Origin of the sequence: Bacterioplanoides pacificum, from assembly GCF_042648445.1 — a bacterium.
GTDB lineage: Bacteria > Pseudomonadota > Gammaproteobacteria > Pseudomonadales > Oceanobacteraceae > Bacterioplanoides > Bacterioplanoides pacificum.
In genome coordinates this window covers 230,687-286,306 of the sequence record NZ_JBHRYB010000005.1, presented here as the reverse complement: position 1 = coordinate 286,306, position 55,620 = coordinate 230,687, and the positions used below count along the sequence as shown (strand labels likewise).

Below are 55,620 nucleotides of genomic sequence, written 5' to 3'. Positions count from 1 at the left end.
AGCGCTTCTGCCGCCAGCTTATCCAGGCCAGCAAGGCCATATTTATCCCGGCAATGCCGGCAAAACCCGGACCGGCATACCACCACTGCGCGGCACTGGCGCTCACGCCAGCGATCAGCAACAGTAATAACAGCGCGGCTTTGCCGTCCAGTTGTTCGATCCGGCGCGCCAGTACCCACCACCAGAGTAAGTTCATCAGCAGATGTAAAAACGAAAAATGCAGCAAACTCAGACGCCAGAATGACCAGCCGCCAATCTCCAGATAGCTCTGCAGCAGCCAACGACCTTGTGGCCACTGGCTTTCACCGGCCAGCAACCAGCGATGCCAGTCGTTGCTGGTCTGCATCCAGAGAAAAGCGGCAACAATGAGCACACCAACGATTAACGTCAACGGCGCCTGCAGCAGGGACAACCATTGCTGGCTGAGCGCTATTTCCGGAGCCAGGTCATGTGGATCCAGGCTATCGTTCCGCCAGTCCTCCAGCCAGCCTTTTACCCGCGGCAAATCGCCGGCGTCGGCCAGATAGAGCAATTGTTGTTGCTGCTCACTGAACACCCTGTGCGGGATATGTTCCGCCCATAAACGTTTTGTCAGTGGCGATAAATCCACCTGTGCGTCTGCAACCAGCGCCAGGACGGGTTCGCCGGTGTTTGTTTCAGAAGAATCAGACATGCGGTCAGCGCTCGCTTTTTTCTACCCGCACCCAGGTAAATTTACCCGGTTGCAGATGTCGCTCAGTGTCCATCCGGTACGCCACTAAACGGCCATATTTCACTGCGCTGTAATCCAGACAGGCAATGTTCGGTACAATCGGAGACGGCAACCCCCACATCCAGTAATGACCGATAAACAAGGGTTTTTCCGCCGGGCCGTAATACACCAGCCGCTGTTTTTCTTCAGCACTCAGCGGCGCGTGTTCTATATCTGCCGGCAACGGGTCCGGCTGGAATAACACATCGCTGTATTTCTGCGGCGATTCGACCCAGAACTTGGCGCGGAAAAACTGCCGCACCATGCCGTCACGGGCAGTCATTGAGCGGCCATCCGGCAACTTCAGTGAGGTACCGCGTAACGTACGGTCGAGGAATTTATAAATAAACGAGCTGGTATCAACCGATTCCGCCAGCATATTGTGATGCATCTGATTACCGCCATAACGTGCCACAAACTCATCAATCATGGCCTGATCCCAGCAGGCATGCACCACACGAAAATGTTCAAATTCCTGAAACAGCGGCAAACCGACAAACCAGTCGAGGAAGTCGTTAAATTCGTGCGGGTAATTAGCGAACTGCTCGATCGTTTGTTCAACAATAAAGTCATTACGCTTGGTATGTGGCCGTAAGAAAGGCTGGCGCATACCCGCAGGCGCATCAGTGCAATAGGTCACGACATTGTATTCGTGGTTACCCATGACAATTTCAGCATGGCCATTATCGACCATATCACGCACCACATGACAGGCCAGGCGGATATTTGGCCCACGATCAACGATGTCACCTAAAAACACCACTTTGCGTTTCGGGTGCTGGTAAACCCCGTTTTTTTTGCTGTAACCCATCTGTTCCAGCAACTTAATCAGGGTGTGACCACAACCGTGGATATCACCAATTAAATCGTAACCCTGGTGCATGGCTACTCTCCCAGATTGCTGGCCCACCCCAGTTTGGTTCGGCAGATTTCATAGAAGTTATGCCCTTTCGGGTGGATCAGCTTCAGCTTGTGCGCTTTTTTACGAATCGTAATAGCATCACCCGGTGCACAGGGAATATGGTTCTGGCCATCACAACTGACGGTCGGATAAATATCCTGGTCAGCACTGGCAACAATTTTAATTTCGCTTTTACCGTCGACCACAATCGGCCGGCTCGATAAGGTATGGGGAAACATCGGCACCAGCACCAGCGCATCCAGCCGCGGATGCATGATCGGACCGCCGCCGGATAATGAATAAGCGGTAGAACCGGTTGGCGTCGACACAATCAGGCCATCAGAACGCAGGCTATAGACAAACTGGCCTTCGATATACAGATCAAACGCAATCATGCGCGCTGATTTCCCCGGATGCAGGACAACATCGTTTAATGCCGCCGCCGAGCCGATCGGATTACCGTCCCGTTTGACCTCCGCATCCAGCAGGAAACGCCGCTCTTCAACGTATTCACCATCCAGCACGTCCTGAACCGCCTGTAACATGTCGTCATCCGGGCTGATATCGGTCAGAAAGCCTAACCGGCCGCGGTTAATCCCCAACACCGGCGTATTAAATTTTGCCAGCGCACGGGCGGCGCCCAGCAGGCTGCCATCACCACCAACAACAATGACCAGATCACAGATTTCACCAAGAATGCTGACCTTACTGGTTTGCATACCATGACCCGGCATCACATCCGCAATGCGGTCCTCGAGAATGACGTGATACCCTTCTTCGATCAGATAGCGCTTGAGGCGCTTGATGGTCTCAATCACTTTTTTGCTGTTCAGGCGGCCGATAATGCCGATATTGCGGAACTCTTCCATCTGCTGAAAACTCGTCGTCTCTGATATATGACTTAGGTCAGGTTCATAAGGTATAACTGCGCTTTATACCACAGCATGGGCACCTCTGAATAATACCAGGGCCCGGAGTGACACAGGTTCAGTGAGGTGTTTTTGTTTTCTCCCCCGTTACCGCCACAACATCGCTACTTTTTATTAGCGCATGACTACCAGCGCGATCTGCTCTGGAGCGTGTTTGGCCCGGCCCTGCTGGATTGTCCATGGTCCCCGGCCGAACCCGCCTGGTTACAACAAAGCCCGATATCCCACTGGCCGGACTGGGCCGATCATATTCCGCCACCAGCTCCGTTTCGCAGCAGCCGCCTGGGACTGATGTTCGAACAGATCTGGCACCAGTATTTCGATCAGCAGGCAATCCACTGGCAGGCCAACCTGCAGGTTCAGCAAGGCAAACGCACACTCGGTGAACTGGATTTATTAATACAACACGGCCAACAACCCTGGCACCTGGAGCTGGCGCTGAAGTTCTACCTGGGGTTTGGTAATGACTGGATCGGACCGAACCGGCGTGATTACCTGGCCGATAAAATCCGCCACACCCGGGATAAACAACTGCCGCTGTCACAACATCCGGCCGCCCGGCGACTGTTAGCGCAATACGGCTGGCACCAGATACAGCCTCAGGCACTGATGCGCGGTTGCCTGTTTCATCCGGCGAATCCGGAAATTGAAGCATTACTGCCCGCCGAGGTTAACCCGCAACACTGGCGTGGCCTCTGGCTGCACCAGGCCGATGCCCGGCAGCTGCTGCCCGACAGCCGCTGGTATTTATTAGCCAAACCGCAATGGCTCAGCCCGGCCCGGGTGCCGTTCAGCGTTGACCGTTCGCGGTTACTGCAACACATCGACATACACTTCCGCCACCTGAATGGTGCCTTATGTGCCGTTGAAGTGGCTCAGAACCCGGCGGGACACTGGTGTGAGCAGCAACGCTGGCTGATTATGCCAGATCACTGGCCGCAGGTTGCCGGCTGAGGCTTACAGCTGATAGCCACGGCGTCCCTGTAAACCGCCGGAATGGATCAGCAACACCCGCTGCTGCGACAGTGCTGGATCGTTCAGGCTCTGCTGACGATAAGCCCAGACCAGCTTCGCGGTATACACCGGGTCCAGCGGTAACTGCTGCTGATCATAATGCCGGATAAGCTGGCGCAGCTCTGCCGGGCATTTAGCAAAACCGCCCAGGTGATAATTTTCCAGTAAACGCCAGTTATCAGCCGCCAGCTGCTGTTGCCAGCGACGCCGTAACTCGCCCTGATCGGCCACCACATTCACCGCCACCACCTCGGTATTGCTGCCACGCAAGGCTTTGATCATCCCCTGAGCCGTGGTGCCACTGCCAGCCGCCAGCCACACCTGCTGATAACCCAGGCAATGGCGTGCCAGCCGTTCACAGCCCAACTCTCCCGCATCTCCGCCGCCGCCCTCCGGGATCACAAGTGCCTGGTAACGGCGCGCCAGCTGTTGCTGATAATCCGGCTCATAACGTCTGGCGTAGCTTTGTTTGTCAGCAAACACCAGCTCCATCCCCCAGTCGCGGCAATCCGCCAGAGTCGGAGTCAGCGCTACTTCGGCATAACCGCGTACCACACCGATCGTACGCCGTTTCAGTAACTTGCCAGCGGCCGCCAGGGCATGTAAATGATTGGAAAAAGGGCCACCAAAGCTTAATAAAGCCAGCTCCGGCTGGTGTTCAGCGGCTGCGAGATGGCCGGACAGTTTGAATGCCTTGTTACCACTGATCAGAGGATGGAGCTGATCCAGCCGCAGAATATCGGTATGCCCCAGGTCGGCAACAGGCTGACGGGGTATCTCAGCCTGTAACAACTCGTCCAGCGTCAAGAGGTTTCGGCATCCAGCCGGGCAAGTTCCAGTTCGGCCTGCAATAACTCAATCTGTTGCTGATATCCACTCAGCTGGTGCGCATGTCGCTGTTTCAGCTCCTCTGCCTGCCGGGCAGTTAATGCACCCGATTCCGCCTGTTCCGTTTGACGCTGCAATGCCTCATTCAGGCTGCGCTGACGTTCGATCTCCTGTTGCAACTGCTGCAGTTGCTTACGGTAAGTATCCACTTCGTTGCGCAACATCTGCTTCAGTGCTTCCACCTCAGGGGCGTCGTGCTTTTGTGCCAACAGCGAACCGGGACTGACACCACTCACCCGCTGCACGGCCGACAGCGGCGAACTGTCGGCGGAGACGGGCGCCACGGCGGCTGGTAACGGCTGTTGCACCAGGCTGCTGTCACGCAGTGCTTTGCGGATCGCCATAAAATCGGATGTCGCCGGTTCCCATAACGATTGCCTGTGCCAGGAAACCGAGCACTGAGACTGGCAGGCCAGGCGTATTCGTCCGGCCCCCATATTGGGTCCGGGACCGGCGTTATCCGCCAATCGCTGCAGCGGCATATACCAGTCAGGGCGGGCAATAATATCCGCTCCTGAACACTGCACCGGCAACTGAAATAACACAATGGCTTCCGCACACTGGTGATTGCCAACCTGTACATAAGCGGCACACAGATAATCACCGGACGGTCCGATCAGTGATGCGCCCTGGCGCACCTGCTGCTCAAAGTCTTTCAGCCGATAACCGGCCACTACCTCATGCTCATGCAGGATAAATACAGCTTCCTGAAAACTCATAACCGTTCCTGAGGGGTCTATTTATTATTTTGCCCAGCACAGTAATAAAAAAGCATGATGATAAAAAGGGTTTTTTAGCTGAAGACCATAAAGTCAGCGGCAGTGTGAATCAGGCCATATCAGAATTTTTGTTTTTGCTCCGCAGCCGGGTCGCGCGGAATACCGAATTCATCCTTGCCATGGGCATCTTCTTCTTTCGATAAGGCCCGACTGAGAGCATCTTCTTTATGTGGCTCGCCGTTATACAAGGCTGCCGCCCGGGCGGTCAGATCACGGATGCGGTCATTTTTCTCGGGGTATTGAATATCGAATTCAATTAACAGTTTTTTAGCCGCTTTATAATAGTTGGTTGCCGTGACTACATCGGCGCGTTTAGCGGCGACCTCCCCCTGGGCGGTATAGGTATCCACCTCCCGCTCCAGCAAAGTAATGCGTAAATAACGGCGGTATTCCATCATCGCCGTTTCGGAAATCATTTTTTGCCTGGCCATCGGTCCCAGCGCTTTCAGAATGCGCGAAAACTGCTGTTTGGCATAACGGATTTCGCGATCACTTTTCAATACTTTACGCACACGGCCAGCGGCTTCTATTTTCTGGCGGTATTGTTCGACATCCAGTTCATCACGTGATTGCAGCGTATCGTTTTCCGGCAACGCCTGTTGATAACGCTGATAAAAATAGGCCACCCGGTCGAGTACCACCAGCTGCAACTCCTTAAAGCCATCGACCAGCATCAGAAATTCCAGCGCCTCCAGCAAGTCGTCCGCGGCGGTTTTTATGGCCCGCGCCTGCGACCGTTTCTGATGCTGTGCCTGCTGCCGTCGCCCGGCGACCACCAGTCCCAAAAGCACCAGCATTACCGGTAAAGCAATCGCTACCACCAATCCAATTGCAGACATAAACTGTCAAATCCCCCCAAAACTGTGCTATTCCTGTTAAGCCTTCGCTGTGAACAGTTTAGCAATGATTGGCTGTGACGTAGCGACAATAATATCGAACAGAGGCTTGACCACCCCCCGGGGGTTGCCATTAAAGTGTCGCCTCTTAGCGACTGGCAGTGTCAACAACAAGGGTAATTCAAAGGAAATGGGCAAATCGCTGGTAATTGTGGAATCGCCTGCTAAGGCCAAAACCATTAATAAATATCTGGGCAAAGACTACATCGTTAAGTCCAGTGTCGGTCATGTGCGCGATCTGCCTACCTCAGGTTCAGGCAAAACCACCGACCCCAAAGAACGGGCCCGACAAGCTGCGCTGACGCGTAAAATGTCGCCTGAAGAAAAGGCCGCCCATAAAAAGCGTAAAGCCAAAGAGCAGCTGATTGGTCGTATGGGGGTTGATCCTGAGTCCGGCTGGCAGGCCAACTATCAGGTGTTACCGGGCAAAGAAAAGGTGGTTGATGAGCTCAAACGCCTGGCCAAAGACGCCGACCATATCTATCTCGCAACGGATTTGGACCGCGAAGGGGAAGCCATTGCCTGGCACCTGCGGGAAATCATTGGTGAAAAAGATAAAGATTACCGGCGCGTGGTATTTAACGAAATTACCCGCAAAGCGATTCAGAGTGCCTTCGAGCAGCCGTCTGAGCTGAATATGAACCGGGTAAATGCCCAACAGGCGCGTCGCTTCCTCGACCGTGTGGTCGGCTTCATGGTATCGCCACTGCTGTGGGCGAAAGTGGCCCGGGGCCTGTCTGCTGGCCGGGTGCAATCCGTTGCCGTACGCCTGATCGTGGAGCGCGAGCGCGAGATCCGTGCCTTTATCCCGGAAGAATATTGGGAAGCATTTGCCGAACTGACCACCGCCGACGGCACTGAATTACGTACTCAGGTGGTCAAATACCAGGGGGCGGAGTTCCGTCCGACCAACGAAACCGATACCCTGTCGGCACTGGACACCCTGCGCGCCGCTGACTTTATTGTTAAAAGCCGCGAAGACAAACCGACCAGCTCTAAACCGGCCGCCCCTTTTATTACCTCAACACTGCAGCAGGCCGCCAGTACCCGGCTGGGTTTCAGCGTTAAAAAAACCATGACACTGGCCCAGCGTCTGTACGAAGCCGGTTACATCACGTATATGCGTACCGACTCAACCAACCTGAGTCAGGATGCCATCGACAGTGTGCGTGGCTATATCGCTGACAAGCTGGGTGACGATTACCTGCCAGAGCAGCCGCGTCTGTACAGCAGCAAAGAAGGTGCACAGGAAGCGCACGAAGCGATCCGGCCATCGGACGTCAAACTGCGTCCGGGCGACCTGAACAAAATGGAACCGGATGCCGAACGTTTATACGACCTGATCTGGCGCCGTTTTGTCGCCTGTCAGACCACTGATGCCAAATTCACCAGCACCACCATTACAGTGGCAGCGGCTGACTACGACCTGAAAACCCGCGGCCGTGTTATTCGTTTTGATGGCCACCTGAAAGTGCTGCCTCCGGTCAGTAAAAGTGACGACGACCGGGTATTGCCGGATGTGGCTCAGGGCGAAAAACTCGACCTGCAGGAACTGCAACCAAAGCAACACTTCACTAAACCGGCCCCCCGCTTTTCAGAAGCGGCACTGGTTAAAGAGCTGGAAAAACGTGGCATTGGCCGACCGTCGACCTACGCATCGATCATCTCCACCATCCAGGAACGTGGTTACGTCAGCCTTAAAGGGCGGCGTTTTTACGCAGAAAAGATGGGCGATATCGTTACCAGTCGTCTGGTCGAAAGCTTCGACGAACTGATGGATTTCAGCTTTACCGCCAATATGGAAGAAAAGCTGGATGATATTGCCGATGGCGACATCAACTGGACCGAAGTACTGGATAACTTTTACCAGGATTTCCAGCAACAACTCGAAACCGCCGAAAGTGAACAGGGCATGCGCCCGAATTCACCGGTCGACACCGATATCGACTGCCCGAAGTGTGGCCGACACATGCAGATCCGTACCGGCTCCACCGGCGTATTTCTCGGTTGTTCAGGCTATAGCCTGCCGCCCAAAGAACGCTGCACACAAACACTGAACCTGATCCCCGGCGATGAAGCCATCACCGCCGACGAGGATGAAGAAGCCGAAAGCCGTCGTCTGATGGACAAACGTCGCTGCCAGATCTGTGACGCAGCGATGGACAGCTACCTGCTGGACGAAACCCGCAAACTGCATATCTGTGGTAATAACCCGGACTGCAGCGGTTTTGAAGTCGAACAAGGTCAGTTCAAAATTAAAGGTTACGATGGTCCGACACTGGAATGTGATCGCTGCGGCAGTGAAATGCAGCTCAAATCCGGTCGTTTTGGCAAATATTTTGGCTGTACCAATGACGAGTGTAAAAACACCCGGAAATTACTGAAAAGCGGCGAAGCGGCACCGCCTAAAATGGATCCGATTCCGATGCCGGAGCTTCAGTGCCAGAAAGTCGACGACACTTATGTGTTGCGCGATGGCGCCGCCGGCTTATTCCTGGCCGCCAGCCAGTTCCCTAAAAACCGTGAGACCCGGGCTCCACAAGTGGCTGAGCTGTTATCACACCAGGCTGAGTTACCACAAAAATATCACTACCTGCTGGATGCTCCTCGGGCCGATAATGATGGTAATCCCAGCGTTATTCGCTACAGCCGTAAGACCAAAGAGCAATATGTGATGACAGAGGATGAAAACGGCAAAGCCACTGGCTGGACCGCTCATTTTGTCGACAATACCTGGGTCGTAACAGAAAAGAAAAAAGCCGCTAAAAAAGCACCGGCGAAAAAGAAAAAGAGCTGATTTTTCTGTTATAAAACAGCGTTATTTGTCATACCTAAATCCGAGAAAGGCATCGTTTAAAATGATACTTTTCCCGGATTTTTTCGTTTCTGACGAGCTGTTAAGTTGAGGCTTCCCTTCAGGAAAAAAGGAGTAACAACAATGAAATGGATCGTAAAATCAGCCCTCACCGCGTTGTTTGTACTGGCATCAATCAACAGCCTGGCCGAACAACCCGCAACCCCGATTGATATTAACAGCGCCAGCGCCGAAGAGCTGACGATGCTGAATGGCATCGGAGAGACCAAAGCCAATGCCATCGTTGCTTACCGCGAGCAAAAAGGCCCGTTTACCTCAGCGGAAGAACTGGTACTGGTTAAAGGCATTGGTGAAGCACTGGTCGCAAAAAACCGTGACCGCATCAGCGTCAGCCAGGCAAACGACAAACCTTAATCAAACACGACAGATAACAAAAGGCCTCCAACCACAAATGGTCGGAGGCCTTTTTTATAACGACCAGACTGGCAGATTATTCCGCAATCAGGCAGTTACCCCACTCACAACGGGCAATCAGATAGCTGCCGTCCGGACAACGGGCATCGTATACCTCATGTGGCCAGGCATTTTTCAGCAGTTGCACCTCAGCCCCCGGACAGCCCTGACGACGCGCCATTTTTTCCACCACATAAAACGAACGCCCGTATACCCGTCCGGTTCGTTGTTCGACCGATGCCTTTTTCAGCGCCAGTTCTTTCCCCTGACTCTGAGAACGACGCTGCAGCGCCACCAGGTTATTGTACAGCGACTCATTACCACGCAGGTCGCGTTCACCCTCACTGTATTGCGTCATAATGCCACGGCATAACTGCTCACGATCGCTGGTATTCTGCATCAGTTCCTGCACTTCCTGCTCAGCGGTTTCCACCACCTGCCAGGTCAGCGCCATGGCCAGGCGAGCGCCGGTTTCAGCGCGCTCGTCGGTCACTGTCACCAGGTCATACGCCAGGCCAAAATCAGCACTCTCAACAAAAGCACCGTTTCGTTTCCACCAGTTTTTCTGAGTCATCAGCGCCTGCTGCTTTGCTTCACTGCTGACACCGGTACAGGCATCCACCCAGCTGCGCAGACTGGTATCAGTTTGCAGCGCGTAATAAATTGCCTCTCCGGTCGGTGATAATGGATTGGAAGAGCAGCCAGCCAGGCCGATACATGTCAGCAATACAGCCAATGCAGAACGCATGGGAATTCCCCTTATGATGTTGAGTCCCTGAGATTAAGCCAGGCGAACAATTCAGAATGATTAAACGGCCAGTTCAGTTCCCGGCCACTGTGTTCTTCTTTTAATACGGGGATACGGGTACCGTATTGTTCAACCAGCGTGTCTGATTCACTGATATCTTCCAGATACACGTCCATGGACACTTTCGTCGCTACCTCAACAATTACCTGCTGGGCCAGCTCACATAAATGACAGGCACTGGTGCCATACAAAACGTAGGCCATGTTATTCCTCCGCTAAAACGCCTTTTATTATAGCGACGAATAGCGGCAACGTCCGCCTCAGCAGCGAAACTAAATCAGACCTGAGTTGGGGATTCCGCCGTCAGACCACTCAGCTGTGCCAATCCTTCATGGAAACGATCCCAGATGGGCATCCGCTCCTCCTGGGGTAACAGGTTGTTCACCAGATCCTGCAGTGTGGTTTCCGGTTGTTGCAACGCCGAGGCCTGTTCAATGGCATGCTGGTAAGCGTCGATATAAGACGCCAGCGGGAATTTTAAGCCTTCCAGTTGTTCCGTCGGTAACTGTGGCTGAATGTCCGAGTAGGCCCGGGTGGAGGCAACCACAGTTTTCTGAGTCAGGTTAAGGCTCATCGACGCCAGCTCCGTACCATCAAACCCCAGGTCCATTGCCTGTTGCAACGCGCCCCCCAGATCACCACCGAAAAACCGCTCACTCAGATCTTGAGCGGATTCGAATAATCCCGCCAGTGCCTGCTGCTCGGCGTCATCCAGCTCCCCCTCCACCGACATCTGCCAACCAGACTGACTGACACTGCTGAAACCCAGCTCTCCGCCAGCTTGATACCCGGAGCGCGCTTCCGACTGGGCAAATGACACACTGACTTTGTCACCATCCCGGGTCATTACCTGCAGCGAAAAGGAGTTCGCAACCTGCAACTGCGTAGCACTGGCCAGCAACGCCGGGCTGGCTTCAGGTTGCAGACTTTCGCCCTGCTCCAGACGGTTAATCCCGTCTTCAATCTGAGCCCGGCCAGCGGCAATTTCTTCCTTCAGTTCATCGGTTAACAAGCCGCGGCTTTCGAGAATCGATTCAGCCTCAGCATAACCACGCGCTACGCCATCACGGGCGGCAGCAATTCGCTCAGCAATCCGCTCACTGCTGGCACCGGAAGCGCGCAGGCGCTCAATATCATTACCGATAAAGCCCAGCATGTTGCTGGCAGTTTGTTGCGCGGACTGACGCTCGCCATTAACCAGTTCGTTTGCTAATGGCTGGCTGACACCCGCCGCAGATGCACGATTCGGCTGCTGCGCCGACTGCGATTGCAGAAAACCAAATTGCTGGGGATTGAGAGAAATAGCCATAACCGCCTCCGATCGTCAGTGCCTGAATCAGGTTATCGGCCAGCGATGTTGCGTCTTTAGCCCGAAAACGCCCTTTTTGCCAACAAAAAAGCCTCTGCACCCGAAAAGGTCCAGAGGCTGCTCAGAACAGGAACTCACGGCTTCAGTAACAAATGGCGCCTTGCTGAAAATCATCCTGCAAATTCACCGACCAGGTCACATGTTGTTTCTCCAGCTCATCCAGCAACTCGCGGGTGGTTGCATACATCAGCTGGGTGGTTTTCATCACTTTAAATGCCGCACGACACGCCATCTCATCCAGCGCCATGGTTTCTTCCAGCGACAACACACCGTGATCTGCCAGCGATGTACGCCATTCATGGATATCACCACGTGCCAGCAAGTGGTCAATCAGTGGTTGAATCAGGGACAGTTTTTCAGCAGACATAAAACACCTCGGTACTCAGAACGAGATACCAAGATGCCGCTTCACACGGTGAAAATAAAGATCAAAAATTAAACAGTTCTGTGAGTAAAAAGAAACAGTTACACCATCTGAATCGCTGCTTCTCCCGGCGAACAACCGCTTTAACACTCAGAAAGTGGTTTGTTTCCGTTGATTCCGATATTCAACCGGCGTCTGCTGAGTCCAGCGCTTGAAGGCCCGGTAAAAGGTGCTTGGTTCAGAAAAGCCGGTCAGATAAACAATTTCATCAATGCTTTCATCGGTACCCGACAACAGCCGTTTCGCCAGGTTGCAACGATAGTCAGCCAGCAGCTGATTAAAATTGGTACCGGCTTCGGTCAGACGGGTGCGTAAAGTGCGTGGTTTAATATCCAGCCGGGCAGCAACGTCATCCAGATTCACCTGCCCGGTTTCCAGCACCTCGCCAAATACCTTGTAAACCCGGGACACCACATCCTGCCGTTCCAGTTTGGCAACATGTTCACTGGCCAGCTTTTCGTGCAACTGCAACAACTCTGGCTCCGCATGGGAAGACGGCAGCGCGAGTAAAGCGGTATCAAAATAAATCCGCACATCGGTCTGAGCAAAAGTTACCGGGCACTGATATATACGCTGGTGCTCAGCATCATCCGCCGGCGCCGCATGAGGAAAGTGAATACGGGACGGCTTAAAAGCGTCGTCGGTGACATATTGGAAAAAACGGATCAGCCCCAGGCACATACACTCCGACAGATGTTTTACCGTAGCCACCTTGTCGCTGGCGCTGTCGACCAGAATATAAGCCTCATTTCCTTCAATACCAATGCTCGCCTGAGATGCATCACTCAGCAGTCGCTGGTAATTCAACACCCGTTTAAGCCCTTCTCCGAAGGTTGGGCTGGACAGGAACAGGTATTGTAAAACCTGGCCCTTGTATACCGGCATATGTTCGCCCAGGTGCAGACCGATATCAGAGTCACCACTGACCTCTTCCATCACGTTCCAGAAAATGACCTGAGCATCATGTGGGGTACGCACATGCCGGTCCTCCAGCAACTGCGGTGTAATCCCCAACCGCTGACACACCTCGCCGACGTCCAGCTCCATGCTTAACATTGCCTGATAAGCCAGCTGAATCATAATGCCTGAGTCGCGAAGTTCCGCCATTCCACCGGACATAAGTGCTTGAATTTCCTCGTGAGTGTTTGTGGATTTTGCCAGATAAAGCGCCAGCTGCAAGTCCTTATTGGCCAATCTGACAGTCATCCCACCGGCCAATGCCAATGGGCCTGTGCCGGGGCGAACCTAAACTTACGGGTTGTTTCTTCATTCTCACAGCTCAAGGGTTAGACACATGACTCAGGCGACACGTCTAAATTTCAACCAAACACCAGGCACACTGAGCCAGTATGCCCGCGCTCTGTTCGCCAAAGGTTCGGGCCAGAAAGAACCACAACTGCCGTCACTGGAAGCTATGCAAACCGGTGTGCGCGCCGATCGCAATAAAGTTATCGCTTACGCCGATGTCTGTGGTTTTGATAGTGCCGCTGCTCAGCTGCCGCTGACTTACCCGCACATCCTGGCCTTCCCGCTACACATGGAACTGATGTTACATAAATCCTTTCCACTGGCACTGATGGGGCTGGTGCACATCCGCAACAGTATCAGCCAGTACCGTGCGATTGATTGTCAGGAAAAACTGGATATCCGCTGTTTTATCAGCAACAGCGAGCGCACTGACAAAGGTCTGGAATTTGATATCAAAACGGAAATCGACATTGCCGGCGAGCGGGTGTGGGAATCGGTCAGCACCAACCTGGCACGCATCGGCGGCGGTGCTAAAAAGGTGGCCAGTAATCAGCTACGTCCGGCGTTACCACAATTTGAAATGGCAGAACGCTGGTTATTGGCGAGTAATCTCGGACGGCGTTATGCCCGGGTGTCTGGTGATTCCAACCCGATTCACCTGTTTGCCGCGTCCGCTAAACTGTTCGGCTTTAAAAGCCATATTGCTCATGGCATGTGGAGCAAAGCCCGCACCGCCGCGGCGTTACAAAAAAAGCTGGGCAGCGATGCCTGCCGCATCACCACGGAATTCAAACTACCGGTATTCTTACCCACGACGGTGGAACTGAACTACAACCGGGGTGAGCAGACCATGGCTTTTGATCTGCGCGACACCAAGGGCCAGAAAGTGCACATGAAAGGCGAAATCCAGCGCCTGTAAGGGTTATTATTCCGTCGCCTGCTCAGCAGCCGTTCAACGCCTCATGGCTTGAGCTGCGTCACACAAAAAATGACCCGCAATCAGGAATCCGGGCTTTGCGGTTAATTTGCAACCGCTGCGGGATGTTATTGGTGTCATAAATCGTTATATTCAGCACCTGATCAAAACAACAATAAACGGACTCACCCGATATGACTGTTACACGTTCTCCTCTGCTGAAAGGTGCCGCTCTGCTGCTGCCGTCAGCAGCGTTACTCTGCCCGCTACCCGCTCTGGCCGAAGGCGGTTTTGTCAGCCTGCAAAGCGGCATCACCGATTCCCAGGACATGGATAACTTCAATACCGCCTACAAAATTCAGTTTGGTCCGAATATTCTCGATCAGTTTGCACTGGAATTTGGCCTGCTGGACATGGGCCGTGTGGGTTACGAAGACCCGGTTGCCACCTTCACCGATGTCAGTGACGACATCCCGCCGTCGTTCCGCAATGCTGACCATGGCTCAGTGGCGCGCCAGAATGCCACACAGAATTCCGGTTCCAAAGCCACCTTTACCGGGATATCTGAGGCTCATCCGCGCGGTTTTCTGATCACCTTCCGCTATAAATTCGAGCTGACTCAGGATCTGGATTTCTTCGTCAAAACCGGCGCCAATATCTGGGAAGCGGAATACGACACCATTGAGATCATCGCCAACGACGATAAAACGGTAACAAGACGTAAAGTTAACAGTCGCAAAACCTCCGCCGTTGACCAGATTTCTGGTGGCGGATTCCTCTGGCAGCCGCTTCAGGATCTGGCCCTGAGAGCCGAACTGGAAACCACCGCACTGGATAGCCAGCACTTCAGCCGGGTGCGTTTCCAGCTGCTGACACTGGGGGCACAGCTCGAGTTTTAAGACAAAAATTGTCACCCACAACATTGGGTTCCTGTCGTGAAAGTCCAGCATAAAAAGCAAAAATTGCTTTTTATGCTCACAAATGACAAAAATAAAAGAGCAGTAATATCAACCCTCATCTTCAATAAACGACCGTTTATCTCTGATACTTGACAACCCACAAGCAAACAAAGGATATTCTGAACCCACGTTTTATGGCGGCTGCCGCAGCCTGGTTGATGCCGGGGCATTTGGGTAGCACCAACACGTTACACAGCGTAACAACCGACAAAAATGGTCACATAGGGTTACGATTAAATCCGTTATATTTACTCTTTAATCACTGGCATACAGATTGCTGGAGTTTAAAGTCTAAAAATAAGAATGAATCGAGCAGGCGCACACACAATGGAACAAGGTTACCTATCAACTGCGTTAATTCGCCCACTACTGGAAGCAGCCGGATCAACCTTTTTCAACGAATTAGGCGACCAGGATGAAGCCATCCAGCGCATCCTGAAACAGTTAAAAGACCCCGACAGCCGGGTCAGCAGCGGTGATGCTGACCAGCTGATCAGCCAGTTAATTCGCGCCACCAATGACGAAGCATTGTGCGTGCAGCCATCCCACAAATTTAATGCTCACAGCAGCTGTCAGTTACAGCACCTGTTTTTGTGCTGCAACACCTTGCGTGAAGCGCTGTATTACCTGGAAAAGTTTTCACCGCTACTCAGCGATCAGCTGGAAATTCAGGTCACCCGCACACGTGATAATGTCATCAAGGTTAAACTGCCGGTGGCCGATAACTTTATCGTCGCTGCAGAACGCCGCCGTAATGAAGTAATTATCAGCACCCTGCTGAACTGGTTGCGCCAGCTGTGTGGCAGTGAACTGCAGATCAGCCAGATCAGCCTGCCCTTCCCGGCGACCCAATACAGCCATCAGTATGAACGCGCCTGGAAAACGGATATTGAGTTTAACAGCGAAGAGTGTTGTATCCAGTTCCACAGCCGCTGGCTAGACGAAGGGCTGCACAGCACCAATCCTCACATCCTGAAAATGATGAAACGTGAGGTCGAAGAACAATACCGTAAGCTGGCACGCTCTGGCTCACTGGCTGAACGCATCCGTAAAGCACTGACTCAGAATAAAGTTCGCCTGAATGCTAATCAGCAGGAAGTGGCAGATTATTTCCATATCAGCGCACGCACTCTGAACCGCCACCTGCATAAAGAAAATACCTCCCTGAAGCAAATCGTCACTGACGTGCGCATTGAGATTTCCAAACGCTTACTGGTAACGACCGATGACAGCATTGAGCAAATAGCCCTGCAGATCGGTTTATCCGGCCGCCGCACACTGGACCGCATTTTTATCAAAGAAATCAACCAGAGCCCGGCACAATACCGTCAGAGTCAGAAAACCACACCACTGGTTGCCGTCGCTAACGGCTGATTAAGCAGCTAACGACTGAGCAGCAAGAAGCGGTCAAGATTCTGACCGCGGTGTGTGCTGCGCAACGGCGCGCAAATAGTGCGGTGCCAGCCAACGCAGCATTGCCAGAAAGCTGATCCCCGATAACGTCCCCATCAGATGAGACTGGGTAGCCACCCGGCCACCAATGTATCCGACCAGCGCCATATCATCGTACCAGGCAGTTTGCTCCCATGCCGTTTTACAACAAATGACCAGCAGAAACAGCCAGGCCATGCGTCGGCTGTAATAGCGTGATACAAACGGGGCAACCAGCAGAAATCCGTGCAACGCGCCGGACATTCCGACGTAATGCTGCAACCGGTCAGCGAACAGGTACAAACCGCAACCCACCCACAACATCCCCCACAACAGCAGCATGACCCCCAGACGATTATTCAGATCGCGCCCGGCAACATAGGCAAACAGCGTCATACCCAACAAATTACCCAGCAGGTGATTATCCGACAGATGTACCCAGTTGGCGCTGAACAATCGCCACCACTGATGTCCACTACCGATCAGTGCCCGGTCAAACGCCAGCCAGTCTGACGACCAGGGTTGTAATAGCCCTAACGCTGCCATCAGTGCCATAACAACACAATACAAAGCGTAACGCCGCCAGAATACGGATAACACAGACACAAAGGCCACCAGTGGAATAACGGAAAGCGGTTATTATAACCAGCGATAGCGCACAGCCAACCACAACAAAGGCAATAACAGCCAGCTCAGTCCACCGGCGCCGGAGGATGACGGTGCCACATCCGCTGCCGGAGCCGCATCCACCCCGGGCACCGCGGCGACATCGCGGTTCATGACCAGCAGCCGGGCAGCCACATCAAAAGCTGCTGGCTGATAGTCCGTTGCATCCTGGCGCCACCAGGTATTGCCGCTGGCCTGCCCCTGCAAATCAACAGCCAGCGGCCCACGACTATCAAGACTCAGAACATCCAGCTGCAGATAAACAAACGAACGTTGCTCCGCCGCCTGGCGCTGCGGCAACATCAGGCGGTTCCAGCCGGGCTGAAGCGAAAACTGCCCGGCTGGTTGCAACGGCTGACCGCCACGCCGGGGGTCATCGCTGTACAAAGTCAGTGACAGCTGTGCCTGACCCGGAGAGAACCAGTCAAGACCGTCAAGCCAGACCACCTTGTCATACAAAGGCATCCGTATCAGCACGCTGCTGGAATCACCAGGATTACCGCGCACTGCATTCGGTCCGACTTCGGCCAGGCCAATATTGTCACCATATACCGGGTTACGGATACGCACGTCGATATCAGCCACCACTCCGGCCTGCAGCTGCAACAAGGTGACGGCACTGGTCTGCGCCAGCGGACTGGGAGTGATCTCAGAGAACTGCAGTGCATTCTGGCTCAGGCTGAACACATCGCCGGCATCGCCACGGTTACGATTCACATCCAGATCGTTATTGCCGTTCGCCTCTGCCACATCCACTAACGGGTTAGTAACGTCGTCATTCTGCCCTCCCAAAGGCCCGTACCCAACCCGGTCATTGATACGGGTCAGCAGAATTCCTGCTCCCGGCAGGCCGGCGTCGTAGGAACTCAGACGACGATGCTCCAGTAACAAACGGGCGCCATGACGATAACCATCCAGCGGTATTTCCAGCAGATCCGCGCCATCCGACAATGCCCGCAAGTGCACCGATGTTTGCCCGTCACCGGCATGACCCGGAGCCAGGAAACCCACCTCCTGCTTACTCCAGCCCATCATATGTGCCGGCCGACTACCGGCTGGTCCAGCAGCTGCATTCCAGCCGCCCAGCCCCATTAATCCCCAGCGCCCTACTCCCATACTTTTACCGTAGCGGTCGTACAGATCGGGAAGATCAAACAACAAATGGCCTAATTCATGGCAGATAAGGCCCATGGTAGCCAGGTGATCCTGATGACGTTCGCCAAACATGGCATATTCGCCAATTCGCATACTGCCCGCAACGCCCTGGTACAAACTCGATTTATGCGCCCATAAGCGCGGCACCGGCGTGCCTGCACCGGTATAGGCCTGCTCATAACCGGCGACCAGAAACACAATCGCCAGCTCATTCGGATCCAGCCAGCGATCCTGATTCCGATCGTAATTTTCCAGCGTCAGCGAGGCGGGCAATTGCTGCAAAGCGGCGCGGGCCAGATTCTGGCTTTGCACCCCGTAGCCGGTGCCAAAATCCGGGTGATTGCTATCGAGGCGTACTGACACCACGCCATCATGAGCACGGCCACTGAATTCATTCACCGGCACAATGTCAAAGTTGTGGTAGGAGTTTTCTGCAAAGAAGTGGCTCACACTGTTATCGCTGCCAAAAAAGCGCCGGGCGACTTCCGCATCACTGTATACAAAACCCTGATTGGCAAAGGCAACCCGGACCACCAGCAGCGGCTGGCGCTGGTACTGGCCGGCCGTGAAACGATAAGGCTGCCGCTCGGGCTCCGGGATGCTGTTAGCGGTCAGCGATGCTGGTGATGTAACCAGCGCTGAAGCGGCAGAAGTCGGTGCAGGTAATTGCACTCCCTCCACCAGAGGCACGCCGGTCGATTCGACCCTGCCGCTGGCCTGCCTGCGGGCCAGCATCCAGTACCCCTGTTGTTGCACCAGATAACGGCCGTCCAGTGTACGAACCCAGAGGTTATCCCGATCACCGCCGGTAGTTACCACTAACTGACGGTCATCTGCCAGGGTAATGGTTAACCTCTGCTCAGGCGGCGGCAGGCTGGCCTGAACACAGACCGGCAACAGCAGCAATATCGATAACAGCAGAGTTAACATAACGACCATTCAGATGGGGATCATCTGAATAATAGCGAATGCTCAGCACGGCGCGAGCCTGCATTAACAAAGACCTACACGAAGGCAGTTTTCTGACGCGATACACCCTTCACCACGCCAGAGGACTGCCTACCAGAGCGTATCTCACTGTCGTTGGTTGCTTGCGCGGCGTACCTCACGAATAAACTGCATGGCCCGCTTTTCCATCCAGTAGGTCTGATCACGGCTGCGCTCTATAAAACCGACATGCCCACCACTGGCGGGAATTTCCAGATGCAGATATTCATGCTGCTGCGCCAGCTGCTCAGGAAAACAATCGGCTGATAAAAACGGATCATTGCGGGCATTCACCAGTAACGCCGGAATACGGATATCCTGCAGGTAACGTAACGCACTGGACTGCTGCCAATAATCCAGCGCATCACGGAAGCCGTGTAACGGTGCGGTATAGCGATCATCAAACTGCTGAAAAGTCCGGATCTGGTCATACCCTTCTGCCGACACCAGGTGTGGGAAACGCTGAGCTTTTTCGTTAATTTTAACCCGCAGATCTTTGAGAAAACGCCACATAAAAATACGATTACGCCGCTTTGCCAGCTGCCTGGCACTGCCGTGTAAATCACAGGGCACAGAAAACGCCGTCACCGACGCCAGCTGTGGCGGCAACGGTCGCTGGCGGCCGGCATACACCAGGCTCAGATTGCCGCCCATGGAATACCCCACCAGATGAATTTCCTGATAGCCACAAGCCAGCGCGTGTTCGACCACGCGATGTAAATCTTCCGTCGCACCACTGTGATACATACGCGGTAAGCGGTTTGCTTCGGGACTGCAATTGCGGAAATTCCAGGCCAGTGCGTGGTATCCCTGACGGTTGGCCTGACGCAGTGTGCCTAACACATAAGGCCTGCGGGAATGGCCTTCCAGGCCATGCGAGACAATGACCAGCGTCTGTCGTGGCTGACCTTCAATTTCAGCCCAGTCGAGATCGAGGAAATCACCATCATCGGTTTCCAGTCGCTCTTCTCGCAGCGCCGGCGGCTCCAGCTTACGAAACAGCGTCGGATAAATACTTTGCAGATAACCATTGGCAAAGCCCCTCGGCGGGCGATAGCCGGATTGAATCAGAGGCATACAGATCACCATCAGAAAGATCGGGCTATTGTACCCGAGACAGCTTCCGATAGAGGTGGCGATTGGCCGGATTATAAGGGGATTTATGCCAGCGTCAGAAGCGCTGCTTGAGGTAAGCGAGAATGGTGTCACGGGAATACAACCAGCGCCCCTGCTCGCCGTCTTCTACCCGCAGACAGGGAACACGTGGCACACCACCGCCATGAACCAGTTCATTACGGTAGGCGTTAACACGATCAACGTCTTTTTCCACCACCCGCAAACCGAGTTTTTCACAATACCGTTTGATTTCAATCGACGATGAACAACTGCGGCAAAAGTACAGGTGCATTTTACGCGACGCACGCTCCAGGCGGTTCAGCTCTTCCGGCGAACGATTGACCGGCTTTACCGGTACCATCCGGTCAAGAACATCAGCGGCCAGGCCTTTCACTTGTCGGGTTAAATTCATCAGCTACCACTCGTTTAACGGTTGGCGGCATTTTAGGCACTTATTTACAAATATCCAGTACCATTTGATCAACAATGTCCGGAAAACAATGAGAAAAATTCATCACTGTGGCGTATTCAGAAAAACCACCGCCGCCATACAGGCCAACAGGGTAAATGACATCAGCCAGCGGCTGCGTTGACAGAAGCGGCAGGGCTTTTTTTTCAACGCGGATGGCGAACGTGAAGCAGCAGACATAAGGCCCCCAAAACGAACAATGACTGCTGCTCAGTATAGATCAGTTAATCCATTTATTACGGCCGAAGGACGGAATATCGGTCCAGCTTTCCCAGTGCATCCACACCGCTACGGCTTTGCCGACAATATTTTTCTCCGGTACAAACCCCCAGCCACGGCTGTCGTGACTGTTACCGCGATTATCGCCCATCATAAAGTAGTGGCCCTGTGGCACTTCCCAGCGCCCCTCAGGTCCGGCCCACACCACCTTCTGGTTCGAACGACGATCGATACCGACCACCCACTGTACCGTTGCATCGGCAGAATCCAGCTTCTCCTGAGCCACGTATTTTTGTGGGTTGTATGGCGGCTCCCCTCCCAGCTCCTGAGTGCTGACCTGCTCACCATTAATGGTCAGCTGTTTATTGCGGTATTCAATCACATCGCCCGGTAAACCAATCACCCGCTTGATAAAGTAACGCGGGTCATCGGGTGGGAAAAACACCATCACATCACCACGCCGGGGTTCATCAATGGCCACCAGCGTATTGCCGAACACCGGCATACGTAAACCATAATGAAATTTACTGACCAGGATAAAGTCGCCTTTAACCAGTCCGGGTTCCATCGAGCCGGATGGAATCTGAAACGGCTCCGCAATAAACGAACGCAACACGAAGACAATTGCCAGTACCGGGAAAAAAGACTTGCCCTGCTCAATCAGAAACGGCTCTTTTTCAGCCGCTGCCAGCTCAGCAACCGGCGCCAGGCGTTCCTCAAGGGCGGCCACCCGGGCAGCCCGCTGGCGGGCAAACCAGACTTTATCGGCCAGCGCGATCAGGCCGGTCGCAACCGTCGCCACCATCAGAATCAGGGGAAAATCGATATCCATAAGCAGTCTTATAACAAGCAACAATAAGAAAACGCATTCTAACCGCCTGATCTTCTTTACGCGAGCGACTAAACTCTTTATTACTCTATGCCTTTCAGCAATCGCGGATATGCAACGCCACCATGAAGCATTTTGTTACCTCCGATGGCATCGAGCTGGCCTATGAAACCTTCGGCCAGCGACAACACCCGTGTGTCATCCTCATTATGGGACTGGGTGCCCAGATGCGGGTCTGGCCCGATTCGTTATGCCAGCTACTGAGCAACAAGGGCTATTTTGTGGTGCGCTTCGACAACCGCGACGTCGGTCACTCCAGTCATCTGAAGCAGCATGGCAGCCCAAGCCTGCTGAAAGCCTGGGTGCAGCAGAAGATGCAACGTAAAGCGCAGATTCCTTATACCCTGAAAGATATGAGCCGTGACGTAGTGGCGCTGATGGATACGCTGGAAACAGACAGCGCTCATCTGGTGGGCGCGTCGATGGGTGGGATGATCGCCCAGATACTGGCGGCGAAAAAACGCAAACGGGTGCGCAGCCTGACGTCCATTATGTCGGCAGGCCGGGCCCCCGGCCTGCCGGACCCGAAACTGAAAGTCCTACTGCAACTGGCTAAACGGCCCACCCCGTTCAACCGTGAAGCATCCATTCGTTATACCATGCGCATGAATCGCTTAATTGGCTCCCCGGCTTACCCGATGGATGAGATGGAACTGCGCCAGCTGGCTGAAACCAGTTTTGATCGTGCCGGTTCACCCTGTGGCTTCAAGCGCCAGCTGGTGGCGATTACCGCCGCCGGTGACCGCCGCCACTTATTAAAAAAAATCAAAACCCCGACGCTGGTGATCCACGGTTCTGATGATCCACTGATTCCAGCGCGGCTGGGCCAGGATACCGCCCGCTCGATCCGCAAAGCGAAATTAAAAATCATTCCCGGCATGGGCCATGATCTGCCACCGGCACTGGTGCCCAAACTGGGAAAACTGCTGTTAAAACACCTGAATAAAGCCGAGAAAAAGTGGCAGAAACGGACACAAAAGCGCCTGACTGAACAGCCGCAACAACATGCTGCGGCGAACGACAAGCTGGCACCCGGGAATATCCATCAGCTCAGCTGAGGCGGCTGATAACCGGAAAACTGGCGCGCCAGATCAGCGGCGTAGTTATCCGTCATACCGGAGATATAATCGATGGCACGCATATACGCCTGATACAAACTCCAGTCCGCCTGAGGCGCCGACTTACCCATTAACTCCAGCACCCGCTGATTACGGAAGGTCGCCTGACCTTTTTCTACCCGCTCCCGAACCGCCGTTAAAAAAGCCTCCAGCAAAATACCCAGCGTCGAATATGAACCGATTTCCACCGATAATTTGCGCACATCTTTAAAAATACGTTTACGTGCCAGCTCTTTTGCCGCATTCACCACAGCCGCTACCGGGCCATCGCAATAATCCACCAGATCACCGTTTAATGTGCCGGATAATAACGCCGCTTGCTGTTGCACAAAGGCCTGACTAACGGCCGTCACCATCGCCTCCATCACCTGGCCGCGTAACATCTGCAAACGCCGGCGATCGTTATCGGCCTGATCAAGATCGATGCAGGACTGCTGCCAGTCATCGGCCAGCAATGGCCGTAATAAATCCTCGACCTCCTGATACCGCAATAAGCCCATTTCAATACCGTCTTCCAGATCGATCAGGCCGTAACAGATGTCATCAGCAGCTTCCAGCAGATACACCAGCGGGTGGCGACACCAGGCATTGTCACCGTCTGGCAATAATCCCAGTGTGTCAGCCACTTCCCGCAGGATAGGCAACTCGGTCTGATAACAACCAAATTTCTTGCGTGTTCCCCGGGCGACATAATCCGACGTCCAGGGATATTTCAGAAATGCTCCGAGTGTGCCATAGGTCAGCCGCATCCCCCCCTGAAAGCGGTGGTATTCCACCTGAGTAACAATCCGGAAGCCCTGAGCATTACCCTCAAAAGTTTGCAGATCGTTTTTTTCGGCTTCATTCAGGCCGCATAGAAAATGGGCATTTTCCGGATCCTGAAACCAGTGGCGAATGGCATCTTCCCCGGTATGACCATAAGGCGGGTTGCCGATATCGTGTGCCAGACACGCGGCCTGTACCAGCGCGCCGACATCGGCAGCACGGATATCCTCCGGCAGCTGCGACTGCAGCGCTTCGCCAACCCGGGTGCCCAATGAACGTCCGACGCAACCAACCTCCAGGCTGTGCGTTAAACGGCTGTGCACATGATCATTTTCCGATAACGGATGAACCTGGGTTTTACGATCCAGACGGCGAAATGCCGAAGAAAAAATAATCCGGTCGTAATCCTTATGGAAAGGCGAACGGCCGAGATCAAGCGCCAGTTTGCCCTGAGGCTCACCAAAACGCAGCGGCGATAACAACTGCTGCCAATTCATGGTTGCCATACTTACTCCGTTACCATTAGCTGATCCTTGTTACCCGTATTAAAACGGCGCCGGATAATCACGCCGGATGGCTTCAATACCGGCCATCACCTCATCTGACAAAGTAACATCAATGGCATCGATATTAGTTTTTAACTGCTGCATATTGGTGGCACCAATCAGGTTCGACGCCACAAAAGGTTTGCTGTTTACGAATGCCAGCGCCATTTGACAAACATCCAGCTGGTGCTGTCTGGCCAGCTCGATATAACGTTCAACTGCCGCATCCAGCTGCGCACCGGCACGATGTTCGGCCCGGGTTTCAATGGTTAAACGTGCCCCTTCCGGGCGGGCACCATGCAGATATTTGCCACTGATGATGCCACGGGTCAGCGGTGACCAGGCCAATAAACCACAGTCTTCGGCCAGCGATATTTCACTCAGATCCGGTTCAAAGTGGCGACACAATAACGAATATTCATTCTGAATACTGGCCATCCGCGGCAGCTGATGCTGCTCTGCCAGCTGCAGCCATTTTTGTGTGCCCCAGGCCGTTTCATTCGACAATCCGACATGGCGGATTTTGCCCTGCCGAATTAAGTCATCAAAGGTATGCAGGATCTGCAGAAAATCATCCTGCTCTCGGGCTGCATCAAAATCCGGTGCAAAACCCCAGGTTTTGCCAAAATGATACGAGCCACGATTCGGCCAGTGCATCTGATACAGGTCGATATAGTCGGTTTGTAACCGCGTCAGGCTGCCTTCAACCGCTTTGATAATATTGTCGCGGTTAATCACATCGCCACCCCGGACCCAGGCCAGACCAGGACCGGTGATTTTACTGGCCAGGATTACTTTATCGCGCTGACCACGCTGCTGAAACCAGTTACCGATAATCGTTTCTGTGGTGCCATAGGTGTCGGGGGACGGCGGAATGGCGTACATCTCGGCGGTGTCGAAAAAGTTAATGCCACGCTCCAGCGCATAATCCATCTGCTCGAAACCTTCGGCCTGGGTATTTTGTTTCCCCCAGGTCATGGTTCCTAAACCAATCAGACTGACTTCCAGGCCGGTACGACCTAATTTACGGTATAACATGACATCACTCCTTAGCGTGGAGCGACGATTTTAACAAGGCGATCAGTAGAGCAACAGCAATAAACACCCTCTCCGTACCGGGCGGTACGGAGAATGGCAAACGAACAATTCGGCGGGCGTTATTTCGTTAATAAAAAATGTGCCCGGGCCGTGGCAATCGGACTGGCCCGTTCATTTTGCCAGGCGTTAATAGCCACGTTGGCCACCCGGCTGCCCTGACGCCAGACCTGGCATTCAGCGTAGGTATCCTGATGGCGCCCGGCGCGTAAATAATCGAGTGAAAAGTCGATCATTTTCGGCAGAGTTCCACAATCCATATTCATCATCAGATGCAACGACGCGGCCAACTCCATAAAACCGCCAATCACACCGCCGTGAATGGCCGGCAAAATCGGATTACCAATATTGTCGTCGTTTTTGGGCAACTGAAATAACACGTCTTTGCCTAACTGCTGAAATTTCAGGCCAATTAAATTGGCGTAGGGGATCTGATCCACCAGCGGCTGAAACTCGCCGCTTTGCTGCGCCTCACGCAACACATCTTCAAAGCGGCTGTCAGCGGGGGTCATAATCCCGGACGAATCGTTATTCATACTTCATCCCCATGTTCGATGCGGGCACGGAATTCCGGCGGCGTCATATTGGCACCAATACGCATAAAAGTAGCGGCACATTTAGCAATTAAATCGCCGGGCTGACCATCCTGTTCCTGATACACACTGCATTCGGTAAAAACGACGCTGGACGCAATACGGGTGACTTCCGCGACCGCTAACAGGTCCAGTCCGGATGTTGCGGCTTTCATATAGTCCATCCGCAAATCCAGCGTCGGACATAACTCAAAACCGGGTAATACTGAAAATACCGCAGTACCACAGGCGGTATCCATTAACGTGGTCAGGCTGCCACCGTGTACCGTTCCCTGAATCGGGTTGCCCACAATCTGAGCGCTGTAGGGTAAACGCATGGTGACACTGTCTTCGCTGGCGTCTTCGACGACCAGCCCGAGCACCTGGCAATGGCGCAGCGTTGCCAGGAAACGTTCCGCCCGGGTCTTAATTAATCCTGTTGTCATAAGGCTTACCTCTTGAACAAGGAGCGCGGTTATACCGGATTCAGCAGAATCCGCAATGATGAATTTGCCGCATTCGACTGACCTATTCGTCAGCCAGCCGCAGCCAGCGGCGGCGCAATTGAATGATTCAGTGTTTACAGCGTAAACTTATGATTTTCGTCAATCCCTAGTTACCCGGGAGATCACCGATGAGCGCACAACTGAACAATCTGGACTTTTATTTGCAGCAGGTCAGGCAACAACCACAGTTTCGGTTAGATGCCAGCTGGGGCCAGGGCCGGACCACTTTTGGTGGCATGTCGGCGGCGCTGATTCTGACCCGCCTGCAACAACAAACTCCTCAGGCTGGCCAGCTGCGCTCACTGAACATCGCTTTTTGTGGCCCGCTGCTTACTGAACAGGACTGTCATATCCACAGCCAGGAAATCCGCTCCGGCAAGTCCACCAGCCATTGGCAGGGCCAGCTGTTACAGGATAGTAAGGTTACCACACTGGTAAATGCCTGCTTTGGTCAGGGTCGGGATTCTGACATCCGGGTCAACCCGGAGCCGATGGAGGTATTACAGCCACAGGACGGCAAACAGTTGCCTTATATTGCAGGACTGACACCCGAGTTCGTGCAACATATCGATTTTATTTATCATCAGGGGCAGTTTCCGTTCACTAACAGCCCACTGAATCACATTCGCGGCCTGATGCGTTTTGCCGATCACCCACAACAACTGGGTAACGAACATCTCGTTGCACTGATTGATGCCTGGCCCCCCACGGTGCTGCAAAAACTGAAAGCACCGGCCCCGTGTGCCAGCGTGACCTGGAGCCTTGAACTGGTGAATCCGATCGCTCAGTTAGCGCGTCCCATCGGCGGCGATGAATACCTGTATTACGAAGCTGAAATCCGCCAGGCACACGACGGTTATGCCCATACTGAAGCGCGTATCGCCACCCTGGACGGTACCCTGCTGGCATTAAGCCGTCAGCTGATCGCGGTTTACGATAAACGCTGAGGTTTTATCGCCCTGAGGATTTGCTCATTAGTCGTTCGGCAACTACAACTTAATTAGATTCTTTAATGTGTTCTGAACGACTATGACAACCAAGGTATTGATTTGCGATGATTCCAGCTTCGCACGCAAACAAATGAAGCGGGCATTGCCACCGGAGTGGGATGTTGAAGTCAGCTTTGCCGGCGATGGTATCGAAGGCCTGGAACAGATCCGCAATGGCAACGGCGAGGTGGTGTTTCTTGATCTGACCATGCCGAATCTGGACGGTTACGGTGTACTGGAAACCATTCGTAAAGAAGATCTGCCAGCCATGGTACTGGTCGTTTCCGGCGACATTCAGCCCGACGCCCAGCAGCGGGTTAAAAAACTCGGGGCGATGGCCTTTATCAAAAAACCCATTGATGCCGACAAAGCCCGCACCATCCTCACTGAATACGGCATTCTGACCGAGGCCTGATATGACTTCTGTTTCCCTGAACGAAGACCAGCGCGACTGCTATCAGGAACTGACCAACGTCGCTATGGGTCAGGCAGCAGACCGGCTGGCGCGTCTGCTGGACGCTTACGTCATCCTGCCGGTGCCCAAAGTCAACCTGATCGAAAACAGCGAGCTGCATATGGCCATCCAGGATGCCGAAAGTGACGCTGCGGTCTCAGCCGTATGCCAGGGCTTTATCGGCGCCGGCATTGCCGGTGAAGCGTTATTGCTGTTTAACGACACCAGCTTCCATGATCTCGCCACCCTGATGAATTATCAGGGCGATCTCGACCGTCAGGGAGAGCTGGAGCTGCTGATGGACGTCAGCTCATTGTTAATCGGTGCCTGCATTCACGGCATCGGCGAACAACTGGAAATTCACTTTAACCAGGGCCATCCGGTGGTACTCGGGCAACATTGCCAGGTCAGTGATATTTTAAAAAGTGGTAATCATCAATGGAGTAAAACCCTGGCCATCGAGATCCATTACACCCTGGAACACGTCAACATCGACTGCGATTTATTGTTGTTATTTACCGAAGACTCGGTAACCAAACTGAACACCGTGATCGACTTTTTGCTGGACTGACAACCACTGGATTCACTATGAGTAATGCCAACATCGATCTGGGCGACATTCACTGGCTGATGGATATTCTGCAGAATATCGACGTTGGCCTGGTCGTGCTGGACCACAATTACAATGTCCAGTTATGGAACGGTTTTATGGAGAGCCACAGCGGTATCAGCCCGCAAAAAGCCAAAGACCAGAATTTATTTGAATTATGCCCGGAAATTCCCGGCGACTGGTTTAAACAAAAATCCGAAGCGGTATTTCAGCTGAAAACCCGCACCTTCACCATCTGGGAACAACGACCGTATTTATTTAAATTTAAAAATTATCGCCCCATCACCGGACGCGCCGCCAACATGTATCAGAACACCAGCATTATTCCGCTGGAGTCAGTCGATAAACAGGTCGACCATATCTGCATTATTGTGTACGACGTTACGGATGTGGCGATGAACCGCCAGGACGCGGAAAATGCCGGGCGTTCGTTGTCGGAACTGAGTCAGACCGATCACCTCACCGAACTGAATAACCGGATGATCTGGGAACAGGACGTGAAACGTGAGTTCACCCGCTGCCGCCGCTCCGGCACGCCGTCGTCCATCGCCATTCTGGACGTCGATAACCTGCGTAACATCAATGCCGGTTTCGGCCATAATGTCGGCGATCAGGTTCTGAAAGTGGTGGCTGAATCATTACGCCAGACCACCCGCCAGACCGATTTCCTGTGTCGTTTTGGTGGGGATTTATTTGCGGTATTACTGATCGACAGTGATGAAAGCAGTGCCACCGAATTTGCCGAACGCATGCGTCATAACATCGCCCAGCTCGAAGTGGCCACCAACAACCAGCCAGTACAGGTAACCAGCAGCATTGGCCTGGCTCAGATCAACAATCGCTTTGACAGCCATCTGAGATGGATGCTGGCTGCCAATAAAGCGCTGTTACATGCCAAACAACAAGGCGGCAATCAAACCACCCTGTATCACCCTAAAATGTCAGAGTTCTGAGCCTGAGACATCAGTCTGGCTTGAACAGCATAACCTTTTCGCTCACACTGCTGCCTTCTGAATCAGCTCAAAGGTCAACATGGCAAGCAGTCGTTCTATGATTCCGCACGAATTTATCGATGCTCCGTTACGGGGCGTCGAATCACTGGGATTTAACCGCCGCGATATCTGGCTCCGTGCCGGTCTTGACCCGCAAGCCCTGCAACAACCCCAGCTGAACATCAGCAACGACGACTACGCCCGCCTGTTGTTTACCATCTGGCACGCCTGCGATGATGAATTTATGGGACTGGCGCCGGTGCGCTCCCACTTCGGCACCTTCAGTATGATGTGTAAAGCCATCATCAGTTGTTCCTCACTGGAACACGCGCTGCACCGCGCCCGGGACTTTTATGCCTTATTCGACGGCGCACCAAACATCCGGCTGGAAAAAGATAAACGGCTGAGCAAAATCATCATCGAACACCGGCCGGAATACGATCCGCACTTTTTCCTTGGCGAGTCGTTATTAGCCATCTGGCACCGCCTGAGCAGCTGGCTGGTTGGCCAGGGCATTCCACTGTTGTCAGTCAGCTGTGCCTATCCGCCACCCCGCCATGCGGCCTTGTATCAGGTGTTATTTGCCACGCCGGTTAAATTTTCACAACAACAAACGTATCTGCTGATTCCTACCCGGATGTTGTCTTTACCGGTCAGTCAGACACCCGCCTCGTTACGGGCCTTTCTGGAGACCTCACCGGCGGATTTTCTCGCCCGTCCGAATCCCCACGAAAGCATGACCGGCCGTTTGCGTCAGTTATTCCGGCAATATCCGATGGATGCCTTACCGTCACTGAACGAAGCCTCCGAATACCTGAAAGTATCCGGCGCCACCCTGCGCCGCCGGCTGAGCGAAGAACAAACCTCTTATCAGAAATTAAAAGACGAATGCCGGATGGAAGAAGCCAGCCTGATGCTGACCCAACCGGACGCCAATATTCGCGATATCGCCGAACACCTGGGCTTTACTGAAGCCAGCACCTTTCACCGCGCCTTTAAAAAATGGCAGGGCCTGACGCCGGGTGAATACCGGGCACAAAAGCTGGAACGCTGACACCCGGCTGTAATAACGCGCAGCTAAACTCTGCGCTTTTAACAGCGGGTGGCACAACATGACGTGGTGGAAACAAGGCGTTGTTTATCAGATCTATCCACGCAGTTTTCAGGATAACCCGCACCAGCCCGACGGTATCGGCGACCTGCCAGGGCTGATTTCGCGACTCGACTACCTCAACGACGGCAGCGAGCAGTCACTCGGCATTGATGCCATCTGGCTATCCCCCTTTTACCCGTCACCGATGGCTGACTTCGGCTATGACATTCAGGATTATTGCGCCATTGATCCGCTGTTCGGCAGCATGGCCGACTTTGATGAATTATTGCACCAGGCCCACCGGCGTCATATCCGCATCATTATTGATTTAGTGGTTAATCACAGTTCCGACCAACACCCCTGGTTTATCGAAAGCTGTAATCCCGACTCAGAAAAAGCCGACTGGTATCTGTGGCACCCCGGCCCCGCCGATAAAGCCCCAAATAACTGGCTGGGCTGTTTTGGTGGCAAAGGCTGGAGTTACCACCACGGCCGGCAAGCCTGGTATTACCACTCATTTTTACCCCAGCAGCCGGATTTAAACTGGCGTAATCCGGCAGTTAAAAAAGCCATTAAACAGGTCATGGAGTTCTGGCTGGATAAAGGTGTGGACGGTTTCCGGCTGGATGTCGTAAACCTGTATTTTAAAGATCAGCATTGGCGTAATAACCCGACCCGATGGTTTAAAATCGGCCGCCCCTACGATCGCCAGCAGCATATTTTTGATCGCGACCAGACAGAAATGCACGCATTATTAAAAGACATGCGCCAGTGGCTTGATGCTTACCCGGAGCGCATGATGGTTGGCGAAGTTATGCTCGCAGATAACGCTAACAGCCAGCTGCCAGCCAGTTATTACGGCGACAATGACGAGTTACACCAGGCATTTAACTTTGAATTTTTACGTTGTCCGTTTAATGCAAAAGCCTTTGCTGACGTGATCCGTAAATGGTCGGATTTATTGGGCGACCAGAACTGGCCCAACTACACCCTCAGCAATCACGACTTTGTCCGCCACGCCAGCCGCTATCAGGCAGACGGTGCCGGCGGCGAACAAACCCGGGCCAGACTGAAATTACTGGCGTTACTGCTGCTGACCCTGCGTGGTACGCCCTACTTATATTACGGCGAAGAACTCGGTATGCCGCAACAAACGGTAGCGCGCAAACACATCCAGGATCCGCTTGGCTTACGTTACTGGCCATTACACAATGGCCGCGATGGCTGTCGTAAACCCATGTTCTGGCAACCGCAGCACACGGGATTCAGCACCGCCAGCCACTGGTTACCCCATCAGCCGGTTAACGGTATCAGCGTCAGCGAACAACAGTCCGAGCCGGACAGTTTATTAAACTGGTACCGGCAATTAATCTGGTTAAGGAAACAAACCGCGGCGCTACACAGTGGCGATTTAATGTTGCTGGACAGTGAACCGGATATCCTGCTTTACCAACGCCAGCTGAATCATGACGTATTGCTGATCGTACTGAATTTTTCTGCAACCACACAACCTCTGCCCAACATCTGTCAGACAGCAACGGCGCTAAAAAACACCCATCATCAGAACATCCCAAACCAATTACAGCCTTATCAGGGAATATTGATGAAACAGGCACAGCAATAAACGTCAATAAAAGTAAGTGGTGGCGTTATCGTTATAAACCTTGCGATACATCAAGTGCAGGACAGCGGACTCGCGGCTAACGTATTCACAACTTAATCAATACGAGAAATACGCCATGAGTGTCAGCACTTTTTTTATCCCGGCCGTTAACCTGATGGGCAGCGGCTGTTTACAGGACGCTGCCAAAGCCGTTCAGTCTTACGGTTTTAAAAAAGCCCTGATCGTTACCGATGCGCCGCTGGTGCAGCTGGGCGTGGTGGCAAAAGTGACCGCTTTACTGCAGCAGCATGGTGTCGCTGCAGTGGTTTATGACGAAGTCAAACCCAACCCCAACACCACCAACGTTGAGCACGGCTTATCGGCTCTGCAGGAAAACCAGTGTGATTGTGTGATTTCCCTCGGCGGTGGCTCACCACACGATTGCGCCAAAGGCATCGCTCTGGTAGCGACCAACGGCGGTTCCATTAAAGATTATGAGGGGGTGGATCAGTCGGCCAAACCTCAGTTGCCACTGATTGCCATCAATACCACCGCCGGTACCGCCAGCGAAATGACCCGTTTCTGCATCATTACCGACGACAGCCGCCATGTGAAAATGGCCATCGTGGATAAACACACCACACCGGTATTATCGGTCAATGATCCGGATCTGATGCTGGGTATGCCCGCCTCACTGACAGCGGCTACCGGTATGGATGCATTAACCCACGCCATCGAAGCTTATGTCTCCACCGCTGCCACTCCCATTACTGATGCCAATGCATTACACGCGATCAGCCTGATCAGCCGTTATTTACGCACCGCCGTCAGCGACGGCAATAACGCCGAAGCCCGCGACAAAATGGCCTATGCCCAGTTTATGGCCGGCATGGCGTTTAACAACGCTTCGCTGGGATACGTCCATGCGATGGCCCACCAGCTGGGTGGCTTTTATGATTTACCACACGGGGTTTGCAACGCCATTCTGTTGCCTCACGTGCAGCAGTTTAATGCCCAGGTCGCCAGTGAACGGCTGACTGAGGTAGCCGCAGCCATGGGCTGTGAGGTCCAGGGAAAAACCGCCGCACAAGGGGCACAATTATGTATCGATGCGATTAAAGCGCTGGCCGCCGATGTCAATATTCCTACCGGTGTTGCAGAGTTGGGGATGCAGGAACAGGACATTCCAACACTGGCAGAAAACGCCATGAAAGACGCCTGTGGTCTCACTAACCCGATTCAGCCGAGCTTTGAGCAGGTATGTGAATTATTCAGACAGGCGATGTAATTCGCCACATCCGGCGGACAACAGCAACAGGCGTAGCTGTTGTCCGGCGGCGTTAACCAACACCGCCAGGTGTTACACAAACGCGCTGCGGTTGCGGTATTCGTGCGCCGGATAAGTACCCAGAATGCGCAAATCACGGGAAAAATGTTCCAGCTCCTCCAGCGCGTGCAGCATCGCCGGTTGTTGCGGGTGCGCCAATACATCCAGATGAAAATGGCTGGCCTCCATCGTGCCCCCGTCCATATAACTTTCCAGCTTAATCATGTTAATGCCATTAGTGGCAAACCCGCCCAGCGCTTTATACAACGCCGCCGGAATATTACGCACGGCAAACAACATACTGGTGATGAAATTCACCTCAGGCTGGTATTGCTGATGCTGCGGTTCACGGCTGAAAACCAGAAAACGTGTGGTATTGCCCATCACATCCTGAAAATTATCGTGCAGAATCTCCAGACCATACAGTTCCGCTGCCAGCTCTGAAGCAATGGCTGCCCGTTTCTGATCCCGGGTGTGGCTGAGTTTTTCCGCTTCCATAGCGGTATCCAGCATCGCCACCGGTTTCATCCCCAGATTAATAATCCGCTGATGACACTGCGCCAGTGCCTGCGGGTGGGAAGCCACTTCTTCAATATCGGTGAGTTTCACCCCGGGCAGTGCCAATAAACAATGATTAACCGGCTCAAAATGCTCACCAATCACATGCAGCTGCGTACGCGGAATCAAGCGGTAAATTTCTTCGACCCGGCCGGCAGTAGAGTTTTCCAGCGGAATCATGGCACGATCGGCAAACCCATTGGTCACCAGATCCAGTGCCGCAAGAAAGTCTTCACAGGCCACCGCTTCCCAGTCAGGAAACACTTTGCGGCAGGATAAATGGGAATACGCCCCGGCCGTGCCCTGATAAGCCACACGTTGTAGCGATGGGACGGCGGGTTGTTCAGACTGACTCATAACGTTTCCTTAATGTACGCACCATAACGGGTCATCACGACTCACTGTCAGCAACAGCAAGCAGGGAGCGCACCAGTTTAAAGCATTTACACCAGGAAAACCGATTCCCGGCCCTGCACCTTTGCGCAGTAATCCGTTATCCGGACGCAGTTGGCACAGTCGCTGCTTTAGCCAAAGGACAGCTGAAATCCCTGTCCCGCTCTGGTTAACGCTGAAGGAATCAAACTATATGGCACTCTGGCCTGCAAGGTTACAACACAATGATCCACGATTAACGGCCGCCAGTCGTGCCTGCTGGCAGTCGTTGCCAGCCGCCTGGCGTGCCCAGGCCAACGACATCTGGCTGCCCCTGGCCAGCGAGATTGCACAGCGCGCCCAAAGCCACCGCCACAGCCATCACCAGGCCGCCATTATTGGTATTCATGGCGGCCAGGGCTCAGGGAAATCGACACTCAGTAACGCGCTGGCCAGGTTATATCAGGCCGCACTCGGCTGGCAGGTTGCGGTAATTTCCATCGACGACCTGTACCTCAGCAAAGCTGAACGCCAGCGCCTCGCCAGAGACATTCACCCGTTATTGGCTACCCGTGGCGTTCCCGGCACCCATGACGTCCACGCCGGGATCACCCTGTTCGAACAGCTACGTCAGTTACAGCCCGGCCAACCACTGAGCTACCCGGCGTTTGACAAAATCCGTGATGACCGCTGTCCGGCAGCACAGTGGCACAGCGTCCGCGGCCCGCTGGATCTGATTCTGTTTGAGGGCTGGTGCGTGGGTTGCCGCCCACAACCGCAGTCGCAACTGCTGACCCCGATTAACGCTCTGGAGCGCACTGAGGACCCCGACGGCCGCTGGCGCCACTGGGTGAACCGCCAGCTGGCAGGGGATTACCAGAACTGGTTCAGCCAGATCAACTGGCTGCTGACGCTACAGGTGCCCGGCATGCAGGCCGTGCAGCAGTGGCGCAGCCAGCAGGAACAGGATAACCGGCGCGCCAGCCATACGCCTGACGCGGGTCTCAATGAGCAACAGCTGCAGCGTTTTATTCAGCACTATCAGCGTCTGACCGAACACGCCCTGCAAACCATGCCGGATAACGCAAACCTGGTATTACAGCTGAACTCAGACCATCAGGTAGCGGATATTCACTACACTGAAACCGTCAGCTGACGAATGAGGACACCACTTATGTCACCTACCCGGATCAGCCGCTGGATTGTGTTAACCGACCTCGATGGCACTCTGCTCGATCATCATAATTACCAGGCAGAGGCTGCCAAAGAATCCCTGTCATTACTGGCTCAACACAATATCCCCTGTATTTTTAACACCAGCAAAACCTTCGCTGAAGTGGTACAGCTGCGTCAGCAACTGGGCAATTCATCACCCTTTGTTTGTGAAAATGGCAGTGCACTGTTTATCGCCAAAAATAATGCCGAAACAGCCGGCTTCAGCACGGATCAGGCGGACTACAACAGTGAAATTATTGCCACGCCCTACGCAGACCTGTTGCGGTTCTTGTTTCAGGCGCGTCAGCAGGGTTTCAGCTTCCGCAGTTTTAACGACATGCCCGCCAGTGAAGTGGCCGCCATGACCGGACTCGATGAACAACAGGCGTGGCTGGCAAAACAGCGCTGTGCCTCAGAACCACTGCTGTGGCAGGGCGATGATCACAGCCTGCAACAATTCCGGCAGCTGATCCGTCAACATAAACTGCAACTGATTCAGGGCGGACGTTTTTACCACCTGATGGGGGATGCCGATAAAGCCAGCGCCATTGGCTTTTTCCGCAATTATTACGCACATCAGTATCAGCTGGCGCCCAGTCAGATTGGTGTGATCGCACTGGGCGACGGGGAAAATGACCGCAATATGTTAGAGCAGAGCGATCAGCCGGTGGTGATTCCCGCAGCCTGCGGACAACCGCTGACACTGACCCATTCACAGACCATCACAGCAACCTCCCCCGGCCCCGCCGGCTGGAATCAGGCGTTGCTGGCATGGTTAGAAAAACATTATTAAACACGGCACTAAGGAGCGTTCTGTGGCTGACTTTTATCAAAACGGTATTATTACCAACCTGCACAACCTGACCGACCGGCCGCTGGAAGAACTGGAAAAAGAACTGATAAGTTTTTCCCGTATCCGGCCAATGTCGCTGGTGTTACCGTCGCTGTATTCTGAATTAGAAGGTCCGGCACTGGATCCTATTATTGAAGAAATCACTCAGGTACCTTACCTGAATGAAATTGTCATTGGTCTGGATCGTGCCGACCAGCAACAATACCAGCATGCGCGTGAATTCTTTGGCCGCCTGCCCCAACACCACCGTATTTTGTGGAATGATGGCCCCAGGCTGAAAAAAATCGATGCCTTATTGCAACAGGAAGGACTGGCCCCTAAAGAAATGGGTAAGGGTCGCAACGTCTGGTATTGCTATGGCTATGTGCTGGCCTCCGGCCGCGCAGAATCGGTCGCATTACACGACTGTGATATCGTCACTTATGATCGCAGTATGCTGGCACGGCTGATTTATCCGGTCGCCAACCCGGGGTTTAATTATGAATTTGCCAAAGGTTATTACGCCCGTATTGCCGAACATAAAATGAATGGCCGGGTCAGCCGGTTGTTAGTCACACCGTTATTACGGGCACTGAAAAAAGTGTACGGCTCCCTCGATTTTCTCGAGTACCTCGACAGCTTTCGTTATCCGCTGTCGGGCGAATTTTCCATGCGCGCCGACGTATTAAACGATATCCGTATCCCCAGTGACTGGGGACTGGAAATCGGCGTATTATCAGAAATGAAACGCAATTATTCCACCAACCGTATCTGCCAGGTCGACATCGCCGACATCTACGACCACAAACACCAGCCACTTTCCGCCGACGATGCCGCAGCCGGCTTATCGAAAATGAGCATTGATATCTGCAAAGCGATTTTCCGTAAACTGGCGACCCAGGGCGAAGTTTTCAGCAATGAAACCTTCCGCTCGTTAAAAGCCACCTATTTCCGTATCGCACTGGATTTTATCGAAACCTACGACAACGATGCACGTATGAACGGCCTGCAGCTGGATCGCCACGCCGAAGAAAAAGCGGTGGAGCTGTTCGCTAAAAACATTATGAAAGCCGGCGAACATTTTCTCGCCAATCCGATGGAAACCCCCTTTATTCCCAGCTGGAACCGGGTGATTTCGGCCATGCCGGATATTCTCGATCGCCTGTATGAAGCGGTAGAAGAAGATAACAGCTGATTGCCCAGCTAACATGGCCTCTGCTAGAGTGCGGTTATGCACTCTAGCAACCCTCCAACAGACGATATCGCCGTTATCTGCGAACTGCTGGCCAGCCACCTGCAAACGGATCAGCCCACCAGCCTGTATCAGTTGATTAAATGGCTGCAACAACCGCAACAGGCTATTTTTAATGCCGATGCCTTACAGGATTCGTTGCTGTTATTCCGCTGTAATTTTCTGCTGATGCACTGCCTCTACCGACTGAAAATACAATGGCTGAGCGATGGCAGCGGCGAGCTGGATATCAGTGCCCTGGCCATCGTGCGACGGCCATTCTCAGCAACAACTCACTGCAACACCGGCAGTGAACCAGACGGCCAGCTGTGCGCGGCTGATCCGCTGCAGGCCTATTATCTCGATCTGGACAACCTGGCAACCAGCCGCGAACAGGTAGAACAGTTACTGAACCAGTTCTGGAAAAAAATGACCCGGCCGGATTATGCCATGCATCAGAATCAGGACCTGGCCACACTTGAGCTGCAACCACCGGTCAGTGCGCAACAAATCCGTCAGCAATATCGCCGTCTGGCCATGCAGCATCACCCGGATCGTGGTGGCGACAGCGTTAAATTCCGCCAGATCAGTGCGGCATTTCAGCGCTTAAAACACACAAACCTATATCAGTGATGCTAATATCAATACCTGACCATTCACTCATTCTGAAAGCGGCTATGAAAATCGTAAAAACCGTTCTGACAACGCTGGCACTGGCCGGCTTTTTTTCTGTCCCGGCCCAGGCGCTGGTGATTCTGCAGTATCATCACGTCGACAGTACAACCCCGGCCGTCACCAGCATCGACCCGGCCATGTTTGAGCAACACATGCAGTTGCTGGAGCAGCAAGGGAAAGAGATTATCGATCTGAAAAGTGCCATCCAGACACTCGACCAGGGTGACGAACTGCCATTAAACGCCGTTGCGATCACCTTTGATGACGCCTGGTTATCGATTTACGACAACGCATTTCCGGCATTAAAAAAACGCGCCTGGCCATTTACCGTGTTTGTTAACACCCAGGCGGTTGATCAGCAACACAGTAAAGTCATGAGCTGGGAACAACTGGCCGAGTTACAACAACACGGCGGCCTGATTGCTAATCATGGTGTCAGTCACCCTTACCTGCTGGAAAAACCCGCGGAGTTAAGCTGGGACGAATGGCTGACACGCGAAATTCTGACAGCCGAAAAGCGTATTGAAAATAAACTGGGCGTCAGTCATAAAATGCTGGCTTATCCCTACGGCGAATTTAATCTGGCCATCACCGACTGGGTCAGGGAACAGGGCTTTATTGCGTTTGGCCAGCAGTCTGGTCCGGTGGGTAAAGATTCCAATCATCAGGCACTGCCGCGATTTCCCGCCTCCGGCGTATACGCTAATCCGCAAACCCTGAAAACCAAACTGAATACCCTGGCCTTTCCCCACCAGCAGGATCTGTTAGTGGAACCGCTATTAAACGAAAACAATCCGCCAGCATTAACTCTGACGGTAACCTCTGATGATTTGTATCGCTCGCAGGTGCAGTGTTACGCCAGTGGTGAAGGGGCAATTCCTACCGAAGTAGTGGCCAGTCGTAACGATCAGCAGATTCAGGTATTAACCATTAACACCCGGGCGAACAAAGCCATCACCGCCGGGCGCGGGCGTTATAACTGCACCGCGCCAAGCAAACAACACAAAGGCTGGTTTTACTGGTACTCCCAGGTGTGGATTAACACCAGCGTCAGCAATCGCTGAAGGCCGTCACAACACCAGCGCAGAGCGGGCCTGTAATTCCCGCTCACGCGCCCGCCAGTCGGGTAAAACCTCCGACATCAAGGCCTTAAATCCCGGGCCATGATCAAAGTGTCGCAGATGACATAATTCATGCACCACCACCAGCTCAATCAACTCAAGGGGCAGCTGCATCAGTGCCAGATTCAGATTAATGTAACCCCGCTGGGACAAACTGCCCCAGCGAGTGCGCATTTTTTTTACCCGCAATACTGGCTTCTGGGTGGCAAAAGACTGAAACAACGGCCACCACAAATCAATCAACTGCTGAAACTGGCTTCTCGCCTGTGGCCGCAACCAGCGGTCCATCTGCTCGCGCAACTCGCTGTGCCCCCAGTGAGCCGGAATCCAGATACACTGTTCGCTAACCAGAAACTCATCCAGCGCGCTGACCCGCACCGCTAACTCATTCCCCAGCAGTGTATAACACTGCAACTGCTGTTGCTGACGCTGCAACAGAGCCTGGCGCTGCTGCCTGAGCCAGCCTTCATTGGCATTAACAAAAGCCAGCACCTCCGCCTTGGCACATCCCAGCGGAATACGCAGGTCAATCTCCCCCTGCTCGTTAACCCCCAGACGCAAACTCTTGCGCCGCATGGCGCGGATATGCAAAACCACCGCTTCACCGGCAATATCCACTGACATTTGTTGTTGATACGATTTTCGAGCGACCATAAGCCTGATAGGATTGCCTGCAAATTCAGGAGTATTGTATGTCTGACCTCAACAGTATCCCAGCCCTCAGTGAAGATGAGCTGGAAACCCTGGGCGTTTTGCTCGAAACCGAAGCCGAACGCCAGGAAAGTTTTGATTTTTTTGCCGTACACGGGCTGATCACCGGCCTGTTATCCGGGCCGCTTGAGTTTGATATCCGCCAGGTGTGGGACAGTGCCTTTGATGAGCAGCTGGGTTTCAGCAACGACGAAAAAAGCCGCGTTAACGATTTGATGCTGAAGCTCAGCAAAGAGATTCAGGCCTGGCTGGATTCCGGTCAGGACTTTCCGGTTCCGGCCGATCTGACCCTGGCAGATGACGAAGACGATGAACCGCCACTGGAAAGCTGGGCGATCGGTTATATGACCGCTGTGCTGCTGCAGGAAGAACACTGGTACGCCGAACACGAGGATAAAGTCGCCGAAGGTTTGTTCCCGATCATGTATGCCTCCGGCCTGTTTGCTGACGAACCGGAAATGGCCGACATCGATGAAGACATCGAATTGTCCGATCAGATGTGTGGCAACATCCCGGCTGCTGTGATTCAGGTCTACCTGCAGCTGCACAGTCAGTAACCACACAATAACCACAGTCGTGATAACAACAAAGCCGCGATAACAAAAAGCCTGTCGGCCATTGATGATCAATGGCGGACAGGCTTTTTTAGGATCGCTTAGTTGATGGCCGCCAGGGCCACTCAGTCCAGTGCAGCAATGGCGCCGTTATCCCGCAACCACACTTCCACCCGGCGGTTTTTCATCCGCCCTTCCAGACGGTTGGTCGACGCTACCGGCAGATATTCACCAAAGCCGACCGACTCTTTCGGATAAATACCGTTACGCACCAGCTCACGCCGAACCGCCATTGCCCGTAATTTCGATAACAGCTTGGCACGTTTTTCACTGCGTTTTTTGTCGCCAAAACCGATTAACAGCACCTCGGGGTTCTGACTTCCCTGCAGATAATCCACCAGACGCTCAATATCTTTTTGCGCTTTATTATCCAGTTTGGCACTGCCCTGCTTAAAGCGGAAATTAATCGTCAGTCGCTTGGCATTATCCGTCAGGCTGCGGAAATCCTGTGGTAATTCTTCGTAAAACTCCGGTTTAACCGCCTGTAATTCCTGCGAGATAAAGCCGGTCTGGGCAACAATTTTCTGACCATTATTGGCCAGTGAAAATTCCAGAAACTCATTCACATAAGGGTTATCCGACACTCCGGCGGTATACATAAACAGTCTTCGTGCCAGGGCATAATCTTCAGTCGCCACCGTCAGTTTATTTGGCAACAGCGCTTTGGCACTGCCATCAGACACCGCCACCAGTTTAGCGTTACGAACCGAGGCCAGCCCGACAAAACCAATACCGCCAGTATCCGCCGCCACCCGATCGGATAACTCGTCATTGGATTCAAACCGTTCAGCATTATCAATCAGCTTTTTCTGCTTACCCAGCACCATACCTTTAAAGGAGTCCCAGGTACCGGAATTATTGTCACGGGCATAAACATGGATCGGACCTGGCTTACCACCCAGTTCTGACCAGTCGCGGTAACCACCGGAAAAAATTTCTGCAATCTCGTTAACGCTCAGATCCTGCACCGGATTTTGTGGATTAATAATAACGGCCAGACCATCAATACCAACAATATGCTCACTGTCGCTGGCACGCATATCGGCTTTTGCTTTTAACAGCTGAACTTCTTTATTTTTAATCGGGCGGGAAGCGGCTGCAATCTGTGCGCTACCGCTGCTTAAGCCTTTAAAACCAGTGCCCGAACCGTGTGCTTCAATCACCACCGACAGGCTGGTACGGGTGGCCGGTACCACACCACGAATCACGGTTTCGTTTTCTACCGCGGTATTCACCAGTTCGATCTGTTCCACCCCTTTCTGACTCAGATATTCTTTTACCAGGTTCGGAGCCAGTGCGGCACCAACGGTGTTAGAGCCGTGAATACTGAATAACGTCAGCTCACCGTCAATCGGCAGATCAGAAAAAGACTCAAGCGCCAGGCTGGAAACGGCCTGGACAGAAAATAAAATAAAATAAAATGCGCGTAGGAATTTCATCGTTTTACACATGACCGGTAGAAATTTTCGCGCAGTATATGACGTATTTATGACAATGCAATGACATAAAAACCGCCACTCTGGTAATAATCAGTCGACGTTGTCGATGAATGCCAGCTCGGCCTGTTGATACTGTGATTCCTGCAGCAGTCGCTGCATATTTTTCAGGGTATGGTAAGGGGTTTCGACCACCACACTGTTAGCCAGCCACGATGGCAAACCGCCATTAGGTTCGGCATGTACCTCATAAATCACATCAATCATGCCCGCCCGAGCCGCCGGTGCAAACGACCAGAATCCCTGCATCTGAGTAATGCGCACATATTCATCATTTTCCGGAAAAACATCCGTGCGTGCATGAACATCTATGCGCACCACTTTACTGTTTTTATCCTGGCTCGCCAGTGAGTGGACGATGGTATCGCGATCCGATACCGGCCACGGTGCCTCGGTCACCATATAGGATAAGGCCTCACCCGGATTAAGAAACTCAATGATCTCAACCACCTTACAATTGTACATCCACTCCGGTGCCCGCCGGGTATCTTCAATCAGTGCCACCGGTGCGGTTAAAGTTGACTTCAGCGTCATAGTGCCGCGAAAGGCCTTCAGGTCGGAGCCATCCACTTCCCGGGTAAACACCTGAATACCCAGCTCGTCGTCCTGTTTTTCCAGCGTCCAGCGGCCATCGGCCAGCACCGTCAGCGATGCCGTCACAGCCAGTAACAGGAATAATATCCGGGTATGCAACAACTTCATTTTTATATCCGCCTGATCATTCTGGCCATCTACAAAGCCGCAGTCTGCCAGACTGGTTATAACGCGACACTGGCCGCAGAGGCCAAGGTTAACCGGCGTTACTGCCGCCACGGCAATCCGGCGAAGCCGGAACCTGGCCCTGTTGCTGCCACTCTTGTGGGGTAAATAGGTGCAGTGCCAATGCGTGCACCGGCCCGGCCAGCTGCTCTGCCAGCAGGCCATAAACCTGTTGATGACGAGCCACAGCACGTTTACCACTAAACACCTCACTGACCAGCGTCAGCTTAAAATGAGAATCACTGGCCGGACCTGAGTGCATCTGGCTTTCATTAACGATTTCCAGGTACTGAGGGTTTAACTGCGCCAGCTTAGCTTCAATCTGTTGTTCGGTAGCGGTTGTCATCGGTGATCTCCGGGGTCGGTCTGCAAGTCAGGTGGCACACTATAAAACAAGCCATAGCGGTTGCACAAAACCTCTGTAAGCATATACAGTATAAAGCAATTATAACCGACCCATTAACCCCCGATGCTTTGGCAGGAAAAGTCTCTATGCAGGATATCGACACCACCAGCACTCAGTCGCTGATCGACCGCTACTACGAAGAAGAAAAAGCTCAGCGCGAGCTGGAACAAACCCTGGCGACGGTCACCACCCGGCTGGATGCCAGTGATCTGGCGATGCTGAACGTGATCGCCCGACGTTTCCGTAAAACCCGTGAAGAAGTCGCCCAGGAAGTGTTATCCAGCGCCCTGGTTGACCTGTTTGCCCGGGTGGAAGCCGGAGAACGAAAGCTGATGGCTCGTGACGCCGATGAAGGCGCTAAGTCCCTGGCGAACGAAATTGCAGAAGAAAACGGTGTACACAGCATCGAATTCAAAGGTGGCGCCTGGGGCAACCACGATAAGGCCATCACCAAACTGGAACGTAAAAAGGCCAAACAGGATGACGAAGCCGAGGCCGCTCTGGAAGCCGAAGTCAAAAAACGGGTAGCCGCCGCGCTGCAATCACAGCAGCCGGAAAAAAACACAGAACCGGCCAGCCCGCTTGAGGCAGACAATACGAACGACCACGCCGACAACACCGACAACACCGACAGCGCGGCGGATGATGAAGCTGCGGCAATCACCCCTGAAGATATGAGCGCTGCGTCCGACAACGACGAAAACCAGCCGGCTTCTGTGTTCGCCAGCTAGCGACTGCTCATCGCCTCGCTGCGCATCCGGCTATTTACGCCAGATGCGCAACTCGCGAAACTCCCCCGGACCCGCCTGCATCCACAGCAGCTCTGCCTGATCAGAAAAGACAAATTTATTGCCGACAAGAAAACCCGAGCGTCGTCGCCCGGATACGGTAGCAGAGGCCTGACGCCCCTGATGTTTGACGTGTTCAGCGATATCTTCGGTTAGTAAGTCCATAATCGCACCTAAACCATTGATTTTTAAAGATAAAAAGCTAAAAACTAGCAATCCAAAACCTGCAAAATCAGGCTAAATAAATCAATAACTTACAACGCATTTTTGCAAAAAATGCACCTCTCCTATTATGAAGAGGTCTCACTGCCAACAACCGCATCTAGCGGCAGGCTGGCATCAATCTCTACCCATCTAATATCTTCATGCCTGGAGTCATAGTTCTTATGTTGACGCTCGGAACTATGCCCTGCCAGTGGCTGCGAGTTGAGTTTGTGATCTTGGTACAATTTAATACCATAAGCACGTAACTCATGAAAAGATGGCCTCTCCGCCGGTGTCAAGTACTGTACATGCGGACAGCGGTTAATAAGCCGGGTTACCTTTGTCGATAACGTTTTCCCGATCACCTGGGTACGTTCAGTCCGATTCTGTACTCGCTGCCCTCGCCAATTCAAGGGGGTAGGCTTCTTCCGGAGAAGATACGACCCTGGGTAGGGTAAAGCCAAGCACGCATCAATCACTTCCTGAAGTCCTGGTGTGATCTCGATGGCGATGTACGCTGCATCATATTTCTTGGTTTTCTTCTGGATAACGTAAAGGCGCCCATTCCGTATATCGTCCTTGCGAATACTGACTAAATCACTTAAACGTTGCAGGGTTACTACAACCAAAAGAAGAGCACAGCGTACCCAAGCGTCGGAGTTCTCCAGTAACCACTGGAACGTCTCCTTGTTCATACGCTGCCGTCGTACTTTGTAAACGGGGGCTAGTGCCATCTCTGCGAGGTTGTCTTTACACAAACCTAACGAGATGGCCTGATCCACTGGACTTGGACCCCTTACACTTTGTAGGGTTGCAGCCAATGATCATGCTGAACGAATCACCGGGGTCTTTTTATCAGCGCACCATACATACCGGCAACATCGGGACTTTGGCATTTGATTACCTGCATTCATACGTTGATGAATCGTTAAAGTTACCTGGCGTTAGTACGTTAGAAGGCATCGACTACAACTTCACTTAATTGTCTCTAAAAAGGCCCGGTGGTATTCTGCCGGGCTTTACCTACAAGGACGGCGTATGTCTCCCTTCTTTGCATTAGCATTTCTCATAGGTACCGGTGTAGCTTTTATCGCTGCAGTTGTAAGCCTGTTCTCTGGAGCTATCGGAGCTTCATTCGGCTTGTTTATCCTGTCCGCTATCCTGAATGGCGTAGCTAAAAGTTTCGAAGCTAAAAGCCGGACAGAACGCTTACGGAAATCTTCCCCTCTCTCAGCATCTGGCGCTATAGAAAATGGAACAGCCGCAGAGTTTAAACAAAAAGCGGAAGAAGTCCGTATGTCCCTCGCTTTGCTTGAACGTTACAAAAGAGCAGATAAAACTATACCTACGGGTGACGACCTACCTGCAACGTTCGAAGAAGTCGAAGAGATGCGTCGGAACTCTAAAACATCAGGTATCAACGTAGAACGTCTTGATGAATATGTACGAAAGAAAAACGGTTACTAAATTGAAAAAACTAACTCTGTTCCTCGCGCTTACTGGTTTAGTTGGGTGTGCTACAGCCCCGCAAACTGAGGATGTTCCTGATGCGACTTACCGTAGTTTGTCCGCCGAACGCGTATTATTTATTGGGTGCTACGCAGAAGGCGTAATTGACGCTAAAGAGGCTGCCGATTTCCTATGGGCAAACGATCAGGCCATTCAAGCCTGGCGTAGGATAGATGCAGATAGATTCAATGTGTACGTTAAGCAGATGTATGACGATTTCATACCGGAGCGTCACTGTACGCAAGTTAAACTTACCGGGTATAAGCGTGTCCGGGAAGTTGAAGCCTATCTCCAAACCCAGACCGAAATCTACCGGCAGCAGCAAGAAGAACGCAGACACAGAGAAAAATTAAATCAGGACTCGTGGAATGCGTACATGGGGACGTTAAGACCTTCTTCGTGCACCACGGTAGGTACCCAGACTCTGTGTAATTAAAATCGGAATTCGTCGTATCGCTGTCCCATAATTCGTGGTAATTATCTCTAAAGTAGGTACTTACCATGAATTACTCAATTATGGATTCACGCAATCCGCTCAACGTTAATGTCATGGATCAATCGCTAATTGATTCTGGTATGACACTTCCTAATTCGACTAACCAACTTCCTGTGCAGCAACCTTCGGGACAGAACTCTAACTGGTTTCAGTCCTGGGGCGGTCCTGCCCTTCAAGGTGCGGGCGCATTATGGTCCGGGTACAACGGCTGGCAGCAGACGAAGGTTGCCCGCGAAGGTTTAAAAGAGTCCAAACGGCAGTTCAATATGAACTGGGAGGCCCAAAAGGCACTGACCAACCGTGAGCTGTTTGAACAACAACGTCGTAAAATTGCAGCCCAGGGCGGGCAAATGGCCGGCGACCTTTCCCCTGAGGAGTACCAAATGAAATGGGGAATTAAATAATGACTGAACCTATCACTTGGCGCACACTCGAAATAAGTCCCGATATTCGCGGCGCCACGGCAGCGTTTGAAGCGGGCGGGCGTAATATCCAATCCATGTTTGATGGTTTAAAAGGTGTCGGCGATACGCTGGTACAAAACAAGGTCGATGCCAATCGGCGTGATCTTCAGCAGTTCCTGGGTTCGTTCGGCTCTCCGGAAGAGTACCAGGCCGCCCTGGCGTCAGGCGCCATCCAGGAACGCATCAACGGCTACGGTGGGTACGCCGGGGACGATTTTATGTCTCTGGCTCAGGACGGGCTAAATACCTCTCGTGAGCGCGTACAGGCCGATGCTGACTACCAGGATTGGACGCAGCAACGTGATAACCGGGATTTACGTAAGCAAATTGCCGAGGCTGATCCCCGTACTGCGATGGATCTTCTGGAAACCAATCGGGATACCCTCGGGGAAGACTTTTACCGGGAGCAGATTGCCAACCGTCAAGCACAGGTACAAGGGCTGAATGCTATTGCCACGGAGAATCATGCTCTCTCAAAAGACCGCATCCGCGAGCACCGGTACGGAACACGGTTCGGGGATGATCCTAAAGCAGCCATTAAGGACGGTACGGGATTCACCGCGAAGCAGAAGATGGAACAGTACCAGACGTTATCCAACAAGCCCGCCGGTTCGCTTAGCAAACAAGAGCAGGATAACCTGGGCAATCTGGTACGCGAGATGACGCAAAACGCATCATTGGAGCAATACAAAAGCCAGGTGATGAATGATCTGAATGCGCAGTTGCAATCCAACGCTATTACGCCGGCTCAGTACGCGACAATCAAAAGCAACTTTGAAGAAGAGTTTGAGATGTTCGATGATACCGGCTACCTGGACTCGGCGGATCTACGTGCTGATATTAATGCCGCACAGGATCTGGCCCTTCGGACGCCAGGCACCCGCACCGGCACCCCGATCAAAGACAATCAGTGGTATGTCGCCAGCGAGGGGGAGACGCTATCTGCGGATGCTGCGGTGTCATCGTTACTGGAGAAAGTGAATAAAAACCGCTCCGACGAAGATAAGGTACCGGCCGAGAGTATGATGGATGTGGTTTCGGCCTTATTCATCTCCACACAAAACGGGATGTCTGACGGCCAAGGGAACACAGTGACCTTACCTATGACGCAAGGTATAGTTGATATTATCGCGTCTGCTTTCGAGCACGAAGAGTTTTTTGGCGCTGAGACCAATGACGGGCCGGAAGAGCTGGCGCGTGCTATTGCAGTGGCTACCAACTCCTCGGATGCGTTTGCGGACTTTACCGACTATAAAGCTGACTTTAAGCAGCAAAAGCAACTCCTGCGTCAAACCAACGATGAAGTAAACCGCCTGAAGCAAGCCAAGGATGCGTACTTCAAACGGATTTCCAAACCGGTGCAGCGCCCTGCCGAGACCTCAGAAAAGGAACAGCAAGCAGCCCCAGAGGTTGAATCAAATGTAATGGCACTCGCACGGGAAGCGCAACGCTTACGCGAACAAGAGCAAAAGATGAAGGATACGTTACGGACGGAAGGTCGCAACGGTTCGGTATCTTTTAGTGACTGGCGACGTAAGAAACACGAGCTGGAAAAAGCGGAAAGCAAATACGAGAAAGCCAGAGACGCTGAAAATAAACGGATTACCCGCGAAGAACGTAAGGCCCGTTTTACAGCTGAAATGCTTGCACTGTAAAAGGAACTTGGTAATTAACGGAGGCCCGCAAAGGCTTCCTGAAATAAACCAGAAAAAGACAAGGCAATGATCTCCCGTCCTAATCGATGTCAGCCAGACTACACTGGCTATATGACAATCCCGTGTCCCAGAGGGACTGTTAACAGTTGCTCTACACAGGCCTTGCTTTACAATGTGCCGCCCTTTTAACCCACCGTCAACGGAAAAACGTCACTATGGCAATTCACTGGTTCCCTGGCCACATGAACAAAGCCCGCAAAAAAATTGCGGAAGCGATGCCGGACATTGATCTGGTGATTGAAGTACTGGATGCCCGCCTGCCGTTTTCCAGCACCAACCCGATGGTGGATGAGCTGCGTAGCGATAAACCCTGCATTAAGATACTGAACAAAGCCGACCTGGCCGACCCGGCCGTGACCGACCAGTGGGTAAAATATTTCAGCCAGCAACATAACACCCAGGCGATGCCACTGGTTGCAGAAGACAAAAAACAGGTCAAAAAGGTGATTCAGCTGTGTAAAAAACTGGGCAGCCACCGCAGCAATAAGAAGCTGGCCATCCGGGTGATGATTATGGGCATTCCGAACGTCGGCAAATCCACGCTGATCAACGCCCTGGCCGGGCGTCAGATCGCCCGCACCGGTAACGAACCGGCGGTCACCAAAGCCAACCAGATGATTGACCTGAAAAACGGCATTGTGCTGTCAGACACCCCGGGAATCCTGTGGCCTAAGTTTGAAAATGAACTCAGCGGCTATCGCCTGGCGGCCAGCGGTGCGGTAAAAGATACCGCTATTGAATACACCGACGTGGCGCTGTTTGCACTGGATTACCTGCTGCAGCACTACAGCCAGGCGTTAGTCAGCCGCTTTAAAATGAAAGCCTTGCCGGACACCGCCGAACAGGCACTGAATACCATCGCGGCCAAACGGGGTTGTTTACGCCCGGGCGGTATTGCTGATCTACATAAGGCGTCTGAGCTGGCGTTACACGAACTGCGCAGCGCGAAGATAGGACTGATTTCGCTGGAAACACCGGCCATGGTCGAGGGTGAACTGGCTGAGCTGGAAGCCGCCCGGCTGGCGGCGCTGGAGGCCGACGAACAGCAACCTTAACGAGTTCCGCGGAGCGCCCTTCGCCGTACCCGACACAACTCGTTACTCGCAACCCGTGATCACAGGGGTCAGGCGGGGCATTCTGGTGCCAAGCAGGTAACAGTAGCGTCAGTGTTGTTGTCTGATGGCATCATAAACCTGCTGAAAGATCTGCCAATGCGGATCTTCGTCAGCCACCACTTCTATCGGATAACCAGCATCGGTGGCGGGTATCTTATCCAGCCCGTCCTTCAGCGGCTGCAGATCCTTGCAATAGATAATCCACTGGTTAACGCCATCATGGGCAATCACCATCGCAACCACGGCGTTTTCACCCGGCTCCAGCATCTGTTGCAGCTGCTCACTGAACGCCAGAATACGTAATTGTTCCGCGTCAGACGGAAACCCGGTACTTTCATCCCGGCTCTCAGCCTGCCAGGCGATCTGAACACAAATATTCAGCGCATCATAGGCGGCAGCCTGCTGCCAGTCTTCCCGGTACTGGATACTGATTGGCTTGTCGTTTAATTCACCCGACGCCCTTATCCAACGATTATTGACCAGCATGGCCGCTTCCTTATTCGTTTTTCTTATTGTCCAGATTAACGAATATTCTGAAAAATGCCAAAAAGCCCGGAAACAAGCGATCTACAGCACATTCAGCGGTAATTTCAGGTAAGCCGTACCATTACTTTCCGCCTGTGGCAGCGCCCCTGCACGAATGTTCACCTGCAACGACGGCAGAATCAGGCGTGGTACCGCCAGTCCGGCATCCCGCTGGCTGCGCATAGCAACAAAGTCATCTTGCGAAATACCATCCCGGACATGAATATTGTGCTGGCGCTGTTGTGCCACCGACACCCGGGTCTGTATCTCGCGACACTGCCCCTGTTCATCCTGCGGCGGATAATCGTGGCACAGATACAGCGTCACCTGATCGCCCAGTGCCAACAAACGCTGTACCGACTGATACAGAGTACTGGCATCTCCCCCGGGGAAATCACAACGGGCGGTCCCCACATCCGGCATAAAGAGAGTATCCCCAACAAACGCCAGCTGCCCGTCAACAACATAACTGACACAGGCGGGTGTGTGCCCCGGTGTTGCCATTACCTGCAGCGTCAGCTCCCCAAGCAGCAAGGTATCTCCGTCACTGACCAGCCGATCAAACTGACGGCCGTCACGGGCAAAACTGTCGTCTTCATTAAAAATAGCGCCAAAAGTCTGCTGTACCCGGGTAATCGGCGCACCAATCACAATGGCCGCACCACTTTGTTCACGAATGTAGTGCGCCGATGTCAGGTGATCAGCGTGGGCGTGGGTTTCCAGTACATACATCAGCGTCAGCTGCTGCTGTTTGACATAACTCAGAATACTGTCGATCTGAGTGGTGCTGGTACGGCCGGACTTCTGATCAAACCCCAGTACCGGGTCAATAATGGCTGCCTGGCCAGTGGCTTCATCCCACAACAGATGAGTGGCAGTTGATGTCTCCTGATCAAAAAAACTTTCTACCTGTGCCTTCATTCTGCCTCCGGTTGGCTTAAATCAAATAACTTAACGCTAATAATATTAGAATATTCTTATTTAGCAATACTTGATATATAATGACACCATCACCTACTGTTACAAGGGTCAGCGTTTATGACAAATGAGGCTCTGGACAACCACCGCAAACAAGCGGTGCGTTTACTCAAAGCACTGGCTAACGAGCACCGCCTGAGCATTCTGTGCACACTACGCAGCGGCGAAGTTTCGGTCAGCGAACTGGTAAAATCACTGCCGTTAAGCCAGTCTGCGTTATCCCAGCACCTTGCCTGGTTGCGTGGCGAACAGCTGGTTGCACCTCGCCGGGAAGCCCAGACGGTTTATTACCGCCTGAATAACGATCAGGCTGAGCGGATTATTCAGGTATTAAACGACCTGTATTGTGAACAACAAGCTGACGTCAACTGAGGAGCCTGTCCGGTGCGCCTGTTTCCAACCCTGCAGAATTATTCCCGCTCCTGGCTGAAAGATGACCTCGGCGCCGGCCTGATTGTTGCCATTCTGATCGTACCGCAGGCCATCGCCTACGCCTTTCTCGCCGGCCTGCCCGCCGAAACCGGTTTATACGCCGCAATTCTGCCGCTGCTGTTTTATGCCCTGATCGGCACCAGCCCAACTCTGGCTGTCGGCCCGGTGGCGATTGTATCTTTGATGACGCTGGAAGCCCTGGCGCCGCTGGCCAGCGACCAGCTAACGCTGGCCGCCTATGCCACCACTCTGGCGTTATTGGTCGCCGCATTTTTATTATTATTTTATGTTATTGGCCTGGGGCGCTGGACAACATTTATCAGCCACAGTGTGATTTCCGCCTTTACCAGCGCCGCCGCGATCGTCATTGTGCTGAACCAGATCAAACACTTGTCAGGTTTATCCATCGGCCGCGACGGGCCCTTTTACCAACCCTTGCTGAGCCTGATTCAGCAGTCGCACCAGATCGTCTTACCGGCGTTAATACTCGGCCTGATTATTCTGTTGTTTTTATTAATCTGGCCACGAATCACGCGCGGTTCTCTGGCAAAAACCGGCCCGTTATTTGCAGTTGCAGGCGGTATACTGGTGGTGACTGTTGGTCAGATCAACATTGATACCGTCGGTGATATTCCGTCCGGCCTGCCTCAGTTTCAGTTGCCACAATTATTACTGCATCACTGGCAACAACTTGAATGGCAGCAATTATTACCCTCTGCAGCCATTATTGCCCTGATTGGTTATCTGGAGAGTTTATCCGTAGCCAGCGCCATGGCACTGCAAACCCGCAGCCGGATTGAACCCAACCGCGAACTGTTAGCACTGGGGCTTGCCAATGCTGCAGCAGCACTGACACAGGCGTATCCGGTGGCCGGTGGTTTTGGCCGCAGCATGGTCAACCTGGCGGCCGGTGCCCGCACTCAGCTGGCCGCCGTTGTCACCGCCGTAGTAGTTGCGCTGGTATGCTTATTTTTTTCTGACTGGTTTACTCAGCTGCCGAACACCGTGCTGGGCGCCATTATTATTGCCGCCGTATTACCACTGATTAAATGGCGCGATGGTCTGCATGCCTGGCGTTACCAGAAAAGTGACGGACTGATCTGGCTGATCACCTTCAGTGCGGTGTTAATCAGCAACGCAGAAACCGGAATATTCATCGGCATCAGTTTGTCGTTACTGCTGTACCTGAAGCGCACCAGTGAGCCTCATATTGCTGAAGTAGGTCGGTATCAGGACTCGGACCACTTCCGCAATATTCAGCGCCATGAGGTCACCACCAGCCCCGAGATTTTACTGATTCGGGTGGACGAAAATCTGTATTTTGCCAACAGCCAGTTTCTGCAGGATTATATTAACCAGCGTATCAGCCAAAGCCCGCAAGTCCGCCATGTCATTCTTATTGGCAGTGCCATTAATCATATTGATTTTGACGGCTATGAAACGCTGCAGCGAATGCTGACACAGCTGCGCCAGAAACAGATTTTATTACACCTGGCTGAATTTAAAGGTCCGGTCATGGATCAGTTACAGGCCAGCGACCTGCTATCGAAACTGGCCCCGGGTCAGGTGTTTTTTACCGCCAGCGATGCCCTGCGCCAGCTGGGAGGAAAATAATGTCGTCAGCAGTCGCTCAAAACCAGCCGCTAAATGCAGACAACACCACCTCAGACGCGCCGTTACAACGTCAGGGGCGTCACTACCGGGTAATCCCGCAGCGCGGCAAACATCGCTTTCGGGTACGTTATCAGGAAGGTAATCAACCAACCGCAGGCTGCCGCCTTTGTTCCACTGGGTCATGACTGGCCAGCCCGCGGCCAAGCCGTCATAATAACGGCTTAACCCGCAGTAAGCAGATGCCCCATGACGCCCTTTTTTTTGATTATCGGTTTAATAATAATTGCCAGCCTGGCTGGTTACGCCTGGCACCTGACCCGCCAGGTTAAACGCGCACAGCAACAAGCAGAACAGCAACAACAACAGGAAGCCGCTCAGGCAGCCCATAATCTGCGCCAGAAACAACTGGAGCTGGTCACCGACATCCGTTTTATTGCCCGCTCTGTTTTGGCGCAACAATGTGAAATTACCGAAGGCGTATTACGTATCCAGTACCTGATGAACGGCCTTGACCCGGACGCCTGGCAACTATCGGAACTGCATCATGTACGTGCCCACTACGACGCCACCCGACACATGCCGATTCTGGATGCGTATAAAAAGTTATCGAAAAAAGAGCAGTTTAAAATTGATCAGCAACGCTGGGCGCTGGAAAACCAGCACCAGGAAGCGATTGAAAAAGAACTGACGTGGCTGGTAAGTTATTCTTTCCCGCAGGTCACCTTACTGCAATAACGGAGATTAATTATGATTCGCCCAGGTAAAACCCTGACGTCTGTGCTGTTATCCGCCGGACTGTTGCTGAGCTCGGTTGCTCAGGCCGACTGGCAATTAGCCCAGCCTTCAGAGGTAACCTTTGTTACCGCCAAAAATACCCACCTGCTGGAAGTTCACCGCTTTAACACACTCAGCGGTACTGTGTCTGACAGTGGTGAAGCCCGTATCAGTATCGACCTGAGCAGCATTGACTCACGCATCCCGGTACGTGATGAACGTATGCAGAAACATTTGTTCGAGGTGGAGCAGTTTACCAGCGCCACCATCAGCGCTCAGATCCCCGCCAGCGTTATCAGCAGTGTCAAAGATGGAAAAATCAGCCACATTACCCAGGAGGCCACTCTGAACCTGCATGGCTCAGATGAGCAGATTGAACTGGAGCTGCTGGTTGTTCCGGGACGTCAGGGGGAAGTGGTCATCAGCAGTCTGAAGCCGGTACTGATTCATGCCGATGATTTTGCCCTGACCAAAGGCATCCGCATGTTGCAGGACATTGCCAAATTAAAAGTCATCACCGAAGTCGTGCCTGTCAACTTCACCCTGACGTTTAACGCACCGCAGTAACAGCACAACGGCTGACATCTCAACAGCGAACAGCCCCCATGCCTGAGGTCCAGAGGCATGGGGGCTTTTTATTGTTCGTTCTTGCCAACCAGCTCCCCTCCTGCCCCTCCTGCCTCTACGCCGGCTACCCCGACTACCCCGTCAATTTCCGTCATAACGCGCCAACACATAAGATAAATTCAATACAAAAATACCTTTCCATAAGCAATAGCTTATACAAAGCATAAAAAACTCTGCGGGTTATGACCTGCATCAAGTATTGCCGCCACCGTCACGGTCGCAGTATAACTCGCACCAACAGGCCAACCTCAGTATCAATGGCCGGAACGAGCCACAAGCTCAGATGATATGCGGCGCAGATCCGCGCCCCCAGGCAGATGATTTTTACCTACAGGAGAAATCAAAATGGCAAACACACAAGCGAATACAGCAAAGGTTGACGCCTTGCTGGTTGGTAGCGGCGTAATGAGCAGCACACTGGCGACCCTACTGAAAAAGCTCGATCCGACGATCAACATCCTGATGGTTGAACGCCTCGACCAGGTGGCTGCAGAAAGCAGCGACGGCTGGAATAACGCCGGTACCGGTCATGCGGGCTACTGCGAACTGAACTACACCCCGCAGGATGCCAATGGTGATGTCAGTATCGATCGCGCCCTGACCATCAATGCCAATTTTGAAATGTCTCTGCAATTATG

General features: G+C 53.0%; 61 protein-coding genes (2 of these 61 only partly in view). 32 read left to right on the top strand and 29 right to left on the bottom strand.

Going from position 1 to position 55,620, the window contains the following annotated elements; translation table 11 throughout:
- The 3 genes in view from ACFOMG_RS05960 to ACFOMG_RS05950 are tightly spaced (at most 4 nt apart) and all read right to left on the bottom strand, a layout consistent with a single transcriptional unit that may run on beyond the window.
- Positions 1 to 673 carry the 5' portion of a rhomboid family intramembrane serine protease gene (locus ACFOMG_RS05960; protein WP_376865404.1) on the bottom strand. Its footprint begins 218 nt before the window's first position, so the window shows 673 of its 891 coding nt (coding positions 1–673); it begins with the start codon at positions 671 to 673; its stop codon lies off the left edge, out of view.
- Between the two features lie 4 nt (positions 674 to 677).
- The gene (locus ACFOMG_RS05955; RefSeq protein ID WP_376865403.1) at positions 678 to 1,634 is read right to left on the bottom strand and encodes a metallophosphoesterase; all 957 of its coding nucleotides are present in this window, start codon (positions 1,632 to 1,634) and stop codon (positions 678 to 680) included.
- A gap of 2 nt (positions 1,635 to 1,636) precedes the next feature.
- Positions 1,637 to 2,521, bottom strand: coding sequence for an NAD(+) kinase (locus ACFOMG_RS05950; protein WP_376865402.1), 885 nt, complete (start codon positions 2,519 to 2,521; stop codon positions 1,637 to 1,639).
- Positions 2,522 to 2,647: 126 nt separating this feature from the next.
- On the opposite strand from ACFOMG_RS05950, the gene ACFOMG_RS05945 reads away from it, so the two are divergent.
- Positions 2,648 to 3,535: a DUF1853 family protein gene (locus ACFOMG_RS05945; protein WP_376865401.1), complete on the top strand. Its 888-nt coding sequence runs from the start codon at positions 2,648 to 2,650 to the stop codon at positions 3,533 to 3,535.
- Positions 3,536 to 3,538: 3 nt separating this feature from the next.
- Here ACFOMG_RS05945 and ACFOMG_RS05940 read toward each other — a convergent pair whose 3' ends face one another.
- The 3 genes from ACFOMG_RS05940 to ACFOMG_RS05930 all read right to left on the bottom strand — a co-directional run bounded on the left by ACFOMG_RS05940 (position 3,539) and on the right by ACFOMG_RS05930 (position 6,101).
- Positions 3,539 to 4,402: a 1-aminocyclopropane-1-carboxylate deaminase/D-cysteine desulfhydrase gene (locus ACFOMG_RS05940; RefSeq protein WP_376865400.1), complete on the bottom strand. Its 864-nt coding sequence runs from the start codon at positions 4,400 to 4,402 to the stop codon at positions 3,539 to 3,541.
- Positions 4,399 to 5,202, bottom strand: coding sequence for a hypothetical protein (locus ACFOMG_RS05935; protein ID WP_376865398.1), 804 nt, complete (start codon positions 5,200 to 5,202; stop codon positions 4,399 to 4,401). The genes ACFOMG_RS05940 and ACFOMG_RS05935 overlap by 4 nt, the downstream gene beginning before the upstream one ends.
- 119 nt (positions 5,203 to 5,321) lie before the next feature.
- Positions 5,322 to 6,101 carry a hypothetical protein gene (locus tag ACFOMG_RS05930; RefSeq protein WP_376865397.1) on the bottom strand — a complete coding sequence of 260 codons (780 nt, stop codon included), beginning with the start codon at positions 6,099 to 6,101 and terminating at the stop codon, positions 5,322 to 5,324.
- Positions 6,102 to 6,288: 187 nt separating this feature from the next.
- Here ACFOMG_RS05930 and topA point away from each other — a divergent pair, with 187 nt between their 5' ends.
- Positions 6,289 to 8,955 carry a type I DNA topoisomerase gene (topA, locus tag ACFOMG_RS05925; protein ID WP_376865396.1) on the top strand — a complete coding sequence of 889 codons (2,667 nt, stop codon included), beginning with the start codon at positions 6,289 to 6,291 and terminating at the stop codon, positions 8,953 to 8,955.
- Between the two features lie 141 nt (positions 8,956 to 9,096).
- Positions 9,097 to 9,387, top strand: a complete 291-nt coding sequence (locus ACFOMG_RS05920) for a ComEA family DNA-binding protein (protein ID WP_376865395.1) — start codon at positions 9,097 to 9,099, stop codon at positions 9,385 to 9,387.
- A gap of 76 nt (positions 9,388 to 9,463) precedes the next feature.
- On the opposite strand, the gene ACFOMG_RS05915 is transcribed toward ACFOMG_RS05920, so the two are convergent.
- From ACFOMG_RS05915 to ACFOMG_RS05895, 5 genes are all read right to left on the bottom strand, one after another.
- Positions 9,464 to 10,174 (bottom strand): hypothetical protein, encoded by a 711-nt coding sequence (locus ACFOMG_RS05915; protein ID WP_376865393.1) that lies wholly within the window; start codon positions 10,172 to 10,174, stop codon positions 9,464 to 9,466.
- A gap of 11 nt (positions 10,175 to 10,185) precedes the next feature.
- Positions 10,186 to 10,437, bottom strand: coding sequence for a glutaredoxin family protein (locus ACFOMG_RS05910; protein ID WP_376865392.1), 252 nt, complete (start codon positions 10,435 to 10,437; stop codon positions 10,186 to 10,188).
- A gap of 74 nt (positions 10,438 to 10,511) precedes the next feature.
- Positions 10,512 to 11,543, bottom strand: a complete 1,032-nt coding sequence (locus ACFOMG_RS05905; protein ID WP_376865391.1) for a DUF5610 domain-containing protein — start codon at positions 11,541 to 11,543, stop codon at positions 10,512 to 10,514.
- 142 nt (positions 11,544 to 11,685) lie between these two features.
- Positions 11,686 to 11,970 (bottom strand): hypothetical protein, encoded by a 285-nt coding sequence (locus ACFOMG_RS05900; protein WP_376865390.1) that lies wholly within the window; start codon positions 11,968 to 11,970, stop codon positions 11,686 to 11,688.
- Positions 11,971 to 12,117: 147 nt separating this feature from the next.
- Positions 12,118 to 13,146 (bottom strand): AraC family transcriptional regulator, encoded by a 1,029-nt coding sequence (locus ACFOMG_RS05895; RefSeq protein WP_376865389.1) that lies wholly within the window; start codon positions 13,144 to 13,146, stop codon positions 12,118 to 12,120.
- A gap of 175 nt (positions 13,147 to 13,321) precedes the next feature.
- Here ACFOMG_RS05895 and ACFOMG_RS05890 point away from each other — a divergent pair, with 175 nt between their 5' ends.
- The 3 genes from ACFOMG_RS05890 to ACFOMG_RS05880 all read left to right on the top strand — a co-directional run bounded on the left by ACFOMG_RS05890 (position 13,322) and on the right by ACFOMG_RS05880 (position 16,524).
- Positions 13,322 to 14,194 carry a MaoC/PaaZ C-terminal domain-containing protein gene (locus ACFOMG_RS05890; RefSeq protein WP_376865388.1) on the top strand — a complete coding sequence of 291 codons (873 nt, stop codon included), beginning with the start codon at positions 13,322 to 13,324 and terminating at the stop codon, positions 14,192 to 14,194.
- Positions 14,195 to 14,385: 191 nt separating this feature from the next.
- A complete protein-coding gene (locus tag ACFOMG_RS05885) occupies positions 14,386 to 15,090 on the top strand; it encodes a hypothetical protein (RefSeq protein ID WP_376865387.1) in 705 nt (234 codons plus the stop codon).
- Between the two features lie 387 nt (positions 15,091 to 15,477).
- Positions 15,478 to 16,524: an AraC family transcriptional regulator gene (locus ACFOMG_RS05880; protein ID WP_376865386.1), complete on the top strand. Its 1,047-nt coding sequence runs from the start codon at positions 15,478 to 15,480 to the stop codon at positions 16,522 to 16,524.
- 33 nt (positions 16,525 to 16,557) lie between these two features.
- Here ACFOMG_RS05880 and rrtA read toward each other — a convergent pair whose 3' ends face one another.
- The 5 genes from rrtA to lepB form a co-directional block, all read right to left on the bottom strand.
- Positions 16,558 to 17,187 carry a rhombosortase gene (gene rrtA / locus ACFOMG_RS05875; protein ID WP_376865384.1) on the bottom strand — a complete coding sequence of 210 codons (630 nt, stop codon included), beginning with the start codon at positions 17,185 to 17,187 and terminating at the stop codon, positions 16,558 to 16,560.
- Positions 17,188 to 17,220: 33 nt separating this feature from the next.
- Complete coding sequence (locus ACFOMG_RS05870) at positions 17,221 to 19,332, bottom strand: M6 family metalloprotease domain-containing protein (protein ID WP_376865383.1); 2,112 nt, start codon at positions 19,330 to 19,332, stop codon at positions 17,221 to 17,223.
- A 144-nt stretch (positions 19,333 to 19,476) separates the two neighbouring features.
- Positions 19,477 to 20,466 carry a YheT family hydrolase gene (locus ACFOMG_RS05865; RefSeq protein ID WP_376865382.1) on the bottom strand — a complete coding sequence of 330 codons (990 nt, stop codon included), beginning with the start codon at positions 20,464 to 20,466 and terminating at the stop codon, positions 19,477 to 19,479.
- Between the two features lie 94 nt (positions 20,467 to 20,560).
- Positions 20,561 to 20,917: a glutaredoxin family protein gene (locus tag ACFOMG_RS05860; protein WP_376865381.1), complete on the bottom strand. Its 357-nt coding sequence runs from the start codon at positions 20,915 to 20,917 to the stop codon at positions 20,561 to 20,563.
- 277 nt (positions 20,918 to 21,194) lie between these two features.
- Positions 21,195 to 22,025: a signal peptidase I gene (lepB, locus tag ACFOMG_RS05855; protein WP_376865380.1), complete on the bottom strand. Its 831-nt coding sequence runs from the start codon at positions 22,023 to 22,025 to the stop codon at positions 21,195 to 21,197.
- 122 nt (positions 22,026 to 22,147) lie between these two features.
- Here lepB and ACFOMG_RS05850 point away from each other — a divergent pair, with 122 nt between their 5' ends.
- A complete protein-coding gene (locus tag ACFOMG_RS05850) occupies positions 22,148 to 23,140 on the top strand; it encodes an alpha/beta fold hydrolase (RefSeq protein ID WP_376865379.1) in 993 nt (330 codons plus the stop codon).
- Here ACFOMG_RS05850 and ACFOMG_RS05845 read toward each other — a convergent pair.
- The 4 genes from ACFOMG_RS05845 to ACFOMG_RS05830 form a co-directional block, all read right to left on the bottom strand.
- A complete protein-coding gene (locus ACFOMG_RS05845) occupies positions 23,128 to 24,471 on the bottom strand; it encodes a deoxyguanosinetriphosphate triphosphohydrolase (protein ID WP_376865378.1) in 1,344 nt (447 codons plus the stop codon). The genes ACFOMG_RS05850 and ACFOMG_RS05845 overlap by 13 nt on opposite strands.
- Before the next feature lie 39 nt (positions 24,472 to 24,510).
- Positions 24,511 to 25,548, bottom strand: a complete 1,038-nt coding sequence (locus ACFOMG_RS05840) for an aldo/keto reductase (protein ID WP_376865377.1) — start codon at positions 25,546 to 25,548, stop codon at positions 24,511 to 24,513.
- Positions 25,549 to 25,667: 119 nt separating this feature from the next.
- Positions 25,668 to 26,141, bottom strand: coding sequence for a PaaI family thioesterase (locus ACFOMG_RS05835; RefSeq protein ID WP_376865376.1), 474 nt, complete (start codon positions 26,139 to 26,141; stop codon positions 25,668 to 25,670).
- Positions 26,138 to 26,623: a PaaI family thioesterase gene (locus tag ACFOMG_RS05830; protein ID WP_376865375.1), complete on the bottom strand. Its 486-nt coding sequence runs from the start codon at positions 26,621 to 26,623 to the stop codon at positions 26,138 to 26,140. The genes ACFOMG_RS05835 and ACFOMG_RS05830 overlap by 4 nt, the downstream gene beginning before the upstream one ends.
- A gap of 188 nt (positions 26,624 to 26,811) precedes the next feature.
- On the opposite strand from ACFOMG_RS05830, the gene ACFOMG_RS05825 reads away from it, so the two are divergent.
- The 7 genes from ACFOMG_RS05825 (at position 26,812) to yiaY (ending at position 33,712) form a co-directional block, all read left to right on the top strand.
- Positions 26,812 to 27,630, top strand: coding sequence for an acyl-CoA thioesterase (locus ACFOMG_RS05825; RefSeq protein ID WP_376865374.1), 819 nt, complete (start codon positions 26,812 to 26,814; stop codon positions 27,628 to 27,630).
- A gap of 82 nt (positions 27,631 to 27,712) precedes the next feature.
- Positions 27,713 to 28,087, top strand: a complete 375-nt coding sequence (locus ACFOMG_RS05820) for a response regulator (protein ID WP_376865373.1) — start codon at positions 27,713 to 27,715, stop codon at positions 28,085 to 28,087.
- Between the two features lies 1 nt (position 28,088).
- The gene (locus ACFOMG_RS05815) at positions 28,089 to 28,697 is read left to right on the top strand and encodes a histidine kinase (protein WP_376865372.1); all 609 of its coding nucleotides are present in this window, start codon (positions 28,089 to 28,091) and stop codon (positions 28,695 to 28,697) included.
- A 17-nt stretch (positions 28,698 to 28,714) separates the two neighbouring features.
- On the top strand, positions 28,715 to 29,689 hold the full coding sequence (locus tag ACFOMG_RS05810) for a GGDEF domain-containing protein (RefSeq protein ID WP_376865371.1): 975 nt from the start codon (positions 28,715 to 28,717) through the stop codon (positions 29,687 to 29,689).
- Between the two features lie 97 nt (positions 29,690 to 29,786).
- Positions 29,787 to 30,782 (top strand): AraC family transcriptional regulator, encoded by a 996-nt coding sequence (locus tag ACFOMG_RS05805; RefSeq protein WP_376865369.1) that lies wholly within the window; start codon positions 29,787 to 29,789, stop codon positions 30,780 to 30,782.
- A gap of 58 nt (positions 30,783 to 30,840) precedes the next feature.
- Positions 30,841 to 32,445, top strand: coding sequence for an alpha-amylase family glycosyl hydrolase (locus ACFOMG_RS05800; RefSeq protein ID WP_376865368.1), 1,605 nt, complete (start codon positions 30,841 to 30,843; stop codon positions 32,443 to 32,445).
- A 115-nt stretch (positions 32,446 to 32,560) separates the two neighbouring features.
- A complete protein-coding gene (gene yiaY / locus ACFOMG_RS05795) occupies positions 32,561 to 33,712 on the top strand; it encodes an L-threonine dehydrogenase (RefSeq protein ID WP_376865367.1) in 1,152 nt (383 codons plus the stop codon).
- Positions 33,713 to 33,784: 72 nt separating this feature from the next.
- On the opposite strand, the gene ACFOMG_RS05790 is transcribed toward yiaY, so the two are convergent.
- Positions 33,785 to 34,666, bottom strand: coding sequence for a prephenate dehydratase (locus ACFOMG_RS05790; RefSeq protein ID WP_376865366.1), 882 nt, complete (start codon positions 34,664 to 34,666; stop codon positions 33,785 to 33,787).
- A 229-nt stretch (positions 34,667 to 34,895) separates the two neighbouring features.
- Between ACFOMG_RS05790 and ACFOMG_RS05785 the strand changes: the two genes are divergently transcribed.
- From ACFOMG_RS05785 to ACFOMG_RS05765, 5 genes are read left to right on the top strand one after another with little or no spacing between them, the layout of a single operon-like run.
- Complete coding sequence (locus ACFOMG_RS05785; RefSeq protein ID WP_376865365.1) at positions 34,896 to 35,837, top strand: hypothetical protein; 942 nt, start codon at positions 34,896 to 34,898, stop codon at positions 35,835 to 35,837.
- Positions 35,838 to 35,855: 18 nt separating this feature from the next.
- Positions 35,856 to 36,689, top strand: coding sequence for an HAD-IIB family hydrolase (locus ACFOMG_RS05780; RefSeq protein ID WP_376865363.1), 834 nt, complete (start codon positions 35,856 to 35,858; stop codon positions 36,687 to 36,689).
- Positions 36,690 to 36,711: 22 nt separating this feature from the next.
- Entirely contained in the window at positions 36,712 to 37,923 is a 1,212-nt protein-coding gene (locus tag ACFOMG_RS05775; protein WP_376865361.1) for a glycosyl transferase, read from the top strand.
- A gap of 36 nt (positions 37,924 to 37,959) precedes the next feature.
- On the top strand, positions 37,960 to 38,592 hold the full coding sequence (locus ACFOMG_RS05770; RefSeq protein ID WP_376865360.1) for a DNA-J related domain-containing protein: 633 nt from the start codon (positions 37,960 to 37,962) through the stop codon (positions 38,590 to 38,592).
- A gap of 44 nt (positions 38,593 to 38,636) precedes the next feature.
- Positions 38,637 to 39,698: a polysaccharide deacetylase family protein gene (locus ACFOMG_RS05765; protein WP_376865359.1), complete on the top strand. Its 1,062-nt coding sequence runs from the start codon at positions 38,637 to 38,639 to the stop codon at positions 39,696 to 39,698.
- A gap of 6 nt (positions 39,699 to 39,704) precedes the next feature.
- Here the strand turns inward: ACFOMG_RS05765 and ACFOMG_RS05760 are convergent, their stop codons facing one another.
- On the bottom strand, positions 39,705 to 40,409 hold the full coding sequence (locus ACFOMG_RS05760) for a M48 family metallopeptidase (protein ID WP_376865358.1): 705 nt from the start codon (positions 40,407 to 40,409) through the stop codon (positions 39,705 to 39,707).
- Between the two features lie 38 nt (positions 40,410 to 40,447).
- Here ACFOMG_RS05760 and ACFOMG_RS05755 point away from each other — a divergent pair, with 38 nt between their 5' ends.
- Positions 40,448 to 41,023: a YecA/YgfB family protein gene (locus ACFOMG_RS05755; RefSeq protein ID WP_376865357.1), complete on the top strand. Its 576-nt coding sequence runs from the start codon at positions 40,448 to 40,450 to the stop codon at positions 41,021 to 41,023.
- 122 nt (positions 41,024 to 41,145) lie between these two features.
- On the opposite strand, the gene ACFOMG_RS05750 is transcribed toward ACFOMG_RS05755, so the two are convergent.
- The 3 genes from ACFOMG_RS05750 to ACFOMG_RS05740 form a co-directional block, all read right to left on the bottom strand.
- Positions 41,146 to 42,519 (bottom strand): substrate-binding domain-containing protein, encoded by a 1,374-nt coding sequence (locus ACFOMG_RS05750; RefSeq protein ID WP_376865355.1) that lies wholly within the window; start codon positions 42,517 to 42,519, stop codon positions 41,146 to 41,148.
- Between the two features lie 90 nt (positions 42,520 to 42,609).
- On the bottom strand, positions 42,610 to 43,278 hold the full coding sequence (locus ACFOMG_RS05745) for an START domain-containing protein (RefSeq protein ID WP_376865354.1): 669 nt from the start codon (positions 43,276 to 43,278) through the stop codon (positions 42,610 to 42,612).
- An 88-nt stretch (positions 43,279 to 43,366) separates the two neighbouring features.
- Positions 43,367 to 43,681, bottom strand: coding sequence for a BolA family protein (locus ACFOMG_RS05740; protein ID WP_376865353.1), 315 nt, complete (start codon positions 43,679 to 43,681; stop codon positions 43,367 to 43,369).
- A gap of 146 nt (positions 43,682 to 43,827) precedes the next feature.
- Here ACFOMG_RS05740 and ACFOMG_RS05735 point away from each other — a divergent pair, with 146 nt between their 5' ends.
- Entirely contained in the window at positions 43,828 to 44,472 is a 645-nt protein-coding gene (locus tag ACFOMG_RS05735) for a hypothetical protein (RefSeq protein ID WP_376865351.1), read from the top strand.
- Positions 44,473 to 44,502: 30 nt separating this feature from the next.
- Here ACFOMG_RS05735 and ACFOMG_RS05730 read toward each other — a convergent pair whose 3' ends face one another.
- Both ACFOMG_RS05730 and ACFOMG_RS05725 read right to left on the bottom strand, forming a co-directional pair.
- Positions 44,503 to 44,694 carry a hypothetical protein gene (locus ACFOMG_RS05730; protein WP_376865349.1) on the bottom strand — a complete coding sequence of 64 codons (192 nt, stop codon included), beginning with the start codon at positions 44,692 to 44,694 and terminating at the stop codon, positions 44,503 to 44,505.
- A gap of 125 nt (positions 44,695 to 44,819) precedes the next feature.
- Positions 44,820 to 45,515, bottom strand: coding sequence for a tyrosine-type recombinase/integrase (locus ACFOMG_RS05725; protein WP_376865346.1), 696 nt, complete (start codon positions 45,513 to 45,515; stop codon positions 44,820 to 44,822).
- A 44-nt stretch (positions 45,516 to 45,559) separates the two neighbouring features.
- Between ACFOMG_RS05725 and ACFOMG_RS05720 the strand changes: the two genes are divergently transcribed.
- The 6 genes from ACFOMG_RS05720 (at position 45,560) to ylqF (ending at position 49,972) form a co-directional block, all read left to right on the top strand.
- A complete protein-coding gene (locus ACFOMG_RS05720; RefSeq protein ID WP_376865344.1) occupies positions 45,560 to 45,715 on the top strand; it encodes a hypothetical protein in 156 nt (51 codons plus the stop codon).
- A 56-nt stretch (positions 45,716 to 45,771) separates the two neighbouring features.
- Positions 45,772 to 46,200, top strand: a complete 429-nt coding sequence (locus ACFOMG_RS05715) for a hypothetical protein (RefSeq protein ID WP_376865342.1) — start codon at positions 45,772 to 45,774, stop codon at positions 46,198 to 46,200.
- A complete protein-coding gene (locus ACFOMG_RS05710) occupies positions 46,169 to 46,678 on the top strand; it encodes a hypothetical protein (protein WP_376865340.1) in 510 nt (169 codons plus the stop codon). Before ACFOMG_RS05715 ends, ACFOMG_RS05710 begins: the two co-directional genes overlap by 32 nt.
- A gap of 65 nt (positions 46,679 to 46,743) precedes the next feature.
- Positions 46,744 to 47,142 (top strand): hypothetical protein, encoded by a 399-nt coding sequence (locus tag ACFOMG_RS05705; RefSeq protein ID WP_376865338.1) that lies wholly within the window; start codon positions 46,744 to 46,746, stop codon positions 47,140 to 47,142.
- On the top strand, positions 47,142 to 48,857 hold the full coding sequence (locus ACFOMG_RS05700; RefSeq protein ID WP_376865337.1) for a hypothetical protein: 1,716 nt from the start codon (positions 47,142 to 47,144) through the stop codon (positions 48,855 to 48,857). Before ACFOMG_RS05705 ends, ACFOMG_RS05700 begins: the two co-directional genes overlap by 1 nt.
- Before the next feature lie 215 nt (positions 48,858 to 49,072).
- Positions 49,073 to 49,972 carry a ribosome biogenesis GTPase YlqF gene (ylqF, locus tag ACFOMG_RS05695; protein ID WP_376865335.1) on the top strand — a complete coding sequence of 300 codons (900 nt, stop codon included), beginning with the start codon at positions 49,073 to 49,075 and terminating at the stop codon, positions 49,970 to 49,972.
- Between the two features lie 108 nt (positions 49,973 to 50,080).
- On the opposite strand, the gene ACFOMG_RS05690 is transcribed toward ylqF, so the two are convergent.
- Together ACFOMG_RS05690 and ACFOMG_RS05685 are read right to left on the bottom strand one after the other, a co-directional pair.
- Entirely contained in the window at positions 50,081 to 50,518 is a 438-nt protein-coding gene (locus ACFOMG_RS05690) for a DUF695 domain-containing protein (RefSeq protein ID WP_376865333.1), read from the bottom strand.
- An 81-nt stretch (positions 50,519 to 50,599) separates the two neighbouring features.
- Positions 50,600 to 51,478 (bottom strand): MBL fold metallo-hydrolase, encoded by an 879-nt coding sequence (locus tag ACFOMG_RS05685; protein ID WP_376865331.1) that lies wholly within the window; start codon positions 51,476 to 51,478, stop codon positions 50,600 to 50,602.
- Positions 51,479 to 51,595: 117 nt separating this feature from the next.
- Between ACFOMG_RS05685 and ACFOMG_RS05680 the strand changes: the two genes are divergently transcribed.
- The 5 genes from ACFOMG_RS05680 to mqo all read left to right on the top strand — a co-directional run.
- Positions 51,596 to 51,907 carry an ArsR/SmtB family transcription factor gene (locus ACFOMG_RS05680; protein ID WP_376865330.1) on the top strand — a complete coding sequence of 104 codons (312 nt, stop codon included), beginning with the start codon at positions 51,596 to 51,598 and terminating at the stop codon, positions 51,905 to 51,907.
- Between the two features lie 12 nt (positions 51,908 to 51,919).
- Positions 51,920 to 53,581: a SulP family inorganic anion transporter gene (locus ACFOMG_RS05675; RefSeq protein WP_376865328.1), complete on the top strand. Its 1,662-nt coding sequence runs from the start codon at positions 51,920 to 51,922 to the stop codon at positions 53,579 to 53,581.
- 246 nt (positions 53,582 to 53,827) lie between these two features.
- Complete coding sequence (locus tag ACFOMG_RS05670) at positions 53,828 to 54,316, top strand: DUF2489 domain-containing protein (RefSeq protein WP_376865327.1); 489 nt, start codon at positions 53,828 to 53,830, stop codon at positions 54,314 to 54,316.
- Positions 54,317 to 54,328: 12 nt separating this feature from the next.
- A complete protein-coding gene (locus ACFOMG_RS05665; protein WP_376865326.1) occupies positions 54,329 to 54,922 on the top strand; it encodes a YceI family protein in 594 nt (197 codons plus the stop codon).
- 405 nt (positions 54,923 to 55,327) lie between these two features.
- On the top strand, positions 55,328 to 55,620 hold the 5' portion of the coding sequence (gene mqo / locus ACFOMG_RS05660) for a malate dehydrogenase (quinone) (protein ID WP_376865324.1). The gene runs 1,276 nt beyond the window's last position; the window shows 293 of its 1,569 coding nt (coding positions 1–293); its start codon is at positions 55,328 to 55,330; its stop codon lies beyond the right edge, outside the window.

Coding starts and splice junctions, on each gene's coding strand:
- ACFOMG_RS05955 (WP_376865403.1), bottom strand. CDS start 1,634: ATGCACCAGGGTTACGATTTAATTGGTGATATCCACGGTTGTGGTCAC.
- ACFOMG_RS05950 (WP_376865402.1), bottom strand. CDS start 2,521: ATGGAAGAGTTCCGCAATATCGGCATTATCGGCCGCCTGAACAGCAAA.
- ACFOMG_RS05935 (WP_376865398.1), bottom strand. CDS start 5,202: ATGAGTTTTCAGGAAGCTGTATTTATCCTGCATGAGCATGAGGTAGTG.
- ACFOMG_RS05930 (WP_376865397.1), bottom strand. CDS start 6,101: ATGTCTGCAATTGGATTGGTGGTAGCGATTGCTTTACCGGTAATGCTG.
- topA (WP_376865396.1), top strand. CDS start 6,289: ATGGGCAAATCGCTGGTAATTGTGGAATCGCCTGCTAAGGCCAAAACC.
- ACFOMG_RS05920 (WP_376865395.1), top strand. CDS start 9,097: ATGAAATGGATCGTAAAATCAGCCCTCACCGCGTTGTTTGTACTGGCA.
- ACFOMG_RS05915 (WP_376865393.1), bottom strand. CDS start 10,174: ATGCGTTCTGCATTGGCTGTATTGCTGACATGTATCGGCCTGGCTGGC.
- ACFOMG_RS05910 (WP_376865392.1), bottom strand. CDS start 10,437: ATGGCCTACGTTTTGTATGGCACCAGTGCCTGTCATTTATGTGAGCTG.
- ACFOMG_RS05905 (WP_376865391.1), bottom strand. CDS start 11,543: ATGGCTATTTCTCTCAATCCCCAGCAATTTGGTTTTCTGCAATCGCAG.
- ACFOMG_RS05900 (WP_376865390.1), bottom strand. CDS start 11,970: ATGTCTGCTGAAAAACTGTCCCTGATTCAACCACTGATTGACCACTTG.
- ACFOMG_RS05895 (WP_376865389.1), bottom strand. CDS start 13,146: ATGTCCGGTGGAATGGCGGAACTTCGCGACTCAGGCATTATGATTCAG.
- ACFOMG_RS05890 (WP_376865388.1), top strand. CDS start 13,322: ATGACTCAGGCGACACGTCTAAATTTCAACCAAACACCAGGCACACTG.
- ACFOMG_RS05885 (WP_376865387.1), top strand. CDS start 14,386: ATGACTGTTACACGTTCTCCTCTGCTGAAAGGTGCCGCTCTGCTGCTG.
- ACFOMG_RS05880 (WP_376865386.1), top strand. CDS start 15,478: ATGGAACAAGGTTACCTATCAACTGCGTTAATTCGCCCACTACTGGAA.
- ACFOMG_RS05870 (WP_376865383.1), bottom strand. CDS start 19,332: ATGTTAACTCTGCTGTTATCGATATTGCTGCTGTTGCCGGTCTGTGTT.
- ACFOMG_RS05865 (WP_376865382.1), bottom strand. CDS start 20,466: ATGCCTCTGATTCAATCCGGCTATCGCCCGCCGAGGGGCTTTGCCAAT.
- ACFOMG_RS05860 (WP_376865381.1), bottom strand. CDS start 20,917: ATGAATTTAACCCGACAAGTGAAAGGCCTGGCCGCTGATGTTCTTGAC.
- lepB (WP_376865380.1), bottom strand. CDS start 22,025: ATGGATATCGATTTTCCCCTGATTCTGATGGTGGCGACGGTTGCGACC.
- ACFOMG_RS05850 (WP_376865379.1), top strand. CDS start 22,148: ATGAAGCATTTTGTTACCTCCGATGGCATCGAGCTGGCCTATGAAACC.
- ACFOMG_RS05845 (WP_376865378.1), bottom strand. CDS start 24,471: ATGGCAACCATGAATTGGCAGCAGTTGTTATCGCCGCTGCGTTTTGGT.
- ACFOMG_RS05840 (WP_376865377.1), bottom strand. CDS start 25,548: ATGTTATACCGTAAATTAGGTCGTACCGGCCTGGAAGTCAGTCTGATT.
- ACFOMG_RS05835 (WP_376865376.1), bottom strand. CDS start 26,141: ATGAATAACGATTCGTCCGGGATTATGACCCCCGCTGACAGCCGCTTT.
- ACFOMG_RS05830 (WP_376865375.1), bottom strand. CDS start 26,623: ATGACAACAGGATTAATTAAGACCCGGGCGGAACGTTTCCTGGCAACG.
- ACFOMG_RS05825 (WP_376865374.1), top strand. CDS start 26,812: ATGAGCGCACAACTGAACAATCTGGACTTTTATTTGCAGCAGGTCAGG.
- ACFOMG_RS05820 (WP_376865373.1), top strand. CDS start 27,713: ATGACAACCAAGGTATTGATTTGCGATGATTCCAGCTTCGCACGCAAA.
- ACFOMG_RS05815 (WP_376865372.1), top strand. CDS start 28,089: ATGACTTCTGTTTCCCTGAACGAAGACCAGCGCGACTGCTATCAGGAA.
- ACFOMG_RS05810 (WP_376865371.1), top strand. CDS start 28,715: ATGAGTAATGCCAACATCGATCTGGGCGACATTCACTGGCTGATGGAT.
- ACFOMG_RS05805 (WP_376865369.1), top strand. CDS start 29,787: ATGATTCCGCACGAATTTATCGATGCTCCGTTACGGGGCGTCGAATCA.
- ACFOMG_RS05800 (WP_376865368.1), top strand. CDS start 30,841: ATGACGTGGTGGAAACAAGGCGTTGTTTATCAGATCTATCCACGCAGT.
- yiaY (WP_376865367.1), top strand. CDS start 32,561: ATGAGTGTCAGCACTTTTTTTATCCCGGCCGTTAACCTGATGGGCAGC.
- ACFOMG_RS05790 (WP_376865366.1), bottom strand. CDS start 34,666: ATGAGTCAGTCTGAACAACCCGCCGTCCCATCGCTACAACGTGTGGCT.
- ACFOMG_RS05785 (WP_376865365.1), top strand. CDS start 34,896: ATGGCACTCTGGCCTGCAAGGTTACAACACAATGATCCACGATTAACG.
- ACFOMG_RS05780 (WP_376865363.1), top strand. CDS start 35,856: ATGTCACCTACCCGGATCAGCCGCTGGATTGTGTTAACCGACCTCGAT.
- ACFOMG_RS05770 (WP_376865360.1), top strand. CDS start 37,960: ATGCACTCTAGCAACCCTCCAACAGACGATATCGCCGTTATCTGCGAA.
- ACFOMG_RS05765 (WP_376865359.1), top strand. CDS start 38,637: ATGAAAATCGTAAAAACCGTTCTGACAACGCTGGCACTGGCCGGCTTT.
- ACFOMG_RS05760 (WP_376865358.1), bottom strand. CDS start 40,409: ATGGTCGCTCGAAAATCGTATCAACAACAAATGTCAGTGGATATTGCC.
- ACFOMG_RS05755 (WP_376865357.1), top strand. CDS start 40,448: ATGTCTGACCTCAACAGTATCCCAGCCCTCAGTGAAGATGAGCTGGAA.
- ACFOMG_RS05750 (WP_376865355.1), bottom strand. CDS start 42,519: ATGAAATTCCTACGCGCATTTTATTTTATTTTATTTTCTGTCCAGGCC.
- ACFOMG_RS05745 (WP_376865354.1), bottom strand. CDS start 43,278: ATGAAGTTGTTGCATACCCGGATATTATTCCTGTTACTGGCTGTGACG.
- ACFOMG_RS05740 (WP_376865353.1), bottom strand. CDS start 43,681: ATGACAACCGCTACCGAACAACAGATTGAAGCTAAGCTGGCGCAGTTA.
- ACFOMG_RS05735 (WP_376865351.1), top strand. CDS start 43,828: ATGCAGGATATCGACACCACCAGCACTCAGTCGCTGATCGACCGCTAC.
- ACFOMG_RS05730 (WP_376865349.1), bottom strand. CDS start 44,694: ATGGACTTACTAACCGAAGATATCGCTGAACACGTCAAACATCAGGGG.
- ACFOMG_RS05720 (WP_376865344.1), top strand. CDS start 45,560: ATGCTGAACGAATCACCGGGGTCTTTTTATCAGCGCACCATACATACC.
- ACFOMG_RS05715 (WP_376865342.1), top strand. CDS start 45,772: ATGTCTCCCTTCTTTGCATTAGCATTTCTCATAGGTACCGGTGTAGCT.
- ACFOMG_RS05710 (WP_376865340.1), top strand. CDS start 46,169: ATGAATATGTACGAAAGAAAAACGGTTACTAAATTGAAAAAACTAACT.
- ACFOMG_RS05705 (WP_376865338.1), top strand. CDS start 46,744: ATGAATTACTCAATTATGGATTCACGCAATCCGCTCAACGTTAATGTC.
- ACFOMG_RS05700 (WP_376865337.1), top strand. CDS start 47,142: ATGACTGAACCTATCACTTGGCGCACACTCGAAATAAGTCCCGATATT.
- ylqF (WP_376865335.1), top strand. CDS start 49,073: ATGGCAATTCACTGGTTCCCTGGCCACATGAACAAAGCCCGCAAAAAA.
- ACFOMG_RS05690 (WP_376865333.1), bottom strand. CDS start 50,518: ATGCTGGTCAATAATCGTTGGATAAGGGCGTCGGGTGAATTAAACGAC.
- ACFOMG_RS05685 (WP_376865331.1), bottom strand. CDS start 51,478: ATGAAGGCACAGGTAGAAAGTTTTTTTGATCAGGAGACATCAACTGCC.
- ACFOMG_RS05680 (WP_376865330.1), top strand. CDS start 51,596: ATGACAAATGAGGCTCTGGACAACCACCGCAAACAAGCGGTGCGTTTA.
- ACFOMG_RS05670 (WP_376865327.1), top strand. CDS start 53,828: ATGACGCCCTTTTTTTTGATTATCGGTTTAATAATAATTGCCAGCCTG.
- ACFOMG_RS05665 (WP_376865326.1), top strand. CDS start 54,329: ATGATTCGCCCAGGTAAAACCCTGACGTCTGTGCTGTTATCCGCCGGA.